This window comes from Christiangramia qingdaonensis, assembly GCF_048381525.1.
Taxonomy (GTDB): domain Bacteria; phylum Bacteroidota; class Bacteroidia; order Flavobacteriales; family Flavobacteriaceae; genus Christiangramia.
Map to the genome: position 1 here is coordinate 755769 of NZ_JBLWIM010000008.1, position 44445 is coordinate 800213.

A 44445-nucleotide genomic window follows, 5' to 3' on the forward strand; every position below is an offset into this window, starting at 1 on the left:
GATGACCCGAAAGAGAAATTTTATATTGATCAAGAGAATTTCTTCAGAAACAATATTTTCATTCAACCAACGCTCTGTAATTCTTTCGCAGCTATTAAACCAAATGGTCAAATATTAGTCAGGAACGGTGAAAGTAGAATTGATTTTTTCGCCAAGTTCTTAATGGATGAAAACTGGTCACAATTTTTTCCAGAAAATCAGAAAAATTAGGTTCTTTGCTTAATTCTTGAAATAAGCTCCTCAACCTCCGTTATTTCCGTCAGTTCTGAAGTTGATACTAAGACTTCCAGACCTTTCTGGTTCTGCGCGAGAATGATAGGAAATTCAAACTTATGTCCGAATTTTGAAGCATAGCTTTTCAAAAACTCATCTTTGTGCAGGAATTCCATATCAAGATCTCCATTTTTACGAAAGTCCCTCCAAGCCTTCTTTTCATCAAAAGCACCGTAAGTAAGTTTGCATAAATTACAGTCGTAGGAAGCGGGATTCACAATCTTTTGAAATGCTCCAATAATCGATTTCAGCTTCCCCGAGTCGGCATTATAAACAAAGATCAGTTTTTCCAATTAGCTCTTCTTGATTTCGGTTTTTTCAGCAAAATAATCGCAGAAATCTTTCATGGTATCACGCATTTTATCATCCTGTGTAGCGCGATAATATGTGTCACTCATAGAAACTAATGTCTGATGAAAGAATTTTTTCATCTCATCTACCGGCATTTCCTTGGTCCAAAGGTCGATTCTTAAAGTTTCCTGATCTTTACTATCCCATACAGAAAGCATTAGTGCTTTTGCATCTTCTTTATAGACATTCCCATCTTCAGCACTCCACGTGATATTCTCAGGCACGTGATTATCGTCTGTTACAACTTCTATATTGATCTCAGATTTTTTAAATTCTGGCATTATTTCTTCGGTTTAAAATTGGCTTTATTGAAAATTTCTTCAGCAGATGTATTTAGCATTCTGTCCAGAGATACGTCGTTCTTTTCCATGTATGCTTTCACGATTCTAAGGCCAATATATTGACCTAATCTGGCTGGACTTTCAGCATCCAGCTGAAGATAGAATTTTGAAAATGGTGCAGGAAAGAGAAAACGTGTCTGCAACTGGTTATCTGTATCGTAAATTAGTTCATTCTCTACAAAGTATCTCCAGATCTGAGATTCATTGCTTTCCGCGAAGTCAAATTCTTCTTCAGTATAACCTATTCTTCTTGCAGGGTCAAGCATTGGCAATAGCTTTTCCTTCAAATACTGGATCTTGCCGTAATACACCATATGACTTAAAAAAGTGCGGGAATCTGGACGTGGAACGTATTTTTTTGAAATCTCTTCCGCAGCATCTACTACGATCTGATCTTTTTTAAAGTTCTTTTTCAAATATTCCTGAAGACCTGTATAAAACTGGTGCTCTGTACCTAAATACGTATCGAGAGAGACAAATAAATAATCTCCCGTATAAATTATTTTGTTCTTATAATCTACTTCGGAAGTTACCGTGATCACCACAGGTACTTCAAACTCCGGAAAGTAGTATTTTATATGCTGAAAAAGTGCATATAATTCATCCTCCTGGTTCGAGAAATCTGAAAACTCATCTTCCACAGCCTGATTAATCTCCAGCTGAAGGGTATCAGATAACTTATCTATCCAAACCGAATCTGGAAACTGCTCAGGAAACAGAAATGGATATTTCTGTTTTAATTCAGGTAACTGCTGAGGCTTTGTACTGGCAAATTCCTGTTCAAATCTTATGACTTCCATATCTACAGCGATCTTATCGATCTTCTCTTCGGTTTCTGACTGATTATTACAGGAAAACACCGAAATAATCGTAATTAAGAATAGGATCTTTTTCAGCATAACTGGCAATTAGGAAGGCTTTAACGCAGCCATCTTTTAAAAATTGGCTTTTAGTGTTAGATTTGTGAGGCAAAGGTATTACTTACTAATTAAATCACCCAACATTATGCAAACCGAAAAAGTCGCTGATCATATCATAAACTGGTTAAAAGAATACGCTACAAAAGCGAATATGAATGGGTTTGTAGTTGGAGTGAGTGGTGGTATAGATTCTGCAGTAACCTCAACGCTTTGCGCAAAAACCGGAATGCCTACACTGTGCCTGGAAATGCCTATTCACCAGGCGAGCAGCCAGGTTACCCGCGCCAGAAAACACATAAGCGAACTGGAACATAATTTTGCGAACGTTAGTAATCTTGAAGTAAATCTCACCCCGGTATTTGAACAATTTAAATCTGCCATGCCCCAGGAAAGACAATCTGCTTCTTTGGATCTTACATTAGCAAATTCAAGAGCCAGACTTCGTATGTCTACTCTTTATTATTTCGCTGGATTACATGGATACCTTGTTGCAGGCACCGGAAATAAAGTGGAAGACTTTGGAGTTGGATTCTACACAAAGTATGGAGATGGCGGTGTTGATCTTAGTCCGATTGCAGATCTTATGAAAAGTGAAGTCTATGCGCTGGGAAAACACCTCAACATCATCGATGATATTATGACGGCAGCTCCAACCGACGGACTTTTTGGTGACAGCCGAAGTGATGAAGATCAATTAGGAGCATCGTATGATGAACTTGAATGGGCCATGAATCAAAAAGAAGCTGGAAAAACTTCTTCAGATTTTGAAGGCAGGCAGCGTGAAGTCTTTCAGATCTATTCCCGTTTGAATGCTGCAAACACACATAAGATGGTACCAATACCGGTTTGTGACATACCCGTTCATCTGCTGAAATAATCATCTTATCGAATATGTGTAGCTGATTTCCCATATCAGGGGTCAAAGCAGTATTTTTAAGTTAAAGAAACCAAACTCAACGAGTTACCCCCGGACTTGTTTTTAACTTAGAATCATGTATCGAGTATTAATTGCAGACCATCATCCAATAATTTTTGAAGGGATCAAATGCGTACTTCAGAACAATCCGGCACTACAGGTTACAGGCAGAGTAAGCAGTGGCACCCAATTGTTCAGTCAGTTAGAAAAGAACGCTCCCGATGTTTTGATCGTGGAACTGGATCTTCCGCAAATCAATGGTATCAACGCTATTAGAAGGATCAAACAGGAATTTCCAGAGGTAAAAACACTTATTTTCAGTTCACATCCGGAAGAAATGTATGCCTTGAGCGCCATTAAAGCTGGAGCCGCAGGTTATATTTCCAAACATACAGATAGTGAGACTCTGGAGAAGGCAATCTACCAGGTTGCGAGAGGTGGAATCTACTTAAATCGCAAGATCACGGAGAAACTAAATTCTGGTATCACCAGAGGTAAGAGTTTGATTACAAAATTCAAGAAGCTTTCTACCCGCGAAACTGAAGTATTAAATTTGCTTTCTTCCGGAAAAAGAAATAAGGATATTGCTGAAGCGCTTGACATAAACGAAAAGACAGTTAGCACCTACAAAACCAGGTTGCTGAAAAAACTAAAAGTGGATAATGTTGCAGATCTTATCACGCAATCCAGATTATTACAACTAAACACTACATAACCCTTCCCAGGCGGTCTGAAAGAATCGTACTCAAACTGGTATAGCTCATGATCTCCTGGATCTTTTCTGTACGCTCTTCTTCTGAAGATACTTCACGTATTTCTTCCATAAGTTCGTTGATCTTACGACCAACCAAAAACCTACGTAATGATAATATAGTCTGGGTAACAAATTGTGCAACTCCCTGAGTTTTGCTTTTTACAGGAATATCATGCCGCTCCCAATCATGAAGTTCATATTGCTCGTCTTCCATTAGGATATCTGTAAGTTCAACAGCCTGAGATTTCTCAAGGTCATTGATAATCATTTCCACTCCAAATTCATCTTCAGAATTTAGTCTTTCTATAAGAAGTGAAAATAGTTCTCTGAAGTCTTTATTGGTAAATTCAATTTCATCATCCTGAAGATCCAGGTAAATTTTTTCGAATACCTTGGCCTCCTGCACCTCAGATTCATAAACCGGATCGCCCTGGTCATTATGTTTCAAAATAACATCGTGAAATTCACCTTCCTGCCTTCCGTAGAGAACAAGGAGACTAATGATTTTTCTCTCAAGAATATAAAGCTGATCTACTTTTTTGACTGGAGCAGCTTCTTCATTACGAACAACCTGCATGGGTTTTTTCTCAGCCCTTGCCGGAGTTTTACTGTCTTTTTTTTCTAATTGAGCTAAGGTTGCATACAGAACGTCTTCAGAAATATCCATGATCCGGGAGCATTCCTTTAAATAAACTTCCTTCTGAATATTATCAGGAATTTTCGCAATACTCTGTACCATATCCCGAATAAGATCGGCCTTCTTTACGGGATCATTTTTGGCTTCATCCATAAGCAGGGAAGCTTTATACGTAATGAAGTCGTAAGAGTTTTCCTTAAGAAACTCCTCCAGTTCTGCTTCAGAATTCGAGCGGGCAAAACTATCCGGATCCTCACCCTCAGGGAATGGACAAACCTTTACGTTCATGCCCTGTTCCAGAATTAGATCAATCCCTCGCATAGAGGCCCTGGTTCCGGCGGCATCACCATCGAATAACACCGTGATATTTTTGGTCAACCTGTTGATCAACCTGATCTGTTCTGAAGTTAGAGCCGTTCCGGAAGAGGATACCGTATTTTCTACCCCACTTTGATGGAATTGTATGACATCTGTATACCCTTCAACGAGGTAACAATTATCTTCTTTAGCAATAGACTGCTTGGCGTGGTAGATTCCGTAAAGAACTTTACTCTTATGGTAAATATCGCTTTCCGGAGAGTTGAGGTATTTAGCTGCTTTTTTCGTGTTCCCAAGGATCCTTCCTCCAAAGCCAAGAACCCGTCCAGACATTGATTGAATTGGAAACATGACTCTTCCTTTAAAACGGTCAAATGTCTTCTCATCCCTAACAATACTGAGACCTGTTTTTTCTAGAAATTCCAGTTTATAACCATCGCCTAGCGCATTCTTCGTGAAAGCATCCCATTCATCTGGAGAATATCCCAGATCAAACTTTTTAATAGTTTCAGAAGTAAAGCCACGTTCCTTAAAGTAGCTTAATCCTACGGCCTGACCTTCATCGGTCTTATGCATTTGCGTCTGAAAATATTTACTGGCATATTCTGAAACCAGGTACATACTTTCACGCTCATCGGCCTGCTCCTTCTGCTCGTCAGTCTGCTGCGTCTCCTCTATTTCAATTCCGTATTTTTTCGCGAGATATTTGATCGCTTCAGGGTAATTGAAGTGCTCGTGCTCCATTAAAAAAGCAACGACATTACCTCCTTTTCCACTACTAAAATCTTTCCAGATTTGCTTTACAGGAGAAACCATAAAACTAGGAGAGCGTTCATCGGTAAAAGGACTAAGCCCTTTTAGATTACTACCAGACTTCTTTAATTGTACAAAATCCCCAATCACCTCCTCTACACGGGCGGTTTCAAAAACATTATCTATGGTGGTTCTGGAGATCAAATTTTCACAACTATTAAATGGAAAAATACAAAATGAAAAGGCTTCAAAAAAGCAAGGGCTTCAAAAGCGATTACATACTTTTGAAGCCCTGCAAAACTAAACTATATTGGCTAATTAATCAAGGTCGAAACGAATTCCAAGAGAGACATTATTCAACTCTGGGTTTGGATCTTCAAAGATCGGGTTAAGATCATATTTTGCATAGAGCGAGGTATTTCCCCATCCTACATACGCGCTCAATCCATATATAAAATCGTTCGTGTTATAATCAGATTTCAATTTTTCCTTGGTTCTGTCACCATCCTCTTTATATTTCAGTTTCTGCCTTTCACCTAAACTGAAACCGGTATATCCTCCAAGACCAACTTTGAACTTTTTATAAGTTGAAAACGTATAGCCACCATCATTTTCAATTTTCTTTGATGGTCCAAATTCAAAATGCACCGGAATAACCAGGTTATCCATTCTAAATTTTGACTTGTTCAGGTCATATTGAAATTCTTGCAATTCTGTAATTCCGTTATTGTCAACCAGGAATCTATTATCTGTAGGTTTGAGTCCGTTGAACTGAAAAGAAACTCCGTATTTAAGTCTTAACCAGTTCGATTCCTCAAAAACTCTTGTTCTCCAAACCCAACCAATTTCGAAAAACCGACTACCGCCTATCTTAAAATCTGAATCATTGAGAGACTGTCCATCTAATAGAGCATTATTGAATCCTGCAGCAATCATTAAAGTAGAAGTAGTTCTTTCATCCTCATAATTGGGATCTTCTTTATCGTCCTCATCCTTCCAGGAAAACACAAATGTTTTGTCGCTTTCAACTTTAGACTCCTCGTTTCTTTCCAGAAGTGCGATCTTATTATCAAGGATAGCTAAACGATTTTCGATGTTCAGCGCATGTTTTTTAGCGGCTTCCTCTTTCAGCTCATCAGCTTCCTGCATGGAAATTTCTTCGTTGTCAAGCCGCTCATTGATGGCTTCTACTTCTGCCTTTAGCTCTTCCTTTTCCTGTTTGATTATGTTTTCTCGCTGTTTCTTTAGAACTTCGATCTTGTTTCCGTTGGTGATCTCTACAGTTTGTGCGTCACATGGACTAAAGCTGAGAATGCATAAAGCGAATGTAATTAGTAATGATTTCATGATGTTTGGTATTTAGTTATTGATTGATGAATGACCCTGATAGGGATAATTATTTTTCTTCTGAATGATCAAGTTTGTTCGACACCGCCACCGCAGCTTTCTGGTAGCCTGTTTTAACGATCTCAAAAACCTTTTCTTTAAATGATTCGTACACTTCAGCTTCAACATCGGCCAGTAAAGCATCTGCTGAAATTTCGCTCGATTTTTGCATATTTTCATTTTCTATAGTTGCAATGGCTTTGTTGAGCAGTGCTTCCACTTCAGTGTCGCTCACATCTCCGTTTTGAGACTCTAGCCTGGAAACCTCAGCCAATACTTTATTAACCTCTTCGGAAATTTTCAATTCCTGAAAACTAGCCGGTATTGCAGTTTTTAAAGGCTCCCTGTTAATTATTTCCTCTACTTCAACTGATGCGATCTGCTCTTTATTGTTTAACGTAGATCTTGAATCTTCGGAAGCTGCCTTCTGAATATATTGCGATTTTGATTGCGGCTGAGCCTGGGATTCTTCAGTTTTTTGCTGTTCTGCCACTTGCACGGGATTCTCGAATTCTTCGGCTGCATTTTCAGAAGGCCTCTGAATTTCCGGAGTGTTCACTATATTGCTTTCAACACTTCTATTCATATTCAGGTAAATAATTCCGCAGAGAGCAAGCACAAAAATTGCAGCTATTGATGAAATCCACCATATATTATTCTTCCCCGAGCTTTCCTTTTTATCTAACTGCTCATTAAGTTTATCCCAACTTCCAGCTGATGGACTAATCTCCCGGCTATCCAGTTTTTCCCTGATATGTTCTTCAAATTTAATTGGCGCCATAACTAGATGTATTATTAGATTTAATTTTTTGCTGAAGCATCTTTCGAGCTTTAAACAGCTGGGATTTTGAGGTCCCTTCGGTTATCCCAAGCATCTTAGCAATTTCACTATGCTTGTATCCTTCTACGGCATACATTACAAATACCGCCTTATAACCTTCTGGCAAACTATCTATAAGCGATTGTATGTCTGCCACGTCCATTTCAGAATTTATATTATTTGCCACTTCATGACCAAATTCGTCATCTTCCTGAAACTGTAGTTCTTTGAACTGCCTTAAAAAGCTAATGCTTTCTCTTACCATGATCTTTCGAATCCAACCTTCAAAACTACCTTCGTCCTTGAAAGTATCCAGGTGAGTGAACACTTTCATAAAACCTTTTAGCATTGTATCTTCTGCGTGATGCAGATCCTTTATATACTGCCGGCAAACACTTAACATTTTTGGAGCGTGCTTTTCATAGATCTGCTTCTGGGCATCCCTATTTCCTGCTTTTGCTCTTTTAATGAGAGAGGATTCGTTTTTAAAAAGCTGTATTACTTTTACCATTTTCAAAAGGCCTTCTATTTATATAGACGAGAGAAAGTTACGAAAGGTTGCCTGAGCTTTTAAAAATTTTATTTTTTTTCAAATTCCGGCGTCCCGATTGTATCTATTATCTTTGTGACATGGCAGAAGAAGTTCGAATTAATAAGTATTTGAGTCAGTTAGGATATTGTTCCCGAAGAGAGGCAGACAAATTAATTGACCAGGGTCGCATCACGATAAATGACGTAGTTCCAGAAATGGGAACTAAAGTAAAACCGGGCGATGTGGTAAAAGTAAACGGAGAACCTGTTTCCAAGGCCGAATTAAAAGAACCTAATGTCTATATCGCTTTTAATAAACCTGTAGGTATCGTTTGCACTACAGATACCCGGGTTGAGAAAGACAATATTGTTGACTATATCAATTATCCAAAGCGAATATTCCCTATCGGCCGTTTAGACAAACCTAGTGAGGGTCTTATCTTTCTTACCAATGACGGAGATATCGTGAATAAGATCTTGCGAGCACGTAATAATCACGAAAAAGAATATGTAGTTTCCGTCAACAAACCGGTTACATCAGATTTTATAAAGAAAATGTCTTCCGGCATACCTATCCTGGATACCGTAACTCGTGAATGCGAAGTGGAAAAACTTGGCAAATACACTTTCAAGATCATTCTTACACAAGGTCTGAACCGACAAATTCGTAGAATGTGTGAATATTTAGACTACGAGGTGACATCTTTAAAAAGAGTTCGAATCATGAATGTGTCCCTGGATATTCCGGTGGGTGAATGGCGTGATCTTACGAAGGAAGAGCTTGATACTATAAATGGTCTTACTGGCGAATCTACCAAGACTGAAGAGGGTTCTCTTCTTGATGATATTCAAATTGGGAAGAAAAAGCGTCCCAGAATTTCCAAATCTTAACACAGAATTAGGCTGTTTCGTGTATTAATATTGGTAGTTCTTGTTAATTTTAGATCATGAACCTTTTGCGTTCACGATTTTGAACCAACCAATCTTAATTTTATGAAAGTACAGCCATTTCATTTAGCGATCCCAGTATCTGATCTGGAGTCCTGTAGAAAATTTTACAAAGAAACTTTAGGTTGTGGCGAAGGCCGTAGTAGTGATCACTGGGTGGATTTCAATTTTTTTGGGCACCAGTTGGTAATACATTACCAGGCCCCACAAGAAACTGCCAGTTCGACTTCCAATCCTGTAGATGGAAAGGATGTTCCAGTACCTCATTTTGGGGTAGTTTTACAATGGGAGGTTTTTCATGAATTTGCTGGTCTTCTAAAACGAAAAAATGTTGATTTCGTCATAGAGCCTTATATCAGGTTCGAAGGCAAACCAGGCGAACAGGCTACCATGTTCTTTAAAGATCCTTGCGGAAATGCATTGGAATTCAAGGCATTCAAGGATATGAGTCAGTTGTTCGCGAGTTAATAACCTTTATTCATCACCAACCAACCAAATGGATAAACTGAAACCGTCACTTGTACGGCAAATTTTTGTATTACTATTAATACTGTTTCTTTCAGTATTGATCTTCAAGGAGGTCGTTCCCTACCTCTCTGGGGTTCTAGGGGCGGTTACACTTTACGTACTTATGAAAGGTTGGCAAAGAAAACTGGTGCTTCGAGGTTGGAAACCAGCTTTAGCAGCTACGCTTTTAATGACCGGAAGTATCATTGGCATTTTAGTCCCAGTTACTCTAATTGCAATTATGCTTACCAGTAAAATAGGCAAAGCCGTTGCGAATTCTGAACGTGTATTAAGTGCTCTAAAAGATCAATTATACATAGCCGAAGAATACATAGGTTACAACATTAGCGAGAGTATAGATACTTCAGCAATTACAGGATGGCTTTCTTCCAACTTGCAAAATCTCGCTGGTGGAACATTTGATGCATTTATTGCGATTGGGATCATGTATTTCATGCTTTACTACATGCTAATGAATCAGAAATCGATGCGACATTCCCTGATCGATTATATTCCGCTAGGAAAGGATAATATTCGGGTGATTGGAGACGAAAGTGATCAACTGGTTAGAAGTAATGCATTGGGAATTCCATTGGTAGCCATCGTGCAAGGTGTGATCGCGTTAATAGGGTACTTGATATTTGGAGTTCCAGATCCTTTCTTCTGGTTTGTGATCACTGCGATTGGCTCGATGATACCCTTTATAGGTACCGCCATAGGAGTACTGCCCGCAGTTATTCTTTTATTCGCACAGGGAAATGACTTCCAGGCAATAGCTCTACTTATTTACGGACTAGTCGTTGTAGGCTCGACTGATAATATAATACGGCTTTATGTACTTGAGAAACTGGCAAGTGTTCATCCATTGATCACGCTTTTCGGGGTGATCGTGGGAGTACCGTTATTCGGATTTATAGGACTAATATTTGGACCTTTACTGGTATCCTTATTTTTATTAATTCTGAAGATCTACAAGAAAGAGTATGGAAATGCTCACCATAGATTATAATTAAAAGAAAAAAATATGTTCGGAAACTTAAAGAAAAAAATAGACGAAGATTACTTTAAAACTGAAGTAACAAAGATCGAAGACAATGATGTAAGTATCGCAATGGATAGTCAGGATAAAGTCGATGATAAGATCAACAATTCCGGGTTATTGCAAAAATATAGCGAGCTGGCGAAGCTAATGTACGGGATGCTGAAGGATTATAGAAAAGGAGTGTATAATAAGGTACCGTGGTTCACTATTGCCACTATCGCATTCTCCTTTCTTTATATTTTAAATCCACTGGATATAATACCAGATTTTATTCCAGGTCTTGGGTATATTGATGATATGGCCATCTTTACATTTGGATTGAGATTTATAGAATCTGATCTCCATAATTATCTCGACTGGAAAATTGAAGAAGAAGCTTAAAAAAAAAGAGGGAATTAAATTCCCTCTTTTTTTATCGTTCTAACAACTTAATATCTGCTCTTTTTTTATGTCTCTCCCTTGCAAGTAGTGTATTCTTAAGTAACATCGAAACTGTCATTGGCCCTACTCCACCAGGAACCGGCGTGATGTAAGAAGCCCTTTTGCTCACGTTTTCAAAATCTACATCTCCTTTAATGACATAACCTTTTTCAGTATTGTCATCTGGTACCCTGGTAATTCCAACATCAATAATAACAGCATCGTCCTTGATCATTTCAGCTTTGAGAAAATCTGGAATTCCTACTGCGATGATAATGATATCTGCTTGTGAGGTTACCTGTGTAATATTCTTTGTAAACTCATGAGTTAAGGTTACCGTAGAATTTCCTGGAAACCCACTACGACCCATTAAGATACTCATAGGTCTTCCTACGATATAACTTCTTCCTATAACCACTGTATGCTTCCCTTTCGTAGGGATATCATAACGTTCCAGAAGTTCCAGTATTCCAAATGGAGTTGCAGGAATAAAAGTGGTCATATCCAACGCCATTTTTCCGAAGTTCGTAGGATGAAATCCATCCACATCTTTATCCGGATCAACTGCATTTAGCACCTTTTGCGTATCGATCTGTGGTGGTAAAGGGAGCTGAACAATGAATCCGTCAATATCATTATTCTCGTTGAGTTCCTGAATCTTATCCAGTAGCTCGATCTCGCTTACAGTATGCGGCATTCTATAAAGTGAGGATTGAAACCCTACTCTTTCACAGGCCTTTACTTTACTGTTCACATAAGTTAAGCTTGCTCCATCCTTTCCTACGATGATCGCAGCAAGATGAGGTACTTTCTCTCCACGAGATTTTAGTTTGGTAACTTCAGCAGCGATCTCATTTTTGATATCGTTACTAACCTGTTTACCATCGAGTATTGTCATTGTGTGTTGTGTTTGCGTTGTATTAAAAAAAGGGAATTAATTCATTCCCTTCATCATTTGCATCATTTTACGGCCTCCGCCGCCTTGCATCATCTTCATCATCTTACCCATTTGATTAAATTGCTTGAGTAATTGATTTACTTCCTGTACTGATGTACCAGAACCTTTAGCAATTCTTTTTTTACGGCTTGCGTTGATCACCTTTGGTTCACTTCTTTCTAATGGAGTCATCGAGTGAATGATCGCTTCGATTCCCTTGAATGCATCATCATCAATATCTACATCCTTCAGCATTTTTCCAGCGCCCGGTATCATTCCTAAAAGATCTTTCATAGATCCCATTTTTTTGATCTGCTGAAGCTGATTCAGGAAATCATCAAAACCGAATTTATTTTTAGCAATTTTCTTCTGAAGTTTTCTAGCTTCTTCTTCATCATATTGCTCCTGAGCTCTTTCTACAAGCGAAACAACATCTCCCATACCAAGGATCCTGTCTGCCATACGCGAAGGATAGAATATATCGATCGCATCCATTTTCTCTCCTGTACCAATAAACTTAATTGGTTTGTTTACAACAGATTTAATAGAGATTGCAGCACCACCACGAGTGTCACCATCCAGTTTAGTAAGGATAACACCATCAAAATTAAGGCGCTCGTTAAATGTTTTTGCCGTATTCACAGCATCCTGACCCGTCATGGAATCCACTACGAATAATGTTTCCTGAGGCTCGATCGCTTTGTGAATATTGGAGATCTCAGTCATCATCGCTTCATCTACAGCAAGACGACCCGCGGTATCAATGATGACCACATTATGACCATTCTCTTTAGCATAGGCAATTGCCGCCTTAGAGATCGCCACCGGATCCTGATTCCCTTCATCTGAGAACACCTCAACTCCAATCTGTTCTCCAACAACGTGCAGCTGATTGATCGCAGCCGGACGATAAACATCACAGGCTACCAATAGAGGTTTCTTAGTTTTTTTATTTTTAAGGAAATTCGCTAATTTACCAGAGAAAGTGGTCTTACCACTACCCTGCAAACCAGACATAAGGATAATAGATGGATTACCGCTTAGATTAATTCCTTCAGCTTCACCACCCATTAACTGGGTCAACTCGTCCTTTACGAGTTTCACCATTAACTGGCCTGGTTTCAACGTCTTTAATACATCCTGACCCATCGCCTTTTCCTTCACTGTACTGGTAAATTCCTTGGCAATTTTGTAGTTAACATCGGCATCAACTAAAGCACGTCTAACCTCTTTAAGGCTTTCTGCAACATTTATCTCGGTGATCTGCCCGTGTCCTTTGAGGACGTGAAAGGCACTATCTAACTTATCGCTTAAATTATCAAACATAATTTTTCCTGTGGTTTTATTCTCTTGCTGACTGGCAGCGAATTGCAAATTTAATGATTTGAAGCTGAAGTATAAAGTCCATCTTCTTAAATATCGCTACTACACGATTACCATTACATACGTTCTGGCACTTCGATTCCAAGTAGCTTGAAAGCCGATTTAATTACGCTGGCTACAGTTCCTGAAAGTTGTACTCTGAAAACCTTTTCAGCTTCATCATCAATACCAAGTATCTGTACATTTTGATAGAATGAATTGAAGGATTTCACTAGTTCATAGGTGTAATTGGCAATTAGCGCAGGTGAATGATTATCTGCCGCTAAGGCAATGGTCTCCGGGAATAATTGTAGTTGCTTAATCAACTCCTTCTCTTTTTCATGAAATTTAAAATCTTCGGAAAGCGCCGCTGTAGTATCGAATTCTGCTTTTCTAAGGATCGACTGAATTCTCGCATATGTATACTGAATAAAAGGACCCGTATTACCCTGAAAGTCTACAGACTCTTCAGGATTAAATAAGATTCTTTTTCGAGGGTCTACTTTCAGAATATAATATTTGAGGGCACCAAGACCTATGATTCTATAAAGCTCTTCTTTTTCTGAATCTGAATAACCATCTAGTTTACCAAGGTCTTCAGAAATATTACGAGCAGTTTCAGTCATTTCCTTGATAAGATCATCTGCGTCTACGACAGTTCCCTCGCGGCTTTTCATTTTACCACTTGGAAGATCCACCATTCCGTAACTTAAATGATATAGAGCATCTGCCCAGTCGTAGCCTAATTTCTTCAGAATAAGAAATAGTACTTTAAAATGATATTCCTGTTCGTTACCAACTGTATACACCATTTGATTGATATCGAAATCCGCAAATCTTTGAATAGCTGTTCCAATATCCTGTGTCATATAAACTGCAGTTCCATCGCTTCGGAGTACAATCTTCTCATCCAGGCCTTCATCGCTTAGATCGATCCAGACACTGCCATCAGGCTTCTGATAGAAAACTCCATCTTCAAGGCCTTTCATGACGTTATCCTTACCTAAAAGATACGTTTCACTTTCATAATAGTTCTTATCGAAATCCACTCCCAGGGCATCGTAAGTTTTTTCAAAACCATCATAAACCCATTGGTTCATGGTAGACCACAATTTCACGACCTCAGGATCGTTCGCCTCCCAGTTTCGTAACATTTGTTGAGCTTCTACAAAAATTGGAGCTTCAGCCTTAGCTTCGTCTTCAGATTTTCCCTGCTCCTTTAATTGAGCTATCTCTTTTTTATATTCCTGATCGAACTTCACATAATAGTTCCCTACCAGTTTATCACCTTTTAAACCGGTAGACTCAGGTGTTTCTTCATTACCAAATTTCTGCCAGGCCACCATAGACTTACAAATGTGTATTCCACGGTCATTGATCACCTGTACTTTGTGCACCGTATTACCTGCAGCCTTCAAGATCTCGGCTACAGAAAACCCTAAGAGATTATTTCGAATATGACCAAGATGTAAAGGTTTGTTGGTGTTAGGGGAACTATACTCGATCATGATCCCGCTGGCATCACTTTGAGGCAACAATACTCCAAAATCTGCTCGATCTCTAATTTCATTAAAGAAATTGATATAGTAAACATCGCTTATCACGATATTAAGGAATCCCTTTACTACATTATAATCTGCTACTTCAGTCACCTCTTCCTTTAAATAGCTACCAATATTTTCTGCCAGCTGAGCCGGATTGGTCTTTATTTGTTTCAGCATTGGAAATACAACCAGGGTAATATCTCCTTCAAAATCCTTGCGTGTAGGCTGGAACTCAATGGTTGGAGCTTCCACCTGATAATGTTTGGTAACTGCTTCATTAACTTTTGCTGCAAGAATTTGTTCTATGGTCATTTTCAATGCTTTTAGGCCTGTTTTGTATTCTATTAAGTGCGCAAAGATAAAAAGAATTGAAGTTCCGGTCGCCAGCCTTTTAGCGCAAATCCTTATATTTAGGAAAAAAGAAATGCTAATTAATATCTCTTACAATCGTCCTGCGATCTCAGAAAAGATTAGTGCTGAAGTAGGAAAACCATTTACGCTGATGGAACGGGTCAAACTACGTGGCTCAGGATCTCCTAAATTACAAATCACTTCCTCAAGTATAGATATTCACAACCTGCTCATTTTAGATAATAATGCAAATATTTGCAATGTGGAAATGAGAGGCAGCGGAATAATCGTAATGTTTAGGTCACTTCTTGAAACTTACGCTCTCGTGATTCCTTATTACAAGTTAAATCTATATAAAGGAAAAGCTGAAGAATACAGTATTTACAGGGATCATCATTTTATCAAGGTCAAAGCAGACAAGCCAGGTATTCATAAGTTCTTCCAGAAGATCATCAATTATAAAACTGATAATGCTCCTACTCAGATCGATGATCTATAAATAAGTAGCTTTTAGCCAATTTGGATACAATTCGTTAACCTAAAATTGATTTCAATTTTCCTCAGCAAACCGTTTATCGATGCACATTTGCGTGAAAAAAATCAATGGAACTATTCATCTATGTTTTCGCTGCTTTATTCTCAGTGATCAATCCGCTGGGTACTGTCCCTATTTTCGTTGGACTTACCAAAGAGGACACTAAATCTGAGCGTTCTCGTACTTCCCTGCTTACAGCCATAAATATTTTTGTGATCCTGCTTATAAGTTTTTTTACTGGCAGATATATCCTTAATTTCTTCGGAATAAGCCTCGATTCTTTAAGAATTGCTGGCGGCCTTATTATCACTACTTCTGGTTTTGCCTTGCTAACCGGTTCTTTTGCTAAACATAAAGGTATGGATAAACCGAAGGTTCAGGAAGACGCTTTCCAGCGTGACGGCGTATCGCTTACTCCACTAGCCATTCCTATGCTTGCCGGGCCTGGCTCCATATCATTTTTGATTGGACTGTACGAGGAATATGCTACCTGGAATGAGAAGCTCATTGCAGTAGGAGCTATTTTTAGTGTTTGTTTAGCTACGCTGTTGGTTCTTAGGAGTTCCTATTATATAGTTTCTATGCTTGGTGCATCTGGGATCAATGCTATTTCCAGGATCATAGGTTTTATCGTGATCGCCATTGGAATTGAATATATAAGCTCCTCTGTGATCAATATATTCCGAGCTATAAATCAATGATTAACGCTTGCCAAATGCCAGCCCTCCTACCAGAGCGAGCACTCCAAATGCGATCATGGCATATGATTGCGTATTATTACCATGAGCTTCTACCTGAAGTGGTCCGGCATCGATAGAAAATTCAGGGGTTAGAATATCATACAACCCATAGCCTATAAGCCCTATCCCGATAATGAGCAGAACAAATTTAAGCACGTTATTCATTTAATAAAGTTTTACTAATCTCAGGTGAAAGTAATAATTTAATTTATAATTTGAAGATCAAACTCTTCAAATGCGCATACTACTTACCGGTGCTAACGGTTACATTGGCATGAGGCTTCTGCCTCAATTACTTGAACAGGGCCATGATGTAATTTGCGCAGTTCGAAATAAGCACAGATTTACTTCCAACGAAGAACTCCGCGAGAAAGTAGAGATCGTAGAAATCGATTATTTAGAGGACTCAAAAGCTCCTGAAGGTATCAAAAATATCGATGCAGCCTATTACCTCATCCACTCAATGACCGGCTCTACGGAAGATTTTGATAAGCAGGAAGCTCAAGCCGCTACGAATTTTAATAAGATGATGTCTGAAACTTCCGTAGAACAGGTGATCTACCTCAGCGGAATTATTAATGAAGAAGAACTATCCAAACATTTAAAATCACGTAAGGCCGTTGAGCAAATTTTATATAAAGGAGATTTTAATATTACAGTGCTCCGTGCTGCGATCATCGTAGGTAGTGGTAGTTCATCTTTTGAAATCATACGTGATCTTTGTGAAAAGTTACCGGTGATGGTAACTCCAAAATGGGTCGACACTCGAATACAACCAATTGCAATAAGAAATGTGATACAGTATCTCATTCGGGTTATTGGCTGCGAAGACTGCTATAACGAATCTTATGACATAGGCGGTCCTGATATTCTAACCTATAAGGAAATGATGTTACAATATGCAGAGGTTAGAAAGTTAAAACTCTGGATCATACGTGTTCCCGTAATGTCTCCAAAACTAAGTTCATACTGGCTCTATTTCGTAACCTCAACATCCTATAAACTTGCACAGAACCTGGTAGACAGTATGTCTGTAGAAGTGATCACAAAAGACACCCGCTTACAGGAGCTTCTAAACGTTGATCTTATTCCTTACAAGGAAGCTATTAGAATGGCTTTTTATAAGATTGAACAGAATGAAGTCATTTCGAGTTGGAAAGACAGTATGAGTAGCGGTCGTTTTCGCAGAGAGCTAAATAAATATATTCAGATACCCAAATACGGGTGTATGCAGGATAAGAAGTCCAAGCAAATAAGAGATACCGAAGAAGTACTTGAAAGGGTTTGGGCAATTGGCGGATTAACAGGATGGTATTATGGAAACTGGCTCTGGAAGATTAGAGGTTACCTAGATAAACTTTTCGGTGGCGTTGGGCTTCGCAGAGGTCGAACTCATGCTACAAAACTTCATGCCGGTGATTCTCTAGATTTCTGGAGAGTTTTACTTGCCGATAAAGAAGAAAAGCGACTTTTATTATTTGCAGAAATGAAAGTTCCAGGGGAAGCCTGGCTGGAATTTAAGATTGATGATAACAATGTACTTCATCAAAATGCCACCTTTAGACCAAAAGGGCTCTTAGGCCGTGCTTACTGGTATGCAATGTACCCGTTTCATTTCTTTATATTTGAAGGAATGATCAATAAGATCGCCTATGGCCCCTCCGGAAAAAAATCTTAAAGGCCGCTCTGTGTAAGTTCAATGAAAGAATTGCTTAGAAATAAAGTTCTCACATTCTCTGCCTGGATATTATTATCAGGATCTGTTTTTATCTTTCTATTTACAAACAAATTTTATGAAGCTATAGAATATGGATCTTTGTGGGTTCGCGAATACTTCGGAACCTTCTACTTATGGCTTGGTTTGGGCTGTGTTTTATTCCTCCTTGTAATTGCTATTTCAAAAACCGGAAGGATAAGATTAGGAAAATCTCCGCCGGAGTATGACAGATTATCCTGGATCGCTATGCTTTACAGCGCCGGAATGGGAGCAGGAATTTTATTAAGAGCTGTTCAGGAACCAGTATATATGTATTTGAATCCTCCTATAGCAACAGGTGCTGCTGCAGAGATCATTTCCCTGGAATATACATTTTATCAGTGGGGCTTTACTGCGTGGGCATTCTATGGATTGTTTGCATTGATCATTGCCTATAGTTTATTTGTGGAAAAACAGGATATACGGCTAAGTTCCAGTTTCAAAGTATTCCATAGCAATCGCTGGGGAAAATCAATAGACGTTCTCACCATTCTAACTACCGTGATCGGTCTCGTCGCTGCAATTGGACTCGGAACTTCGCAGATAGAGGGAGGAATAAGCCATTTGCAATCAAATGAGGCCGGGAACTTACTAATGAACTTGTTACTCGTTCTTGTTATATGCGTGCTGGCCTTCTTCTCGGCCTGGGCTGGTGTAAATAAGGGTATAAAAAGGATCTCCAACTGGAATATTTATATCACTATTTTATTGCTCTTATTTGTTTTCGTCCTGGGGAACATCCCTGAAATTATCTCAAATTTCCTGAATTCCATATATCACTATATATTCGATTTTATCCCACTAAGTCTCGCCGGCGGTAATCTTGATCCAGGAAAGCAATTTCTTACCGACTGGACGTACTATTATTGGGCATTCTGGTTGGCCTGGGCGCCTTTCACCGGTGTGTTTATAGCCAGAATCTCGCAAGGCAGAAGCATCAGAGAGTTGATCTTGGGGGTTCTATTAATACCTTCATTAGGAAGTTTCTTCTGGTTTAGTGTTTTTGGCACTTCTGCATTTGAAATAATTGGTGATGTAGCTACTTACAAAGACGAATTCAGCAATGTATTTACTTCACTATTTATCTTTTTTGAAAATTATCCTCTACCTGCTATATCCAATTTAGTAGTCATATTGCTATTAGTTAGTTTCCTGGTTACTTCAGTAGACTCGGCCATCTTTGTTCTGAGTATGTTTACAGACAAAGGAAATACAGAACCAAAAAAGAAATACCGCCTGGTATGGGCGGTATTGATATTTATATTTTGTGAAGCAATTATTGTACTCGGTCATACTAAACCAGATTCCAATGTACTTACGGCAATGCAAAAATTCCTGATCATCAGTTCCCTTCCATTTGCCATACTAAGCGTAATGATCATCTTCCTCTTCAGCAAGAAACTTCTACCAAAGAGATATTAGCGAAGTTCAGGCTTTAGGTAAAAAAACCTCAACCATTACATAACGCATCTATTTTGCCCTACAATCTTAAGTAAGCATCAGTATTCTAGCATAAATCTTAAGAACAGATATACGAGTAGTTAAATATAAAAATAACACAGAATATAACTGCTACTATGGATTTTTAAACTCAAAAAAGTTCAACTGTACAGTACGATCATAGTTTTTGCAAAACTAAACGTTAAAATTATGGAACTCACATTGTTAAATAGATGCATTTCATCGAGTTTATTTGTTTTTAGACGAATTTAGAACTTATTTCGCTTTTATAAATTAAGAAAGCGAATCTTAACCAGTAGGTCCGATTCTATTTTCTTCTTCCAAATAACCTATTTATGAATCCGGCAAATTATAAACTACTTCCACCTCGTTTCGAGTTATGTTCAAAATTTTTATTAATTTGTTCAATTCTATTAATGATCACAGGGTGTACAAAAGATGCTGTTGAAGTTGAACTAGGAACAGAGAATAGTCTTCAAGAAAAAGATCTCAAGCACGATGGCAACCGCGCAATTTCTGTCTACAAAGGTATTTTTGCAACCAAAAATTCAAAGTTTCGAGGTACTGTACTATTAAAATCGCCCAGAAATCTCAAAGATATTTCTGTGTTAGATCCAGAGGCAAATTGCACTATAACACTTCAAAATGGAGAAACTTTTAATGCAGAAGTAACCTCATTAAATCAACAGGAAAACACGAATAAAAGTTCAGATGTATTAGTACATTTCGATTCAAAAGATTTTAGTTTTGATTTTACAATTGATGAATCGGATAAACCAATAATATCGAATGTAGTATTTAAAAATCAGGAAGGATCTGTTGTAGCTTCCGAAGAAACTGCAACTAATAACGTAACTCCGATCACCGGCACTTATAAATGTACTAACTGTCAAGATCAAGATTCACCTCTAAATGGAATCATTCTTAATAATGAAGATAGAATTTTCAATATGTTGTTAACCACTGCTGACGGTTCTACACAAATTGACATTCAAGCTTTAGTGGTATCTCTACAAGAAACTCAAGTAATAACTCAACAAAATTGCTCATCAAACTCAGATTATACCTTTTGCACATATGGTAGTGGCATAAATGGAGCTAATGAGGATCTAGATTGGTCTGGAGTACACAGGTTTTCATCGAATGCAAGCGGAGAAAACTGCTCTACCCTGGCCGGAAATTTCGCATTCCGTTTTGCAAATTATGGAGCTATTGAGGGTGAGTTTGCCAGTGATAGTTCTTGTAAAAATAACACATACTATGTTAGTTCCACTGGGAATGATTCAAACACAGGCTTGTCTCCAGAGGACCCATGGCAAAATCTCTCAAAACTAAATAGTGTGAATTTTCAGCCTGGCGATGAAATCTTTCTTAAAGGAGGTGATGAATTTAACGGAAATATTTATTTAGATTCTGAAGATGCCAATAATAGCGCTAATCCAATTTCCATTAAATCATATGGTTCTGGAAAAGCAGAGATTAACGCGGGCACCGGTTTTGGTATTTATGCCTATAATACGTCGGGTATCAAAATAGATAATATCATCGTAAAAGGAAGTGGAATGCATACGAATACAAATTCCGGAATCTCTTTCTATAATGATCTTCCTGGAAATATAAAACTGGATTTGATAGAAGTTACAAATACAGAAGTTTACGGATTCAAGGAGTTTGGTATTGTTATAGGAGCATGGAACGGTAACTCTGGCTATGCCAATGTTCTAATAGAAAATAACAAGGTTCATGATTGTTTAGACGCAGGTATCTCTTCCTATGGCGAGTTCTCCGCATCGAAAACGGGATATGCTCATAGAAATATAATTGTTAGAAATTGCGAAGTTTTCAACATAAAAGGTTACGATAAAGGGAAACATTCCGGTAATGGCATCCTACTATCAGATGTACAGAATTCTATCATAGAGCATTCTACCGTTTACAATTCTGGAAGTGGCAATACCAATTGCGGTGGACCAGTAGGTATTTGGTTTTGGGATGCAGATAATGTAACCATTCAATATTCCGAGGTCTATGGCATGAGTTCTGGGACCGGTTGTGACGGTGGAGGTTTTGATATGGATGGGGGTGTTACTAATGGAGTAATGCAGTATAATTATTCTCACGATAATGATGGAGCAGGCTTTATGGTGGGCCAGTTTACTGGATCGAGACCTATGAATAATATAACTATTAGATACAATGTAAGTGAAAATGATGCCGCAACGAATGGTGGAAGCGTCTATCTTTTTAATGGAAATGACGGTACGATGAGCGATATTACAGTTCATAATAATACCCTATATATTGAAGAAAAAACAACCAATAATCAAGCCGCCAACATAAAATACAATGTCTGGAAACCAGTGAAAAACAATATAAAATTTTATAATAATATACTTTATGCTGTCAATGGAGCAGACTTAATTAGTATTCCAAGCGGTTATGATGGCTATTTTGCGGGGAATCTATATTACACAAACTCCGATTTCAGTATTCTTTATAAGGGAGATCTTTATACATCGTTGAGTGAATTCAGAACAACTGGAAACGAAGTTTATAATAATGAAAATTCTGGCTTGCAAGCGAATCCACTTTTAAAAGATCCTGGAAATGGTGGTATTATAGGTAGAGAAAATAACCTTTCCAACTTGACTTCATACTTACTGGAAAGTACGTCACCAGCCATTAATGGAGGTATAAGTATTTCTAATCCAGGGACAAGAGATTATTTTGGAACAATATTATCATCGAGCACCGATGATATTGGGGCGCATGAAGTTGATACTTCGGTTAAATCCTATAATGTGGTTAATAAGTAGACAGTAAAGAGGTGAAAGTAAAGCATCACCTCTAAATTAGTTCACTTTAGACTTTACTATGATTTTGGTAGAAAAACCTCAGCCATCATGCAACGAGCACTTCCACCTCCACAGGTTTCGATCGTCTCGATCTCCGAACTTAAGATCTTACAATGCTTTTCTATGGTTTTCACCTGTTCTTGATTTAAACTTCTGTGTGCGCGGGCACTCATTACTAGAAACTTTTCTTCAGCTCCCTGAACCTGTAACATGTTACCTGCAAATTCATGCATTTGCTCTTCACTGATAGATATGATTTCTTTCCCATCCATTTTAAGATGTTTCACAACATTTTTGCGCTCTTTCTTGTCATCAATTGTATCAAGGCATATAACCGCAAATTCTTCAGCGATACACATCATCACGTTGGTATGATAGATTGGAAGTCGCTTGTCCTTTACACTTTGATAGGCGTTAAAAATAACCGGTGTGTATTCGAAATCCTCACAAAACTCGATGACCAGATCTTCATCTGCACGAGGTGAAATCGCACAATATGCTTTTTGATTTACCCGATCCAGGATCAAACTTCCCGTTCCTTCAAGGAAAATATCATCTTCTTCCGCAGAAGTATAATCTACGATATTATTGATCTTAAGACCAGCTTCCTCCAGTTTGGAGAAATATTCCAGTCGTCTTTCCTTACGCCTGTTTTCAGCAAACATTGGATACAAAGCTATCTCTCCATCACTATGGAATGACACCCAATTGTTTGGAAAAATAGAATCTGGAGTATCTTCTTCTTTAATATCGTCCACCACGATCACCTTTGCTCCCACGTCTCTCAGTTTGTTCACGAACGTGTCGAACTCCTCAGTTGCAAGACTATTTACATTAGATTTATCTAATTTCTTCTGAAAATAATTATTGACCGCAGTCTGTTCGTTCATTCTGAAGTTTACCGGTCTAACCATTAAAATGGTATCTGTAATCTGTTTCATAGCTATTTTTTAATCGCGGATTAATGGTAAAGTTGAACAGCGAAGCAATCCTTCTTGTTTCGATATTTCGGCATAGGGCACTTCCTCTACGGTAATTCCCTGCTCTCTTAGCCAAGCATTTAGTCGCGTAAATCCTTTTTCTGAAATTACCACATCTTCAGAAATGGAAAAAATATTGGAATTCATATTATACATTTCATCACGGGTGATCTCATAGACGTTTTCTTTTCCGAAGAAATCGACAAGCCAGTTATATTCCTCTTCTATTAAAAATCCGCCTTTGTAAATGATCGCTTTGTTCTTGCCTACAGGCTGGAAGCAACAATCCAGGTGCAAGGCGTTATCCTTGGCAACATGATTGCTTTTCTTAAGACTAAAGCTAATCACCTTTTTATCTGGAAATTCTTTTATTAAAGCATCTACAGCATGTTTATTCGTTCTGGCTGTGATAAAGTTCCGGTAATCCTCTCCCTTATAAGTCCCAACAAAAATATGATCTCCCATAGGCATCACATCTCCTCCTTCAATATGAGCTTCCTCAGGTAGAGTTATGATTTTTGCAGGGTCAATCTGTTTCATTACATGCTCTATTGCCTCGATCTCCTGATCCCTATCAGGCAATATATTCGATTTTATAAATTTATCATCGATCACGAAGGCGATATCCCGAGTAAAAATCTGGTTGTAATCTTCAATGATCTTTGGTCTGAAAACCTGAACATCGTACTTCTCCAACACTGCGGCTACAGCATCCATTTCTGCCACCATATCTTCCTCAATTGGATAGGTTCCAGCTTTAATATGTTCCTGAGACTTGGGATCGTATGCTTCTTCAAGAGTTGGAATAGGTCCAATGCTCCTGGCGGTTCCCAGCACTACGGCGCGTAATCTGGATGTTTCACTTGATATATGCAATTTCATTGCTAGGGTTTTGGCAAATATAATAAAAGCCAAATCTATCTCATTTCTTATCTGTAAAGATTACTTGAAGTTTCGCTACTCTATTTAAAAAAATATCTTACTTATAATTAATGAACATTCTTTAATATATTAGCTTTTTTAATAAATCCTTCTATCAAGACATATTCGCCAAATTCTATTATTTCAAATTTGATTGGTATAATAGTTCTAACTACTATTATGGCCTGCTCGGATGATGTATGCGAAAATCATACGAAAACTGTTCATATTGAAAAAACTGAACAAGGTTATTGGCTAATTAGGAATGGCAAACCATTTTATATTAAAGGAGGTGCTGCTCAAGGAGAATATCTGGTAGAGCTTAAAAACGCTGGCGCAAACACAGCCCGCATCTATGACACTATTGATCTAAAAACCACCCTTGACGAAGCTTATCGCTTAGACCTTGCAGTAGTCGTCGATATTCCTTTACCTAAATTCAATAGCACTCCAGAATATTATGAGGACGAAAAACTTTTCCAACGTTTGAAAGTTGATATTAAAAATACGATCATTCGTTTTAAGGATCACCCGGCATTACTTTATTGGAATTTGGGCAACGAAATCTACTATCCCTACTTACACAGAAACACTGATTTCTTCGCCAATTACAACGAGCTCATCGAATTAATACATGAATTAGATGGAAATCATCCTGTTAGCACCTCTACGATAGGTGCTAATAAATCTAGAGTTATTTCTATTATAACAAGAAGCCCTCAACTAGATTTTGTTTCATTCAACTCATTCGGGACTCTGAGTGCATTTTCCAAGAAGCTAAGTCCAATTTCACCTATATGGGACGGACCTCATGTAATTACTGAATGGGGTGTCAATGGACCATGGGAAGCTGAAACAACAAGTTGGATGGCTCCAATTGAAGAAACAAGCACCAAGAAAGCTGAACAAATCAAGAAACGACATAGGAAATATATTCTCCCAATGAAAAGGGAAGGATCACTGGGTAGTTTTGTATTTTACTGGGGTCAAAAAAATGAGAATACTCCTTCTTGGTATAGTCTCTTTAGTGAAAATAGATTAAAGACCCAGGCGGTCTTTGAGTTGGAAAATATATGGAAAGAAGAAAATAAAACTTATCCTGGTCCGGAGTTGGAATATATTTTACTTAATGAAAAAGGGGCTATGCAAAACATTGTGCTTGAACCATTATCCAAAGCCACTATGGAAGTTGTACTTACAGGATCTGATGATAAAAATTATGAGTACACATGGGAAATCAGACGTGAATCTTGGTTTGAGAATAAGAACAGTGAAATCTATACTGGTTCTGATATAATTACAAACCAAAACTTTGCTACCTTCAAAACACCTAAGAAAGAAGGCCCTTACCGAATTTTTCTATATCTCAAAAATGGATCAGAATACTACGCTACGGCAAATATTCCATTCTATGTACTAAATCCGGATAATGAGGAAAAGTAAAATTCTGGCTCCCACCCCTAAGCAAAATATGATTATCAAATTGTTGATCATATTAGGCTTAGTAAGTATATTGAACTTCATATTCTATTTTGCAACGCCAGAATTCCGCGGTCATACTATATTATATATTCTCCTTTCTATAAGCCTATTCTACGGTATCCTCAAAAAGTTATATCTCTGGTACAATTATTCCAATATTTCATTACCAAAAACTACTGGAACAGAGAAAGATTTTACCGTAGATGTTTTGACGACTTACTTTCCCGGAGAGCCATATCAGATGATCATAACCACTTTAGAAGCGATCATTAAAATAGACTATCCTCACGAGACCTATCTATGTGATGAAGCTGATGACCCATATTTAAAACAGTTTTGTGAAAGTAATGGCATTCATCACGTTACTCGCTTGGTCAAAAAGGATGCGAAGGCTGGAAATATCAATAATGCCCTGGAAAAAGTTGCACGTGGTGAAATCACAGTTATTCTTGACCCTGATCACATACCAGATCCAGACTTCCTGGATGAAATCATTCCATACTTCTCAAATCCTGAAATCGGTTTTGTACAGACTGTACAGGGATACTACAATATAAAGGAAACACTTGTCGCTCAAGGAGCAGCTGAACAAACGTTTCAATTTTATGGTCCAATGATGATGACCCTAAATGCTTATGGTAGTGTGAACGCTATTGGCGCGAACTGTGTTTTCAGAAGATCAGCACTGGATAGTATTGGAGGTCATGCAGCAGGTTTATGCGAAGATATGCATACAACGATGAAACTTTATGCTAAAAACTGGAAAGGCATTTATCTTCCTAAAATTCTCGCACAGGGATTAGCCCCTTCTAGCCTTACCGGTTATTATAAACAACAATTGAAATGGTCACGTGGAACGTTTGACCTATTGTTCAAAGTCTACCCTAGGTTATTTAAATATTTCTCCTATAGACAAAAAATACACTTCGGAATACTCCCTCTTCATTACTTGAGCGGAATTATCTGTCTATTAAATTTTCTAATTCCGGTTGTCTCTCTCTTATTTTCAATCACACCTTGGAAGGGGAATTTTATAGATTTCGGCTTAGCATTACTCCCTGTTGTTTTTAGCTCTATTCTCATACGGACTTACATACAAAACTGGGTCATACAACGCAAGGAAAGAGGGTTTCATCTTCTTGGTGGATTATTGGAAATCAATACATGGTGGATCTACGTACTGGGCTTTATATATACATTATTTGATAAGAACATACCATATCTACCTACACCAAAAGAAAATGAGTTTGCTACGAACTACAAAATAATTTTACCAAATACTATAGTTGCAATAATTTCAATTGCTGCTGTAATTTATGGATTGTCTATAAACTACACCCCTTTCGCTTTAGTGATGTCAGGCTTTGCTTTGTTCAACGCCGCTATCATGATTTTCGGCATATATTTGACAATAAAAACTACAAACGAGAATAATATTCTAAGAAATACTTTGAGTAAAAGTTTTCTACGGAAAATAAGTTCAATTAAAGTTGCCAGTGGGAAGATTAGGAATATAATATTTATTGGTACGAGAAGTATTGCACTGCCATTGCTTATAACTATACTCTTTGGATCTCTATGGTTTATCCAAAAACAAGCAACAGCTCGTTGGGACAACATTACTCCAACATATTATAAGAAACAGCACAAATCATATCTGGGCATTTTTCACCCAATAAGTGATACCGGCACCGTTAGCCTTCAGGATATTAATAATATTGAGAAGGAACAAAATATAAATTTTAACATCGTATCCTTTTATTTGGCGTGGAACAATAATGGACAGAGTAATTATCCTGATGACCTTATAAAATCTATTGATTCGAAAGGTGCTATTCCAATGATAACCTGGGAACCGTGGTTAGAAACAGAAGGTACTTCAACTACGAAATCCAGCCGAAACAGTATTTTTAATAGAATATCAGCTGGATTATATGATGATTATATAGTCAAATTTGGTAAAGAATTAGCAGTATTTGACAAACCTGTTTTTCTACGCTTCGCCCATGAATTTGATAATCCACAGTATCCCTGGAGCCATACAGGCGATCTACCTGAATTAGAGTTTAAAAAAGCTTGGATACATGTTTACAACCTAATCAAAGATCAAGGAGCTTACAAAACTATATTCGTTTGGAATCCATGGAAACCTAAAGGAATGCAGAAGTACTACCCTGGAGATAAATATGTAGACTGGGTAGGAATCACCGCTCTAAATTATGGCTACTTAAATCAAAATGAAAAAAGCGTTTCATTTCAGAATATTTATTCAGGTTTTCACGAAAGACTAAAAAGATTTACTAGCAAACCTGTCATGCTAACAGAGTTTGGTTCGGTTAATTTAGTAAAAGAAGAAAACCAAATAAAATGGCTTAAAAATGCTAGAAAAGCCATCGAGACAGATTTTGAGGAAATATCGGCAATCGTTTTCTTTAATAGTGCTTTTGACGATAATATCCCAGAAGGAAAATTATACGCGAAGAAATATATTGAATGGACCACCGATTCTTTAAATATATTTGCTGACTATGCTACGCAGTCTTCAAAAGAAGATCCGGTAGAAGTCAACAACACAGAGAGGTATAAAAGAAATCAATTTGCAGAAGAAATAAGAGGTGTACATTACAAAAAAGGTCTCAACTGGAAGGAAAACTATTACACCCTTAACCGCCAAACCTTGCTCGAGGATTTTAAATTAATGCAGGAAATAAATATTTCAACTATTTTCTATCCCGGGGGTAACGTTTATGATTACAATACCTTGAAATATGCTTCGGAAACTGATATGAGAGTAATTTATGATTTCGGTGCCCCGGAATCTTATGATAAAATAGATAATTCTCTTCATTTCAACAATTTTGAGAATGAAGTATTGGAAAAAATTGCTGAATTAGATAAATATAGCAATGTAATAGGATTCTCTTTTAATGTGTTTGGAGAAACATCGAGCAAACCTTATCAGTTTAAGCAACTTCAAAGACAGTTAGGTCTGTACAACCAATTGTTATCAAAAATCCGTTACAATAATTCTACTACACCAATTATCCTAAATCTTGAGTTGAATTCAGACACTAGATCTTTACTATCATATTTGAATGAACTAAATCTAGAAGTGGATTATTTTGGCTTAATAGTGAGTGATACAACTTATCTTTCGAAGACTTTGAATTTTGCTACGACTAATAAAATTCCAACGTTGATTACTTCCATTTCACCAGAAAATACGGATAGTCAATTGAAACAGGATCCTGGCCTCATACTCAGTAACTGGCAGGATGAAAGATTAAGCGGTAGATTGAGTTTTGATGGACTTTTGGATTTTAAAGGAAGAAAAAAGTCTGATTTTAATACAGTGCATGGTATATGGAATCAAAATAGCCCACCTCAAACCGATTTATCGATTAGAATTCTGAAACCTGCGGTACCAATTATCGCCAATGAGACGGTCACTTTCAATGCCATGCTCTTTAGTGACTCAAATTGGGTTAGCGTTACTGAGGCAAATAAAAACTATAAATTTGAATGGACATTGTTAAAGTTTGACTCATATTCAAATCCACTTGCTTTAAGAGTTCTAGGTTCAGGCCCTAAAATTTCCTTTAGCATACCTGAAAGATATCAGGAATACAAATTGCTATTAACAGTCGTATCTGGAAATGAAGTTATAACAAGAACGATTACAAAACTCAACACTCCTTTATAGATAAAAAAAAGCTTCATACGATGATGAAGCTTTTTTGTGGTATTCGTAAAATATGATAGGCAGAAAATTATCTGCTTCCAAGTGGTTTAAAATCTCTAAGGTTCTCTCCAATATAAATCTGTCGAGGCCTTCCAATTGGCTCTTTTCTAAGTCTCATTTCTCTCCATTGTGCGATCCATCCAGGTAGTCTACCTAAAGCAAACATAACGGTAAACATTTCTACTGGAATTCCCAATGCTCTATAAATAATTCCTGAATAGAAATCTACGTTTGGATATAATTTTCTTTTTACGAAGTAATCGTCTTCAAGAGCTTCTTTCTCCAGTCCTTTCGCAATATCCAGAACAGGATCCTGTACACCTAACTGTCCTAATACTTCATCTGCAGATTTCTTGATGATCTTAGCACGTGGATCGAAGTTCTTGTAAACTCTGTGTCCAAAGCCCATCAAACGGAATGGATCTTCCTTATCCTTTGCTTTTTGCATGAATTTATGCGTATCACCACCATCTTCCTTGATCTTTTCAAGCATTTCGATCACAGCCTGGTTAGCTCCACCGTGTAATGGACCCCATAAAGCTGAAATACCTGCGGAAATAGAAGCAAATAGACCAGCATGTGATGATCCTACCATTCTTACTGTAGAAGTAGAACAGTTCTGCTCGTGGTCTGCATGAAGAATCAATAGTTTATCTAAAGCTTCAATTACCGCTTTATCTGCACTGTATGTTTTGTTTGGCTTCTCGAACATCATTTTATGTAGATTCTCTACATACCCAAGATCTTCATCTCCATAGTTTAGCGGAAGACTGTTTTTCTTTCTCAATGTCCATGCAGCAAGTACCGGGAATTTCCCAAGAATCTTTACAATTGCTTTGTACATATCCTCTTCTGAAGAAACATCTACAGAAGACGGATTAAATGCGATAAGAGCACTGGTCAACGATGAAAGAACGCCCATTGGATGCGCAGACTTAGGAAAACCATCAAGGATCTTCTTCATCTCTTCATCTACATGAGACTGCTCTTTAATATCTTTGGTAAACTTTTCAAGTTGTGACTTGTCTGGAAGCTCGCCAAAAATCAAAAGGTAAGCTACTTCAAGAAAATCAGCTTTTTCAGCAAGATCCTCAATTGCGTAACCTCTATATCTAAGCACTCCTTTCTCACCATCAAGGAAGGTGATCGCACTTTCACAGCTACCAGTGTTCTTAAACCCAGGATCCAATGTGATAAGTCCGGCTTCTCCACGAAGCGTCTTGATATCTATACCAATTTCATCTTCAGTTCCCACAGTAACGGGAAATTCATATTTCTTTCCGTCAAATTCGAAAGTTGCTGTTTTAGACATATTATATATTGTTCTTTAGATTAATTTTTAAGGATTGCTAATTTACGAATTTTAGTGTTAAAATTATTTTAAGCTGACTAACGAAATTTCAGAAATACCCCTATTTTCTTCCGTTTTCGTGAATTTTAACTTAGTCTGATGATTAAGTATGGCCTCATTTAATAATTCCGGAAATAATATGGAAAAAATACGCCGACTAGCATCCAGTTTTCAGATAGGAAAGTATCAGGATATCAATTCACCGAATCAACATCATCTTTATACAGAAACTCGTAATACGCATCTACAGATATATCCCAGGTGAAGCGCTGTTTTTTAGCATTCTGTTTGATTTTCTTCCATTCTTTTTTATTCTGAAAGAAAAGATCCACCGCATAAGAGAACTGCTTTAAAAAGTCTTTCGTTTTCTCCGCAGTAGTTTCTCCATCAAAACTAAACCCGGTTTTACCATGAATAACCGTGTCTTTCAAACCTCCAGTATTATGAACCAGACAGGGTTGCCCATTTCTCATGGCTAGCATCTGGCTAATTCCACAAGGCTCGAACTGACTTGGCATCAGGTAAAGATCAGATTCCTGGTAAAGCATATCGATCACACTTTCAGACTGGGCATTGATAAAGATCAAATTCTTGTATTTGTAGCTAGCTTCTCTAAATATTGATTCGTACTCCGGCGCCCCGGTACCCAGTAATAGATAAATGCCATTTTCTTCTTCAAGTTTTTTCATTAGAGCTGGTAAAAGTTCTGGGTTTTCTTTGAAATAAAAGAACTTCTGTTCAGTTAACCGGGCTACGCTACTACAAATAAAATCCGGTTGCTTTTGTTGCCATCGCGTAAGTTTTTCACCTGTATGCGCTAAGTAATGTGATTTATAATCCTTGTTCTCTTCCTGTAACCAGCGAAAAAGTCGACGGATACATTGCCTAAATAGTATCCCTTTTTCAACGGAATTAATATTGGTATAATTCGCTCCGTTGAGGATTCCGAAAAGTCGGTTTTCGTGATTTGCCATTTTAAGGTCCTCTTCCAGACCTTCTCCACCAATGAAATGCGGGGGATCACTCGGTTTTTGTATGTCTTCCATATAAGAAGGCGAAACTGTATGTACTGCATCAGCCAGCCTGATCCCAACAGCCATAAGGTTGATACAGTCTGGATATCTTCTATCCTTTAAAAGTTCATGATCATACGGGACATTCGGAAAAAATGCATCTACCGAGGAATAATTATTACTGAAAGGTCTTATCCCCTGTATTGCCAGGTTGTGGATCGAATACACAAAGCGAATGCTTTTCAGAAGTTTATACTCAGGATCGAATTCTCGCAGGAATAATAACATGCTGGTGTGCCAGTCGTGTAAATGAACAAAATTGATCTCTCCAAAGACACCATCTTTTATGGTAGCTGCAACTGCAGAACAAAAGAGAGAAAATATGTTAGCATCTGTGAAAAATGGCTGATCAGCATCATTAAAATAAATATGCGCAATATCACCCGCTTTTATATCATGATGGTGTATTACGAAATGCCTGATACCTTCTATTTCCTTTTTACCCTGAACTTCATAAAGCTCACCCGCATGAGGAACACCCCTAAAAGTAAATTTAATTTCAGTAATACGACTGCTATCCTGAAGATGGATCCTAGAGTAAGATGGAGTGATCACAATTGCTTCATCGCCTCTCGCAGCGATCTGCCTTGGAACATCCCTTACTACATCGCCCATCCCCCCGGCTTTACAACGTGGAATAGCATCATTTTCCGCAGCGACAAATAAGAATTTAGATTTCAATAGTATGGTTGGTTATTTAATTGAAAATAAGGATTCTATTGAATACCGAAGTATTCTTTTAATTAAATGATTGTTAATATACTATTTACTTCACAAAAAAAGCCCCTTCAAACTGAAGAGGCTTAGAAAAATATAAGTTTCGCTTATTTTATCTTAAATGCTTTATCCTGTGGATAATATGCAACCTCACCTAATTCTTCCTCAATTCTAAGTAGTTGGTTGTATTTAGCCATTCTATCACTTCTTGAAGCAGAACCTGTTTTGATCTGTCCCGTATTTAGCGCAACTGCAAGATCTGCAATCGTATTATCTTCAGTTTCTCCGGAACGATGTGACATTACTGATGTATATCCAGCATTATGAGCCATATTTACTGCAGCAATAGTTTCGGTTAAAGTACCAATCTGGTTTACTTTGATGAGTATCGAGTTGGCGATATTTTCTTTAATTCCTCTTCCAAGACGCTCTACATTCGTCACGAAAAGGTCATCTCCAACTAACTGAACTTTATCTCCGATCTTATCAGTAACGGCTTTCCAACCTTCCCAGTCATTTTCATCCATACCATCTTCAATAGAAATAATCGGATATTTAGATGCTAATTCTGCCAGGTATTCTGCCTGCTCTTCACTAGTTCTAATTTTACCCTTATCACCTTCAAATTTGGTGTAATCATACTTACCATCCACAAAAAATTCAGCAGCAGCACAATCCAGTGCGATCATTACTTCCTTGCCTGGTTCGTATCCAGCCTGCTTAACAGCTTTTAGTATGGTATCCAAAGCATCTTCAGTTCCATCAAGAGTCGGTGCAAAACCACCTTCATCACCTACTGCAGTACTCAACCCACGATCATGAAGTACTTTCTTCAAATTATGGAAGATCTCTGTACCTGTCTTTAAAGCATGAGAAAAACTCTCTGCCATTACCGGCATGATCATAAATTCCTGAAACGCAATAGGAGCGTCACTATGTGAACCTCCGTTAATAATATTCATCATAGGTACAGGTAGCGTGTTAGCACTAACTCCACCAATGTATCTGTACAATGGCATATTAAGTTCATTCGCAGCTGCTTTGGCAACAGCTAGGGAAACACCTAAAATGGCATTAGCACCTAACTTTGATTTATTAGGACTTCCATCAAGATCTCTCATCGTTTGATCGATAAGATTTTGTTCAAATACAGAAAAACCCAAAAGCTTTTGAGCTATCTCCCCATTTACGTTCTCGATCGCTTTAGATACTCCTTTACCCATAAAGTCATCTCCTCCGTCACGAAGTTCAACAGCTTCATGCTCTCCGGTGGATGCTCCAGATGGAACTGCAGCTCTACCCATTATCCCATTTTCTGTGTAAACATCTACTTCTACGGTTGGATTTCCTCTTGAATCAAAAATCTGACGTGCATGTATATCTAAAATTGCGCTCATGTTCTGTATTTTAATTTTTATTTGAATTACAGGCAAGATACGAATACAAGGATTAAATTCCGACTGAGAGAGCTAGTTTTAAAGCATTTATAACAGGAAATCTACTAAAACGTTTTCGAAGTTGCAGTAATAATAAAACTAAAAATCCCGGTATGAAACCCGGATTAGAATTATATTAAGCAGTATAGCGAATTTTAGCTTCTATTTTTTCCTAGCTTAAATCCTAGTTGAAAATCAATAAGCGGAGATACATAACCATCGCCATTATCGTTAAAACCATAACCAATCCCAAGATTTAAGTTTAGTTTGAAATTGCTATTATATACCCGCTGTAGGCCCCAGGCTGGACCAACGAATCCTGACAGATCATTTCGTAATTCCATATCGCCAAAGAGTGGCTCACCACTGGATAACAATAGCACTCCTGCTACATAATTCCCGCTATTCTCGGATACCTTCTTTCCTTTCTCGATCCTTTTATCAAAATTATAGTACCAACGGTATTGCGCTCTTAAATTGGTATAAACACCGAATTCACTTTCATCCGTAAAGTCTGAATAATGATAGCCGAAACCAAAACCAAGGTTGGCATCAAGACTGGTATTATCACCCAGAGCAAGCTCATATTCTGCTGAAGGCATTAAAATGTTTAAAGAAAACTGATTTTCTGTTGATTGTGAATTAGCTGAAATCCCTGATAATAGCAACAGGAAGATGAGGATGATCTTTTTCATGATTTAGATTTACAGTCAAATCTAGACCATCAAATTTAGTAAACAAATTTATTTTACCTGTAAGAGTAAGAGTAATAAAAATGCCGGAGTTTGAACTCCGGCTTTTTACTATGCTGATTGCTTTTTCTTGATGCGATCTATAAATTCATCGAAAAGATAACTAGCGTCATGTGGCCCTGGACCAGCTTCCGGGTGATATTGTACAGAGAATACATTCTTTGATTTCATAGCTAATCCACCAAGCGTTTGATCATTTAGGCAAACATGGGTTACTTCCACATCTGCGTGAGCTTCGGTTTGCGCTTTATCTACAGAGAAACCATGATTTTGAGAAGTGATCTCACCTTTACCGGTAACCAGGTTCTTTACCGGGTGATTGATTCCGCGGTGACCATGATGCATCTTGTAAGTCTCAATACCATTAGCAAGTGCAATGATCTGGTGACCAAGGCAAATTCCGAATAAAGGATGATCGTTCTCAATGATCTGTTTTGTTACCCGAATTGCATTTTCAAGTGGCTGAGGATCTCCGGGACCATTGGACAGGAAATACCCGTCTGGGTCCCATGATTTCATATCTTCATAACTGGCATCATAAGGAAAAACTTTGATATAAGCACCGCGTTGAGCAAGGTGACGCAGTATGTTAGTTTTAATCCCAACATCCAATGCTGCAATTCTTAAATCTGAATTTTCGTCCCCATAATAGTAAGCTTCTTTTGTAGAAACTTTCGAAGCAAGTTCAAGACCGTTCATATCCGGAACCCCCTTAAGCTTACTCTGAAGAGATTCAATATTTTCAACATCTGTCGATATAATAGCGTTCATGGCGCCATTTTCGCGAATATAAGTAACAAGCGCACGGGTATCTACATCAGATATTGCAAAGATCTTATTGGCATCTAAAAATTCCTGTAGTGTTTGATCAGCTGAAGGTCTGGTTTGAACGTAGCTGAAGTTTTTACAAATCAACCCAGCAATTTTAGCTCCGTTGGATTCATTCTCATCCTTACTCGTACCATAATTACCAATATGAGCATTGGTGGTCACCATGAGCTGCCCATAATAAGAAGGATCAGTAAAGATCTCCTGGTATCCTGTCATACCGGTGTTGAAGCATACTTCCCCTGAAGCCTCACCTTCAGCATTACCTACTGCTTTTCCATAGAAGATCGTTCCATCTTCCAGTAAAATGATCGCTTTTCTTTTAGCCTGATATTTCATAGTTATGTTGTTGTGGCAATAAAATTAAACAATTATCGTATGGATATAAAAAAAAGGATAAACTCTGAAAGTTTATCCTTTTTAAAAATTAGAAGTTGAAAAGATTCATTTCTATTCGTCTTTTTTATCTTCTTTATTATCTGTCTTAGGCTCTTCAGCTTTAGACTCTTCTTTTTTTGTTTCGGCCTTCGCTTCGTCAGGTTGAGCCGTAGTTTCTTCAGCTTTCTTCTTACCTGCTCTACGAGTAGACTTTTTCTTCTTAGGTTTATCTCCGCTTACGTTGTAAGTCTCATTGAAATCAACCAATTCCACAAGGGCCATTTCAGCAGCATCTCCAAGACGACTACCAAGTTTGATAACTCTTGTGTATCCACCTGGACGATCACCTACTTTAGGAGCAACCTCGCGAAATAGTTCGCTAACTGCTTCTTTGCTTCTTAACTTACTAAAAACAATACGTCTGTTGTGAGTAGTATCATCTTTAGACTTAGTTACTAGAGGCTCAACAAAAACTTTTAAAGCTTTAGCTTTTGCAACTGTAGTGTTGATGCGCTTGTGTTCAATTAGGGAACATGCCATATTCGCAAGCATAGCTTTACGATGAGCTGTTTTTCTACCTAAATGATTTGTTTTTTTTCCGTGTCTCATGACTTTTTATCTTTTGCCATCTTGCTTCTACCCTTTATGGGGAGCAAAATATGACAGATTTGAATTATAAAAGAAAGGCGAGAGATCCCGCCTTTATATTAGTCTTTATCGAGTTTATATTTTGAAAGGTCCATTCCAAAGTTTAAACCTTTATTACTTACAAGCTCTTCCAATTCAGTTAGAGATTTCTTTCCGAAATTTCTGAACTTCATAAGGTCATTCTTATTGTAAGAAACAAGATCTCCTAAAGTATCAACTTCAGCAGCTTTTAGGCAGTTCAACGCTCTAACAGACAGATCAAGATCGACCAGTTTAGTTTTAAGCAATTGTCTCATGTGAAGACTTTCTTCATCATAAGTTTCAGTCTGAGCGATCTCATCAGCCTCTAAAGTGATTCTCTCATCAGAGAACAACATAAAGTGGTGAATTAGAGTTTTCGCAGCTTCAGTTAAAGCATCTTTAGGATGGATAGAACCGTCACTAATGATTTCGAATACCAGCTTCTCATAGTCAGTCTTCTGCTCCACACGGTAATTCTCTATACTATATTTTACATTCTTTATAGGAGTGTAAATAGAATCTACGAATATGGTACCTAGTGGTGCATTGGCCTTCTTGTTTTCTTCTGCCGGAACGTAACCTCTACCTTTTTCAATGGTAACTTCCATGTTCAGATTTACTTTCTTATCCATATGACAGATCACCTGATCTGGATTTAGGATTTGGAAACCTGAAATAAATTTCTGGAAGTGACCGGCAGTTAATTGCTCTTCTCCGGAAATTGAAATTGTTACTGATTCGTTATCGATCTCATCGATCTGTCTTTTGAATCTAACTTGTTTTAGGTTCAAAATGATCTCAGTTACATCTTCCACTACACCTGCGATGGTAGAGAATTCGTGATCTACACCTTCAATTCTTACTGAAGTGATCGCGAAACCTTCCAAAGAAGATAAAAGCACTCGTCTTAAAGCGTTACCAACAGTCAATCCATATCCAGGCTCCAAAGGGCGAAATTCAAATTTCCCTTCGAAATCTGTAGAATCAATCATTATAACTTTATCGGGCTTCTGAAAATTTAGTATTGCCATATTTCGACTTCTGTATGATGAATTATTATTTCGAATATAATTCGACTATAAATTGCTCGTTGATGTTTTCAGGAATTTGAACTCTTCCTGGAACAGAAACGAAAGTACCTTCTTTCTTTTCAGAATTCCATGAAAGCCATTCGTAAACATTACTGCTATTAGATAATGACTCCTGAATCACACCAAGTGATTTAGATTTTTCTCTTACCCCAACAACATCACCAGCCTTTAGGTGGTAAGAAGGAATATTTACAAGTTCTCCGTTTACAGTGATATGACGGTGACCTACTAATTGACGAGCAGCTCTTCTTGAAGGCGCTACACCCATACGGTACACTACATTATCTAAACGAGACTCACAAAGTTGAAGAAGAACCTCACCGGTAATACCCTGTGCTCTGGTTGCTTTTTCAAACATATTACGGAATTGACGCTCAAGGATACCATAAGTATACTTAGCTTTTTGCTTTTCCATCAACTGGATTGCATATTCCGATTTCTTTCCTCTACGACGGTTATTACCGTGCTGTCCTGGAGGATAATTTCTTTTTTCGAAAGATTTGTCGTCACCAAAAATAGCTTCACCGAACTTACGGGCTATTTTAGTTTTTGGACCAGTATATCTTGCCATTACTTAAGTTGTTTTGAAAAGGGATTATGAATTAAGGCATAAGTCCTTCGATAATCTTAATCCTTCTCTATGATTAATTTTTTTTTAAACTCTACGTCTCTTAGGAGGACGACATCCATTATGTGGAAGTGGAGTGATGTCGATAATTTCAGTAACCTCGATACCACTATTGTGCACTGCTCTAATAGCAGACTCTCTACCATTTCCAGGACCTTTCACATAAACCTTAACTTTACGCATCCCAGCTTCATGTGCTACTTTCGAAGCATCTTCAGCAGCTAACTGCGCAGCATAAGGTGTATTTTTCTTGGATCCTCTAAAGCCCATCTTACCAGCAGATGACCACGCTACAACATCACCCTTTTTATTGGTAAGGGAAATAATAATGTTGTTAAAAGAAGCAGTAACGTGAGCTTCACCGTTGGATTCAACGATTACTTTACGTTTCTTCTGAGTCTTACCGGCCTTTTGATTTGTCTTCTTTGCCATACTAATTACTATTTAGTTGCTTTTTTCTTGTTAGCAACTGTTTTTCTTCTACCTTTTCTGGTTCTCGAGTTATTCTTAGTACGCTGCCCTCTTAAAGGTAAACCAGCTCTATGACGAATTCCTCTGTAACATCCAATGTCCATAAGACGTTTGATGCTCATCTGAACTTCAGTACGCAACTCACCTTCGATTGTAAACTGACCAACGGCTTCACGAATTTTACCGATTTCATCATCGTCCCATTCAGAAACTTTCTTACTCTCGTCTACTTTAGCTTGTGCAAGTATCTCTTGAGCCCTGCTTCTGCCAATTCCGAAGATATAGGTCAACGCTATAACTCCTCGCTTTTGTTTAGGTATATCTACCCCTGCAATTCTTGCCATAATTAGCCTTGTCTTTGTTTAAATCTAGGATTCTTTTTGTTAATAACGTAAAGGCGCCCTTTTCTGCGAACAATCTTGCAGTCGGCACTTCTCTTTTTTATTGATGCTCTAACTTTCATCTTATCTCTTTTTAATTCACTTACAAGGAATTATCCTTTTAGTGAAATTTTAGCCGTCATAAATTTTTCAGAGTGCAAAAGTATAAAAAATTTATAAAAGGCTGAAAATTACTTTTTAGTATCTGTAAGTTATTCGAGCCTTAGTTAAATCATAAGGACTCATTTCCAGTTTCACCTTATCTCCAGGAAGTAATTTAATGTAATGCATACGCATCTTTCCAGAGATATGTGCAGTCACTACGTGACCATTCTCTAATTCCACACGAAACATTGCATTAGACAATGCTTCAATAATGGTTCCGTCTTGTTCAATCGCTGCCTGCTTTGCCATAATTAAGCTACTGCTTTTCTGTTTTTACCTGTTTTCATTAATCCGTCATAGTGTCTATTCAGTAGATAAGAATTTACCTGCTGCATAGTATCTATCGCAACTCCAACCATAATCAGAAGTGAAGTACCTCCGAAGAACAACGCCCAACTTTGCTGTACACCCAACAAAGAGAAAACTATTGCAGGGAACACCGCAATAAGAGCCAGGAATATAGATCCAGGAAGCGTAATTTGAGACATGATCCTATCTAAGTATTCAGCAGTTTCAGTTCCTGGACGGATCCCTGGAATAAAACCACCACTTCGCTTAAGATCATCTGCCATCTTATTTGTTGGTACCGTGATCGCTGTATAGAAATATGTAAATACAATAATCAATAAAGCGAATACAAGGTTATACCAGAAACCAAAGATGTTTTGAAATGCTGCCGTCACACCCTGAGCAGTATCTGAGTCTGATAGACCAGCAAGAGCTACAGGAATGAACATAATCGCCTGAGCGAAAATGATTGGCATTACACCAGAAGCATTTAATTTCAAAGGTATATACTGTCTCGAACCAAATACGTTCTTTTCATATCCACCAGAAGCAGATCTTCTTGCATACTGTACAGGTATTTGACGTACTGCCATTACCAGCATTACAGATGCCATGATGATAGCAAACCAGATCACCAGTTCAATAAGGATCATTACCATACCACCATTGGATTCAAATACTCTGGAAGCGAATTCCTGAATGAATGCCTGTGGCAGAGTAGCAATAATACCCACCATAATTAACAATGAAATACCATTACCAATCCCTTTATCTGTGATCTTCTCACCTAACCACATCGCGAAAATTGTCCCTGTGGTAAGTATTATTACTGAGGAGATAACAAAAGTTAAGTTATCGCCAAGCAAGAATGCTTCTCCAGGCAAGGTAGCAAACAGGTTATAAATATAACCAGGTCCCTGAACTAATGTGATAGCAATGGTTAACCATCGGGTGATTTGATTGATCTTTTTACGTCCACTTTCACCTTCTTTCTGAAGCTTTTGCAAGTAAGGAATAGCAATCCCCATTAATTGCACTACAATAGAGGCAGATATATAAGGCATAATACCTAAAGCAAATACTGAAGCATTCGAGAACGCTCCACCTGTAAATGCATTAAGTAGACCTAATAGTCCACTATCTGTCTGGTTAGCCAGACTTGAAAGTTGAGCGGCATCAATTCCGGGAAGCACTACCTGCGCCCCGAAACGATATACCAAAAGCAAACCGAGGGTTACTAAAATTCTATTTTTTAGCTCCTCGATTTTCCAAATATTTTGAATCGTATTGATGAATTTCATTTGATTATCTATTATAAAGTAACAACTTCACCTCCGGCAGCTTCGATAGCTTCTTTCGCTGAGGCCGTAAATTTATGAACAGATATTTTCAACTTTGCCTTTAATTCACCTCTACCTAATATCTTAACAAGCTCGTTTCTTCCGGCAAGACCGTTTTCTGCGAGCACGTCCATATCAACTGTATCCTTAATTCTTCCTTCATCAACAAGAGATTGAAGAGTATCCAGGTTAATTCCCTGGTAAACCTTACGATTTCTGTTGGTGAATCCAAACTTAGGCACACGTCTTTGAAGTGGCATTTGCCCTCCTTCAAATCCGATCTTTTTTGAATAACCAGAACGAGACTTGGCTCCTTTGTGACCTCTGGTAGAGGTTCCACCTTTACCAGATCCTTCACCTCGACCAATACGCTTGCTATTCTTTCTAACTGAACCTTCTGCAGGTTTTAAGTTACTTAAATCCATGAGAGATTATTATTTTGTTTCTTCAACAGAAACTAAGTGTTTAACTTTATTTACCATACCAAGGATGTTTGGCGTATCGTCATGCTCAACCGTCTGCCCGATCTTCTTAAGTCCAAGAGACTCAAGCACGAGTTTTTGATTTTTCGTGCGATTAATAGCACTTTTCCTTTTAGTGACTTTTATCTTTCCCATCTTATTCCTTGATTTTAACCTTTAAATACTTTTTCCAAAGAAACACCTCTCTGTTTTGCAACAGTTTCAGCACTTCTCAATTGAAGTAAAGCATCAAAAGTAGCTTTAACTACGTTGTGTGGGTTCGAAGATCCCTGATTCTTAGAAAGTACATCATGCACACCTACAGACTCAAGTACCGCACGAATCGCTCCACCGGCAATGATACCAGTACCAGCTGCAGCAGGAAGAAGCATAACTCTTGCTCCACCATACTTACCTTTTTGTTCGTGAGGTAATGTTCCTTTATGTAAAGGGATGCGTACCAGATTTTTCTTAGCGTCTTCTACAGCCTTAGAGATAGCATCTGCCACTTCTTTGGATTTACCAAGTCCCTGACCAACTACACCATTTTCATCTCCTACTACAACAATAGCAGAGAATCCAAAGGCTCTACCACCTTTTGTAACCTTAGTAACACGTTGTACTCCAACCAAACGGTCCTTTAATTCAAGACCTCCTGGTTTTACATGTTCTACGTTTTTATAATCTTGATACATATTTTCTAGAATTTAAGTCCTCCTTCGCGAGCACCTTCTGCTAATGATTTAACTCTACCGTGATATAGATATCCACCTCTATCGAAGGAGATCGTATCGATACCAGCACTCTTCGCTTTCTCAGCAATGGCTTTACCAACCATTTGAGCCTGCTCTTTTCTATCTGCAGAAGCAGACACGATATCCTTATCTCTTGAAGATGCTGAAGCTAAAGTTTTACCTTCAACATCATCGATAATCTGAGCATAAATTTCTTTATTGCTCCTGAATACAGATAATCTAGGACGGCTTGTTGTTCCAACGATATCCTTACGGATTCGTTTTCTAATTTTATTTCTTCTATCTTGTTTTGACACTGCCATAACTATCTTTATTATGCTGATTTACCTGCTTTTCTTCTCAATTGTTCACCAACAAATTTGATACCTTTTCCTTTGTAAGGTTCAGGTTTTCTCATTGATCGGATCTTCGCAGCTACCTGTCCAACCAGTTGCTTGTCATGTGAAGTAAGCTTAACGATAGGATTCTTACCTTTTTCTGAGATTGTCTCCACTTTTACTTCGGGAGCTAAATCTAGTACAATATTGTGAGAATAACCAACAGCCAAATCAAGCTTGTTACCCTGGTTGCTAGCTCTATAACCAACACCTACAAGTTCAAGTGATTTAGTGAATCCATTAGATACACCTTCAATCATGTTATTTACCAAAGCACGGTAAAGACCGTGTTTCGCTTTCTGATCACTTTTATCCGAAGTACGCTCAAAAGTAATTACATTATCTTCGATTTTTATATCGATATCCTGTACCTGCTGCTTAAGCTCTCCTAATTTTCCTTTTACCGTTACAAGACCATCTTTGTGCTCTACTGTAACACCTTCTGGAATTGTAATTGGATTTTTACCTATTCTTGACATTTCTTTAGTCTTTTAAGTATTAGTAAACGTAGCACAGTACTTCACCACCAACCTTGTCGGCTTTAGCCTGTTTTCCAGTCATTACTCCGTGAGAAGTTGAAACAATCGCGATACCAAGACCATTCAGGATTCTAGGAATCTCTGTTGATCCGGCATACTTACGTAAACCAGGTTTACTTATTCGTTGAATCTTCTTAATTACTGGCTCTTTAGTAATTTTATCATACTTAAGAGCGATCTTGATAACTCCCTGAGCGGTAGTATCTTCGAATTTGTAACTTAGAATATATCCCTGATCGAATAATATCTTAGTGATCTCTTTTTTAACATTGGAAGCAGGAACTTCCACAACTCTGTGGTTTGCAGCATTTGCATTCCTGATTCTTGTTAAGTAATCTGCAATAGGATCTGTATTCATTTAAATTTATTTGCGGATGTGGTTTTCCTAATTGAACCTTCATCCAGTTTATAATATTACCAGCTTGCCTTTTTAACACCTGGTATAAGACCTTGGTTGGCCATCTCTCTGAACATTACTCGAGAAAGACCAAATTGTCTCATGTACCCTTTAGGTCTTCCAGTTAATTTACATCTGTTATGCAAACGAACAGGGGAAGAGTTCTTTGGTAGTTTCTGTAAACCTTCGTAATCACCTGCTTCTTTAAGTGCAGCGCGTTTCTCAGCATACTTCTTTACCAATTTCTGTCTTTTCACCTCACGGGCTTTCATTGATTCTTTAGCCATAATTAGTTCTTTTTAAAAGGTAATCCTAGTTCGGTCAACAATGCTTTTGCTTCCTTATCGGTTTCCGCAGAAGTAACAAAAGTGATATCCATTCCAGCGATTCTATTCACAGCATCGATATCGATCTCAGGAAAGATGATTTGTTCAGTGATTCCAAGGTTGTAATTCCCTCTACCATCAAACCCATTAGATTTAATTCCGTTGAAATCACGAACACGTGGCAATGCACTAGTAATCAATCTATCAAGGAATTCATACATTCTATATCCACGTAGAGTAACTTTAGCACCAATCGGCATTCCTTTACGTAATTTGAATGATGCAACATCCTTCTTAGAGATCGTAGCAACCGCCTTTTGTCCACTAATTGCAGAAAGTTCGTCGATTGCATGGTCGATAAGTTTTTTATCTGCCACTGCTCCACCAACTCCACGGCTAATTACTATCTTCTCCAGTTTTGGCACCTCCATAATATTGGA

The 44445-nt window shown here is 37.9% G+C and carries 48 protein-coding genes; 14 read left to right on the forward strand and 34 right to left on the reverse strand.

The window, feature by feature from the left end; genetic code table 11:
• Positions 1-210 (forward strand): hypothetical protein (locus ACNI3T_RS04205; protein WP_418226754.1); only part of this gene is annotated, 210 nt, incomplete at its 5' end.
• Here ACNI3T_RS04205 and ACNI3T_RS04210 read toward each other — a convergent pair.
• The 3 genes from ACNI3T_RS04210 to gldB are packed head-to-tail and all read right to left on the reverse strand — an operon-like array spanning position 207 to position 1864.
• Entirely contained in the window at positions 207-566 is a 360-nt protein-coding gene (locus tag ACNI3T_RS04210) for a GTPase (RefSeq protein ID WP_418226755.1), read from the reverse strand. The two genes, ACNI3T_RS04205 and ACNI3T_RS04210, sit on opposite strands and share 4 nt — an antisense overlap.
• Positions 567-905 (reverse strand): gliding motility protein GldC, encoded by a 339-nt coding sequence (gene gldC / locus ACNI3T_RS04215; protein WP_322301969.1) that lies wholly within the window; start codon positions 903-905, stop codon positions 567-569.
• Positions 905-1864, reverse strand: a complete 960-nt coding sequence (gene gldB / locus ACNI3T_RS04220) for a gliding motility lipoprotein GldB (RefSeq protein WP_418226756.1) — start codon at positions 1862-1864, stop codon at positions 905-907. The genes gldC and gldB overlap by 1 nt, the downstream gene beginning before the upstream one ends.
• 106 nt (positions 1865-1970) lie before the next feature.
• Here gldB and nadE point away from each other — a divergent pair, with 106 nt between their 5' ends.
• The gene (gene nadE / locus ACNI3T_RS04225; RefSeq protein ID WP_322301967.1) at positions 1971-2762 is read left to right on the forward strand and encodes an NAD(+) synthase; all 792 of its coding nucleotides are present in this window, start codon (positions 1971-1973) and stop codon (positions 2760-2762) included.
• A 115-nt stretch (positions 2763-2877) separates the two neighbouring features.
• Positions 2878-3516 carry a response regulator gene (locus tag ACNI3T_RS04230; RefSeq protein ID WP_141876873.1) on the forward strand — a complete coding sequence of 213 codons (639 nt, stop codon included), beginning with the start codon at positions 2878-2880 and terminating at the stop codon, positions 3514-3516.
• Here ACNI3T_RS04230 and dnaG read toward each other — a convergent pair.
• The 4 genes from dnaG to ACNI3T_RS04250 all read right to left on the reverse strand — a co-directional run bounded on the left by dnaG (position 3509) and on the right by ACNI3T_RS04250 (position 7980).
• Positions 3509-5467 (reverse strand): DNA primase, encoded by a 1959-nt coding sequence (dnaG, locus tag ACNI3T_RS04235; protein WP_418226757.1) that lies wholly within the window; start codon positions 5465-5467, stop codon positions 3509-3511. The two genes, ACNI3T_RS04230 and dnaG, sit on opposite strands and share 8 nt — an antisense overlap.
• Positions 5468-5581: 114 nt before the next feature.
• Positions 5582-6610, reverse strand: coding sequence for a hypothetical protein (locus ACNI3T_RS04240; protein ID WP_418226758.1), 1029 nt, complete (start codon positions 6608-6610; stop codon positions 5582-5584).
• A 49-nt stretch (positions 6611-6659) separates the two neighbouring features.
• Positions 6660-7430 carry a hypothetical protein gene (locus ACNI3T_RS04245; protein ID WP_418226759.1) on the reverse strand — a complete coding sequence of 257 codons (771 nt, stop codon included), beginning with the start codon at positions 7428-7430 and terminating at the stop codon, positions 6660-6662.
• Positions 7417-7980: an RNA polymerase sigma factor gene (locus ACNI3T_RS04250; protein ID WP_418226760.1), complete on the reverse strand. Its 564-nt coding sequence runs from the start codon at positions 7978-7980 to the stop codon at positions 7417-7419. Before ACNI3T_RS04250 ends, ACNI3T_RS04245 begins: the two co-directional genes overlap by 14 nt.
• 119 nt (positions 7981-8099) lie before the next feature.
• Between ACNI3T_RS04250 and rluF the strand changes: the two genes are divergently transcribed.
• The 4 genes from rluF (at position 8100) to ACNI3T_RS04270 (ending at position 10878) form a co-directional block, all read left to right on the forward strand.
• The gene (rluF, locus tag ACNI3T_RS04255) at positions 8100-8891 is read left to right on the forward strand and encodes a 23S rRNA pseudouridine(2604) synthase RluF (protein WP_322301962.1); all 792 of its coding nucleotides are present in this window, start codon (positions 8100-8102) and stop codon (positions 8889-8891) included.
• A gap of 102 nt (positions 8892-8993) precedes the next feature.
• Positions 8994-9416: a VOC family protein gene (locus ACNI3T_RS04260; protein ID WP_418226761.1), complete on the forward strand. Its 423-nt coding sequence runs from the start codon at positions 8994-8996 to the stop codon at positions 9414-9416.
• A 28-nt stretch (positions 9417-9444) separates the two neighbouring features.
• On the forward strand, positions 9445-10464 hold the full coding sequence (locus tag ACNI3T_RS04265) for an AI-2E family transporter (protein ID WP_418226762.1): 1020 nt from the start codon (positions 9445-9447) through the stop codon (positions 10462-10464).
• A 15-nt stretch (positions 10465-10479) separates the two neighbouring features.
• The gene (locus tag ACNI3T_RS04270; protein WP_418226763.1) at positions 10480-10878 is read left to right on the forward strand and encodes a YkvA family protein; all 399 of its coding nucleotides are present in this window, start codon (positions 10480-10482) and stop codon (positions 10876-10878) included.
• Positions 10879-10909: 31 nt separating this feature from the next.
• On the opposite strand, the gene ACNI3T_RS04275 is transcribed toward ACNI3T_RS04270, so the two are convergent.
• From ACNI3T_RS04275 to argS, 3 genes are all read right to left on the reverse strand, one after another.
• Positions 10910-11815, reverse strand: coding sequence for a bifunctional 5,10-methylenetetrahydrofolate dehydrogenase/5,10-methenyltetrahydrofolate cyclohydrolase (locus tag ACNI3T_RS04275; RefSeq protein WP_418226764.1), 906 nt, complete (start codon positions 11813-11815; stop codon positions 10910-10912).
• Positions 11816-11851: 36 nt separating this feature from the next.
• Positions 11852-13180: a signal recognition particle protein gene (ffh, locus tag ACNI3T_RS04280; protein WP_418226765.1), complete on the reverse strand. Its 1329-nt coding sequence runs from the start codon at positions 13178-13180 to the stop codon at positions 11852-11854.
• A gap of 113 nt (positions 13181-13293) precedes the next feature.
• The gene (gene argS / locus ACNI3T_RS04285) at positions 13294-15072 is read right to left on the reverse strand and encodes an arginine--tRNA ligase (RefSeq protein ID WP_418226766.1); all 1779 of its coding nucleotides are present in this window, start codon (positions 15070-15072) and stop codon (positions 13294-13296) included.
• Between the two features lie 112 nt (positions 15073-15184).
• Here argS and ACNI3T_RS04290 point away from each other — a divergent pair, with 112 nt between their 5' ends.
• Entirely contained in the window at positions 15185-15610 is a 426-nt protein-coding gene (locus tag ACNI3T_RS04290) for a hypothetical protein (RefSeq protein WP_418226767.1), read from the forward strand.
• 104 nt (positions 15611-15714) lie between these two features.
• Entirely contained in the window at positions 15715-16347 is a 633-nt protein-coding gene (locus ACNI3T_RS04295; RefSeq protein ID WP_418226768.1) for a MarC family protein, read from the forward strand.
• Here ACNI3T_RS04295 and ACNI3T_RS04300 read toward each other — a convergent pair whose 3' ends face one another.
• Positions 16348-16551 (reverse strand): hypothetical protein, encoded by a 204-nt coding sequence (locus ACNI3T_RS04300; protein WP_418226769.1) that lies wholly within the window; start codon positions 16549-16551, stop codon positions 16348-16350.
• Between the two features lie 70 nt (positions 16552-16621).
• Between ACNI3T_RS04300 and ACNI3T_RS04305 the strand changes: the two genes are divergently transcribed.
• The 3 genes from ACNI3T_RS04305 (at position 16622) to ACNI3T_RS04315 (ending at position 22419) form a co-directional block, all read left to right on the forward strand.
• Positions 16622-18064, forward strand: a complete 1443-nt coding sequence (locus tag ACNI3T_RS04305) for an SDR family oxidoreductase (protein WP_418226770.1) — start codon at positions 16622-16624, stop codon at positions 18062-18064.
• 21 nt (positions 18065-18085) lie between these two features.
• Positions 18086-19564 carry a BCCT family transporter gene (locus ACNI3T_RS04310; RefSeq protein ID WP_418226771.1) on the forward strand — a complete coding sequence of 493 codons (1479 nt, stop codon included), beginning with the start codon at positions 18086-18088 and terminating at the stop codon, positions 19562-19564.
• 455 nt (positions 19565-20019) lie between these two features.
• A complete protein-coding gene (locus ACNI3T_RS04315) occupies positions 20020-22419 on the forward strand; it encodes a right-handed parallel beta-helix repeat-containing protein (protein ID WP_418226772.1) in 2400 nt (799 codons plus the stop codon).
• A 56-nt stretch (positions 22420-22475) separates the two neighbouring features.
• Here ACNI3T_RS04315 and ctlX read toward each other — a convergent pair whose 3' ends face one another.
• Both ctlX and ACNI3T_RS04325 read right to left on the reverse strand, forming a co-directional pair.
• Entirely contained in the window at positions 22476-23399 is a 924-nt protein-coding gene (gene ctlX, locus ACNI3T_RS04320; RefSeq protein ID WP_418226773.1) for a citrulline utilization hydrolase CtlX, read from the reverse strand.
• Positions 23400-23408: 9 nt separating this feature from the next.
• Positions 23409-24320: a dimethylarginine dimethylaminohydrolase family protein gene (locus ACNI3T_RS04325; protein ID WP_418226774.1), complete on the reverse strand. Its 912-nt coding sequence runs from the start codon at positions 24318-24320 to the stop codon at positions 23409-23411.
• A gap of 189 nt (positions 24321-24509) precedes the next feature.
• Here ACNI3T_RS04325 and ACNI3T_RS04330 point away from each other — a divergent pair, with 189 nt between their 5' ends.
• Both ACNI3T_RS04330 and ACNI3T_RS04335 read left to right on the forward strand, forming a co-directional pair.
• The gene (locus tag ACNI3T_RS04330; protein WP_418226775.1) at positions 24510-25802 is read left to right on the forward strand and encodes a glycoside hydrolase family 2 TIM barrel-domain containing protein; all 1293 of its coding nucleotides are present in this window, start codon (positions 24510-24512) and stop codon (positions 25800-25802) included.
• A complete protein-coding gene (locus ACNI3T_RS04335) occupies positions 25789-29544 on the forward strand; it encodes a glycosyltransferase (RefSeq protein WP_418226776.1) in 3756 nt (1251 codons plus the stop codon). The genes ACNI3T_RS04330 and ACNI3T_RS04335 overlap by 14 nt, the downstream gene beginning before the upstream one ends.
• A gap of 67 nt (positions 29545-29611) precedes the next feature.
• Here the strand turns inward: ACNI3T_RS04335 and ACNI3T_RS04340 are convergent, their stop codons facing one another.
• The 21 genes from ACNI3T_RS04340 to rplE form a co-directional block, all read right to left on the reverse strand.
• Positions 29612-30895: a citrate synthase gene (locus ACNI3T_RS04340; protein ID WP_418226777.1), complete on the reverse strand. Its 1284-nt coding sequence runs from the start codon at positions 30893-30895 to the stop codon at positions 29612-29614.
• A 233-nt stretch (positions 30896-31128) separates the two neighbouring features.
• Positions 31129-32688 (reverse strand): glycogen synthase, encoded by a 1560-nt coding sequence (locus ACNI3T_RS04345; RefSeq protein ID WP_418226778.1) that lies wholly within the window; start codon positions 32686-32688, stop codon positions 31129-31131.
• Between the two features lie 143 nt (positions 32689-32831).
• Positions 32832-34121, reverse strand: a complete 1290-nt coding sequence (gene eno / locus ACNI3T_RS04350; RefSeq protein WP_418226779.1) for a phosphopyruvate hydratase — start codon at positions 34119-34121, stop codon at positions 32832-32834.
• 194 nt (positions 34122-34315) lie between these two features.
• Positions 34316-34855 carry a hypothetical protein gene (locus ACNI3T_RS04355; protein ID WP_418226780.1) on the reverse strand — a complete coding sequence of 180 codons (540 nt, stop codon included), beginning with the start codon at positions 34853-34855 and terminating at the stop codon, positions 34316-34318.
• Positions 34856-34963: 108 nt separating this feature from the next.
• Positions 34964-36079, reverse strand: a complete 1116-nt coding sequence (carA, locus tag ACNI3T_RS04360) for a glutamine-hydrolyzing carbamoyl-phosphate synthase small subunit (RefSeq protein ID WP_418226781.1) — start codon at positions 36077-36079, stop codon at positions 34964-34966.
• Positions 36080-36190: 111 nt separating this feature from the next.
• A complete protein-coding gene (gene rplQ, locus ACNI3T_RS04365; protein WP_322301947.1) occupies positions 36191-36727 on the reverse strand; it encodes a 50S ribosomal protein L17 in 537 nt (178 codons plus the stop codon).
• Between the two features lie 98 nt (positions 36728-36825).
• Positions 36826-37818, reverse strand: coding sequence for a DNA-directed RNA polymerase subunit alpha (locus ACNI3T_RS04370; protein ID WP_418226782.1), 993 nt, complete (start codon positions 37816-37818; stop codon positions 36826-36828).
• A 25-nt stretch (positions 37819-37843) separates the two neighbouring features.
• A complete protein-coding gene (gene rpsD / locus ACNI3T_RS04375; protein ID WP_026915167.1) occupies positions 37844-38449 on the reverse strand; it encodes a 30S ribosomal protein S4 in 606 nt (201 codons plus the stop codon).
• Between the two features lie 84 nt (positions 38450-38533).
• Positions 38534-38938, reverse strand: a complete 405-nt coding sequence (gene rpsK, locus ACNI3T_RS04380) for a 30S ribosomal protein S11 (RefSeq protein WP_026915166.1) — start codon at positions 38936-38938, stop codon at positions 38534-38536.
• An 8-nt stretch (positions 38939-38946) separates the two neighbouring features.
• Positions 38947-39321: a 30S ribosomal protein S13 gene (gene rpsM / locus ACNI3T_RS04385; protein WP_141876847.1), complete on the reverse strand. Its 375-nt coding sequence runs from the start codon at positions 39319-39321 to the stop codon at positions 38947-38949.
• A 2-nt stretch (positions 39322-39323) separates the two neighbouring features.
• A complete protein-coding gene (ykgO, locus tag ACNI3T_RS04390; protein WP_010519235.1) occupies positions 39324-39440 on the reverse strand; it encodes a type B 50S ribosomal protein L36 in 117 nt (38 codons plus the stop codon).
• Between the two features lie 115 nt (positions 39441-39555).
• On the reverse strand, positions 39556-39771 hold the full coding sequence (infA, locus tag ACNI3T_RS04395; protein WP_011710675.1) for a translation initiation factor IF-1: 216 nt from the start codon (positions 39769-39771) through the stop codon (positions 39556-39558).
• A gap of 2 nt (positions 39772-39773) precedes the next feature.
• Positions 39774-41111, reverse strand: coding sequence for a preprotein translocase subunit SecY (gene secY / locus ACNI3T_RS04400; protein WP_026915164.1), 1338 nt, complete (start codon positions 41109-41111; stop codon positions 39774-39776).
• Between the two features lie 11 nt (positions 41112-41122).
• The gene (gene rplO, locus ACNI3T_RS04405) at positions 41123-41575 is read right to left on the reverse strand and encodes a 50S ribosomal protein L15 (RefSeq protein ID WP_141876846.1); all 453 of its coding nucleotides are present in this window, start codon (positions 41573-41575) and stop codon (positions 41123-41125) included.
• 9 nt (positions 41576-41584) lie between these two features.
• Entirely contained in the window at positions 41585-41767 is a 183-nt protein-coding gene (gene rpmD / locus ACNI3T_RS04410; protein ID WP_026915162.1) for a 50S ribosomal protein L30, read from the reverse strand.
• A gap of 14 nt (positions 41768-41781) precedes the next feature.
• Complete coding sequence (gene rpsE, locus ACNI3T_RS04415) at positions 41782-42306, reverse strand: 30S ribosomal protein S5 (RefSeq protein ID WP_011710679.1); 525 nt, start codon at positions 42304-42306, stop codon at positions 41782-41784.
• Positions 42307-42311: 5 nt separating this feature from the next.
• Positions 42312-42668, reverse strand: coding sequence for a 50S ribosomal protein L18 (rplR, locus tag ACNI3T_RS04420; protein ID WP_026915161.1), 357 nt, complete (start codon positions 42666-42668; stop codon positions 42312-42314).
• 11 nt (positions 42669-42679) lie between these two features.
• Complete coding sequence (rplF, locus tag ACNI3T_RS04425; RefSeq protein ID WP_418226783.1) at positions 42680-43222, reverse strand: 50S ribosomal protein L6; 543 nt, start codon at positions 43220-43222, stop codon at positions 42680-42682.
• 19 nt (positions 43223-43241) lie between these two features.
• A complete protein-coding gene (gene rpsH, locus ACNI3T_RS04430) occupies positions 43242-43640 on the reverse strand; it encodes a 30S ribosomal protein S8 (RefSeq protein ID WP_418226784.1) in 399 nt (132 codons plus the stop codon).
• 56 nt (positions 43641-43696) lie between these two features.
• On the reverse strand, positions 43697-43966 hold the full coding sequence (gene rpsN / locus ACNI3T_RS04435) for a 30S ribosomal protein S14 (RefSeq protein WP_011710683.1): 270 nt from the start codon (positions 43964-43966) through the stop codon (positions 43697-43699).
• 2 nt (positions 43967-43968) lie between these two features.
• A partial coding sequence (gene rplE / locus ACNI3T_RS04440; RefSeq protein WP_417920781.1) for a 50S ribosomal protein L5 occupies positions 43969-44445 on the reverse strand: 477 nt, incomplete at its 5' end.

Bases quoted from the DNA above. Each gene is read 5' to 3' on its own strand.
- gldC (WP_322301969.1), bottom strand. From the start codon at position 905: ATGCCAGAATTTAAAAAATCTGAGATCAATATAGAAGTTGTAACAGAC.
- gldB (WP_418226756.1), bottom strand. From the start codon at position 1,864: ATGCTGAAAAAGATCCTATTCTTAATTACGATTATTTCGGTGTTTTCC.
- nadE (WP_322301967.1), top strand. From the start codon at position 1,971: ATGCAAACCGAAAAAGTCGCTGATCATATCATAAACTGGTTAAAAGAA.
- ACNI3T_RS04230 (WP_141876873.1), top strand. From the start codon at position 2,878: ATGTATCGAGTATTAATTGCAGACCATCATCCAATAATTTTTGAAGGG.
- ACNI3T_RS04240 (WP_418226758.1), bottom strand. From the start codon at position 6,610: ATGAAATCATTACTAATTACATTCGCTTTATGCATTCTCAGCTTTAGT.
- ACNI3T_RS04245 (WP_418226759.1), bottom strand. From the start codon at position 7,430: ATGGCGCCAATTAAATTTGAAGAACATATCAGGGAAAAACTGGATAGC.
- ACNI3T_RS04250 (WP_418226760.1), bottom strand. From the start codon at position 7,980: ATGGTAAAAGTAATACAGCTTTTTAAAAACGAATCCTCTCTCATTAAA.
- rluF (WP_322301962.1), top strand. From the start codon at position 8,100: ATGGCAGAAGAAGTTCGAATTAATAAGTATTTGAGTCAGTTAGGATAT.
- ACNI3T_RS04260 (WP_418226761.1), top strand. From the start codon at position 8,994: ATGAAAGTACAGCCATTTCATTTAGCGATCCCAGTATCTGATCTGGAG.
- ACNI3T_RS04265 (WP_418226762.1), top strand. From the start codon at position 9,445: ATGGATAAACTGAAACCGTCACTTGTACGGCAAATTTTTGTATTACTA.
- ACNI3T_RS04270 (WP_418226763.1), top strand. From the start codon at position 10,480: ATGTTCGGAAACTTAAAGAAAAAAATAGACGAAGATTACTTTAAAACT.
- ACNI3T_RS04275 (WP_418226764.1), bottom strand. From the start codon at position 11,815: ATGACAATACTCGATGGTAAACAGGTTAGTAACGATATCAAAAATGAG.
- ffh (WP_418226765.1), bottom strand. From the start codon at position 13,180: ATGTTTGATAATTTAAGCGATAAGTTAGATAGTGCCTTTCACGTCCTC.
- argS (WP_418226766.1), bottom strand. From the start codon at position 15,072: ATGACCATAGAACAAATTCTTGCAGCAAAAGTTAATGAAGCAGTTACC.
- ACNI3T_RS04290 (WP_418226767.1), top strand. From the start codon at position 15,185: ATGCTAATTAATATCTCTTACAATCGTCCTGCGATCTCAGAAAAGATT.
- ACNI3T_RS04295 (WP_418226768.1), top strand. From the start codon at position 15,715: ATGGAACTATTCATCTATGTTTTCGCTGCTTTATTCTCAGTGATCAAT.
- ACNI3T_RS04300 (WP_418226769.1), bottom strand. From the start codon at position 16,551: ATGAATAACGTGCTTAAATTTGTTCTGCTCATTATCGGGATAGGGCTT.
- ACNI3T_RS04305 (WP_418226770.1), top strand. From the start codon at position 16,622: ATGCGCATACTACTTACCGGTGCTAACGGTTACATTGGCATGAGGCTT.
- ACNI3T_RS04310 (WP_418226771.1), top strand. From the start codon at position 18,086: ATGAAAGAATTGCTTAGAAATAAAGTTCTCACATTCTCTGCCTGGATA.
- ACNI3T_RS04315 (WP_418226772.1), top strand. From the start codon at position 20,020: ATGATCACAGGGTGTACAAAAGATGCTGTTGAAGTTGAACTAGGAACA.
- ctlX (WP_418226773.1), bottom strand. From the start codon at position 23,399: ATGAAACAGATTACAGATACCATTTTAATGGTTAGACCGGTAAACTTC.
- ACNI3T_RS04325 (WP_418226774.1), bottom strand. From the start codon at position 24,320: ATGAAATTGCATATATCAAGTGAAACATCCAGATTACGCGCCGTAGTG.
- ACNI3T_RS04335 (WP_418226776.1), top strand. From the start codon at position 25,789: ATGAGGAAAAGTAAAATTCTGGCTCCCACCCCTAAGCAAAATATGATT.
- ACNI3T_RS04340 (WP_418226777.1), bottom strand. From the start codon at position 30,895: ATGTCTAAAACAGCAACTTTCGAATTTGACGGAAAGAAATATGAATTT.
- eno (WP_418226779.1), bottom strand. From the start codon at position 34,121: ATGAGCGCAATTTTAGATATACATGCACGTCAGATTTTTGATTCAAGA.
- ACNI3T_RS04355 (WP_418226780.1), bottom strand. From the start codon at position 34,855: ATGAAAAAGATCATCCTCATCTTCCTGTTGCTATTATCAGGGATTTCA.
- carA (WP_418226781.1), bottom strand. From the start codon at position 36,079: ATGAAATATCAGGCTAAAAGAAAAGCGATCATTTTACTGGAAGATGGA.
- rplQ (WP_322301947.1), bottom strand. From the start codon at position 36,727: ATGAGACACGGAAAAAAAACAAATCATTTAGGTAGAAAAACAGCTCAT.
- ACNI3T_RS04370 (WP_418226782.1), bottom strand. From the start codon at position 37,818: ATGGCAATACTAAATTTTCAGAAGCCCGATAAAGTTATAATGATTGAT.
- rpsD (WP_026915167.1), bottom strand. From the start codon at position 38,449: ATGGCAAGATATACTGGTCCAAAAACTAAAATAGCCCGTAAGTTCGGT.
- rpsK (WP_026915166.1), bottom strand. From the start codon at position 38,938: ATGGCAAAGAAGACAAATCAAAAGGCCGGTAAGACTCAGAAGAAACGT.
- rpsM (WP_141876847.1), bottom strand. From the start codon at position 39,321: ATGGCAAGAATTGCAGGGGTAGATATACCTAAACAAAAGCGAGGAGTT.
- ykgO (WP_010519235.1), bottom strand. From the start codon at position 39,440: ATGAAAGTTAGAGCATCAATAAAAAAGAGAAGTGCCGACTGCAAGATT.
- infA (WP_011710675.1), bottom strand. From the start codon at position 39,771: ATGGCAAAGCAGGCAGCGATTGAACAAGACGGAACCATTATTGAAGCA.
- secY (WP_026915164.1), bottom strand. From the start codon at position 41,111: ATGAAATTCATCAATACGATTCAAAATATTTGGAAAATCGAGGAGCTA.
- rplO (WP_141876846.1), bottom strand. From the start codon at position 41,575: ATGGATTTAAGTAACTTAAAACCTGCAGAAGGTTCAGTTAGAAAGAAT.
- rpmD (WP_026915162.1), bottom strand. From the start codon at position 41,767: ATGGGAAAGATAAAAGTCACTAAAAGGAAAAGTGCTATTAATCGCACG.
- rpsE (WP_011710679.1), bottom strand. From the start codon at position 42,306: ATGTATCAAGATTATAAAAACGTAGAACATGTAAAACCAGGAGGTCTT.
- rplR (WP_026915161.1), bottom strand. From the start codon at position 42,668: ATGGCAGTGTCAAAACAAGATAGAAGAAATAAAATTAGAAAACGAATC.
- rplF (WP_418226783.1), bottom strand. From the start codon at position 43,222: ATGTCAAGAATAGGTAAAAATCCAATTACAATTCCAGAAGGTGTTACA.
- rpsH (WP_418226784.1), bottom strand. From the start codon at position 43,640: ATGAATACAGATCCTATTGCAGATTACTTAACAAGAATCAGGAATGCA.
- rpsN (WP_011710683.1), bottom strand. From the start codon at position 43,966: ATGGCTAAAGAATCAATGAAAGCCCGTGAGGTGAAAAGACAGAAATTG.